The sequence below is a fragment of the Yersinia similis genome (assembly GCF_001053095.1).
Lineage (GTDB): Bacteria > Pseudomonadota > Gammaproteobacteria > Enterobacterales > Enterobacteriaceae > Yersinia > Yersinia similis.
This window is the reverse complement of the sequence record NZ_CGBP01000010.1, coordinates 57,672-115,342: the sequence shown is the minus strand read 5'-3', so window position 1 is coordinate 115,342 and position 57,671 is coordinate 57,672. Positions and strand designations below refer to the sequence as shown.

The following is a 57,671-nucleotide window of genomic DNA, read 5'->3' as shown; positions in this document are numbered from 1 at the left end:
ATTGGGCACGGTGTTGATTGGTGATATGGCTATGCCTGCGGGTGGGCGTTTTAGTAGTGGTCATGCCAGCCATCAGTCTGGTTTGGATGTGGATATTTGGCTACAACTGCCAAAACAGCGTTGGAGTCAGCAGCAGTTATTGAAGCCGCAGCCGATAGACTTAGTGGCGGTCAATGGTAAGCGGGTGATCCCCGCACTTTGGCAGCCACAAATTGAGAGTTTGATCAAATTGGCCGCCAAAGATAACGATGTTACGCGTATCTTCGTCAATCCGGCAATTAAAAAGCAGCTTTGTCTGGATGCAGGTGCCGATCGTCAGTGGTTGCATAAAGTCCGGCCGTGGTTTGCTCATCGTGCACACATGCATGTACGCTTACGTTGTCCAGCCGATAGTCTGGAGTGTGTGGATCAAGAGACACCGCCACCGGGCGATGGCTGCGGTGCCGAGCTGGAAAGCTGGTTCCAACCGCCACCGCCAAGTGCTAAACCAGGTAAAACTTTACCACCGCCATTGCCACCTTCCTGCCAGGCCTTACTGGATAACCACTTCGCTACGGAATAAGTCATGGATTGGTTTACCCTTGGTCCTGCTGTCTTGGGGATACTCTTTGTCGTTGCATTATTAGCCGGGTTTATTGATTCCATTGCTGGCGGGGGCGGTTTGTTAACCGTCCCCGCGTTGTTGGCGGTGGGATTACCCCCAGCGCAGGCATTGGCGACCAATAAGCTGCAATCTGTTGGCGGTTCGTTCTCCGCCAGCCTGTACTTTATTCGCCGTGATGCGGTTAACCTAAAGCAGCAAAAACTGACAATTGCCCTTACTCTTGTGGGGTCGATGCTGGGAGCGATTTTAGTTCAGTACATGCGGGCCGATATTCTGCGACAAATTTTACCGCTGTTGGTGATCGGTATTGGTGTCTATTTTTTGCTAACCCCAAAACTGGGTGAGGTTGATCAACAGCGCCGCTTGTCTGCTTTGCCTTTTGCATTAATTGCCGGTGGTGGGATAGGTTTTTACGATGGCTTCTTTGGCCCCGGTGCCGGTTCGTTCTATGCATTGGCTTTTGTTACCCTGTGCGGTTTTAATCTGGCGAAATCCACCGCCCATGCCAAAGTACTCAATTTCACGTCAAATTTAGGCGGGCTGATATTCTTTATCATCGGTGGGAAGGTGGTGTGGAGTATCGGCTTGGTGATGCTGGTAGGGCAAGTACTGGGTGCGCGTCTTGGCGCACATATGGTATTGACGCGTGGTCAGAAATTGATTCGGCCAATGATTGTCGTCGTGTCATTCGTCATGAGCTGCAAGCTGCTGTATGACAACCACGGTGCTGAGATTGGCTCTTGGCTGGGACGGCATATTTTCGCATAGCTTGGTTTTATATAGCTTGGTTTTATATAGCTTAGTTTTATATGGCTTGGCTTTTGCATCAATTTAGGCACAAACCACCGCTAAATACAGTGACTTTAGCGGTGGTTACCCTCTCTTACGGACCAGAGTATGAATCATCATTATCAGCAGTTAATCGATATCTTCAATACCTGTTTTAGCGGCGAATATAATACCCACTTGGTGAAAGGTGACGATGAGCCTATCTATTTACCCGCCGATGAAGGATCTCCTCACCATAGGGTGATTTTCGCTCATGGCTATTATGCCAGTGCGATGCATGAAATCTCCCATTGGTGTATTGCAGGCAAAGAACGGCGCAAGCAGGTGGATTTTGGCTATTGGTATTGCCCTGATGGGCGCGATGCATTAACTCAAAGCCAATTTGAAGCGGTAGAAATCAAGCCACAGGCGTTGGAATGGATGTTTTGTGTTGCCGCCGGTTTCCCTTTCAATGTCAGTTGCGACAATCTGGAAGGCGACTGCGAGCCAGATCGCATAATATTCCAGCGCAAAGTCCGTGAACAGGTGTTGTGGCTGCTGGAACAGGGTATATCCACACGACCTGCGGGCTTTATTCAGGCGCTCCAATCGTTTTACAATACGCCGCCGTTGGCTCCTGAACTCTTTCCTTACCCGGAAGATTTGATTTAGCGCCTACCTGCAACACCAATGACTTTGGGCACAAAATAAATATATTGAGGAAGAGTGATGATCGCAGAGTTTGAAACACATATCTTGGCGCAAATTGATGACATGGTAGAGCACGCCAGCGATGATGATTTATTTGCCGGAGGTTACCTGCGAGGGCATCTGACACTGGCAGTGGCTGAGTCTGAAGAGCATGGTGAGCACTCCGCTGAACAATTACATGCGCGGGTACAAACTAGTCTGGAGAAAGCCATCAAAGCTGGCGAGCTTTCCCCTCCAGATCAAGTTTTGGTGTTAGGTCTTTGGGATCGTTTATTAGCACACGCCCTTCGTCCTTGAAGCCGCAGGGGTGTTAGCGGTGATCGCTCACCCGAATCACTGACTGGTCGTTGACCTTAAAATAAATAGACTCATCGGGATTCGTTCGTTTGCTGCCTACCTGCGACTCCAATAACTTTGGGCGTTACCCTTCGTTCTTGAAGCCGCAGGGGGAGCGATAGTTAACGGCACTTGTCACTCATCTTGACGACTCTTGGGTGGCCGGGGAGCGAGATTGTACCGGCCTGCCTTTCAATAACTTTCTGATCCAAAAACGGTTAGGGTTCAATGCTGCCAGCGTTTTGGCATCTAACGGCAGTGGTTCACCGAACATCTGCGCGGCCAGAATCTCGGCCACCAATGGTGCACTGCATAAGCCACGGGAACCTAATCCCCCGACCATAAATAACTCAGGCCATACTGGCGCGATAGCGATATCATTTACCTTACTCTCACCACCATGCTGAATTCGACGAGACAGGTCCTGATATTGAGCCAGCGTCGCAGCATAATCCGGTACGGCACCAACCATCGGCAAATGGTCGCGGATAGCGCAGCGGACGCCACAACGAGCCTGATTATCGCTGACATCTACCTGTTGTGGCCAACTGACTTGTGGCAGACAGCGTAACAGACGCTCACGGTTCTCCTGCTGCTCGGTTAGGCGAAAATCAGTAGTGACATCGCCACGCTGATAACTGGCACCAATACAATGGTGCCAATTGGCTGGGTTGACTGGCGTCAGGTAACCGTCATAGCACAAAACCTGTTGCAGTTGGCTGAGTTCCGAGGTGGTAGGAATGTGTGACACCTGCCCACGTACCGCAGACAATGGCAGATGGTGAGTTTGTTCCCATTCAGGTAAGCGGTGGCCAGTTGCCAAAATGACGGTGGCATGATGTTTAGCCGCTTGTGATTGACCAAAAGTCAGTTGCCACTGGTTATCAATGCGTTTTAATCGCCGCAATTCATGTTGATAGTGGCATGTCATCCCGTTTTGTTGCGCCAGTGTCATCAGTGCGTGAGTGAGGTCAGAGGGGCAGAGCCAGCCGCCAGCAGGATAGTGTATGCCATCATGGGCACAATCTAGCCCTGCCAACTCACTAAGTTGCTCACGGCTCATTGCTTCGGCAAATTCAATTGGCCATTGTGTGTGCAGCATCTTCTCAATTTTGCCACGGCTCTTGTCATCAAACGCTAATTGGCTGACACCACACCATTGATGGTCGAAGGCAATCCCTTGCTCAAGTAGCTGGTCGTACTGGCGGCGGGCAAAGGTAAAGGCACTGGTAAAAAAGGTTTCCAGCACATCATTTTTACCATTGAGTAACGGGTAGAGTGCCCCTTGTCGGTTGCCTGATGCTCCCTGTGCTGGCTGTGCGTCAGCACAGTAGAGCGTAACCACTGCTCCGCGACGCTGTAAGGCCAGTGCGGTCAAGGCGCTGACAATCCCGCCACCGATAATAGCAATATCATCACAGTGCGTGGCGGCAGGCCGGTGATACCAAGGCGTAGTGGGCGCATGAATCTGTTGTGGCAGGGTGCCGGTCAGCATTTCTCGTTTTTGCCCGAAACCTTTCACTTTGGTCACGTCAAATCCTGCCTGTTGCAAACCACGGCGCACAAATCCGGCGGCGGTAAAAGTTGAAAAAGTCCCCCCCGGCCGGGCCATTCGTGCCATGGCATTGAACAAACGCTCATTCCACATATCTGGATTCTTGGCGGGAGCAAAACCATCAAGGAACCAGGCATCTACCTGATTATTTAGGTTATCGTCTAACTCGGGTAATAGGGTATTGACATCACCGAACCATAAATCCAACGTGATGGCACCGTCGGCCAACAAAATACGATGGCAACCGGCCAACGGTAGGGGCCACTGCGCACGCAATTGTTCAGCGAAAGAGGCTAACTCCGGCCAACGGGCATGGGCTGAGGCTAAATCGGCTACTTGAAGTGGGTATTTTTCAAAGCTAATGTAATGCAACCGCCGAAGCGTTGCATTGGGCGATTGTTGCCTAAATAGGGCAAAATCACGCCACAATGTCAGGAAGTTTAAACCAGTGCCAAAGCCCGTTTCAGCAAAAATACAGTTTTGCTGCGGGTGGGAAGCGAAGCGTGCAGGAAACCCATTCCCTTTGAGAAAAACGTGGTGAGTTTCTTCCAGACCATCCTCATTGGAAAAATAGATGTCACCAAACTGTTCAGATACAGGTGTACCCTGTTCATTCCAGCTTAGTGTTGCGGTTTGGATTGGGCGTTGGCTCACGTTAGAAGACTCGTATCTCAAGGGGTGGAGCGATTCTAACGAGGTGACCTTCCACGTGCAAATTGTAAAATTTTCTGGCTATATTACGCTGATCGGACTTGTTCGGCGTACAACTGTACGCTAAAGTGCGTTGCAAAATCCCGAATGTAAAATTAGTGGAAGAGGTATTTAATGAAGCGTGCAGTAATTACTGGCTTGGGTATTGTTTCCAGCATTGGTAATAACCAGCAGGAAGTTTTGGCATCTTTGCAGGAAGGCCGCTCTGGCATTACTTTCGCTCAAGAATTTAAAGACGCAGGTATGCGCAGCCATGTATGGGGTGATGTAAAACTCCAGTCTGAGCCTAAAGATCTCATCGACCGCAAAGTGCTGCGTTTTATGAGCGATGCCTCAATTTATGCTTATCTTGCGATGCAAGAGGCCATTACTGACTCTGGGTTGTCTGATTCTCAGGTTTCTAATTTCCGTAGCGGATTGGTGGTGGGTTCAGGTGGTGGTTCGCCACGTAACCAGGTTGCCGGTTCTGATGCTATGCGTACTCCACGTGGCCTGAAAGGTGTTGGCCCTTATATGGTGACTAAAGCCATGGCATCCGGTGTCTCCGCGTGTCTGGCAACACCGTTTAAAATCAAAGGGGTTAACTACTCTATCAGTTCCGCTTGTGCGACTTCCGCTCATTGTATTGGCCATGCTTTGGAGCTGATCCAATTGGGCAAACAGGACGTGGTCTTTGCCGGTGGTGGTGAAGAACTGTGCTGGGAAATGGCCTGTGAATTTGACGCGATGGGCGCATTATCGACCAAATATAATGATACCCCTGCTAAAGCTTCCCGTACTTACGATCAAGACCGTGATGGTTTTGTGATCGCAGGTGGCGGCGGTATGGTTGTGGTTGAAGAGCTGGAACATGCTCTGGCTCGTGGCGCACATATTTATGCTGAAATTGTTGGCTATGGTGCCACTTCCGATGGTGCTGACATGGTTGCACCGTCAGGTGAAGGCGCAGTTCGTTGCATGCAAATGGCAATGGAAGGTGTTGATACGCCAATCGACTACATGAACGTACATGGTACATCTACCCCGGTTGGTGATGTAAAAGAGCTAGGTGCAATTCGTGAAGTGTTTGGTAATAACACGCCAGCGATTTCCTCGACCAAAGCAATGACTGGCCATTCCCTTGGGGCGGCGGGTGTACATGAGGCTATCTTCAGCTTGCTGATGGTTGAACATGGCTTTATCGCACCAAGCATTAACATTGATAATCTGGATGAACAAGCGCAGGGGATGAATATCATCACTGAGACAACGCAACGTGAACTGACCACGGTGATGTCTAACAGTTTTGGTTTCGGTGGCACTAATGCAACATTAGTGATGCGTAAATATCAGAAGTAAACTCAAACGCAAAACTGTTTTGCTGATTCAGATTTAATACTCAGAGCCTGCGAGAGATCGCAGGCTTGAGGTTATTGACAAAGTGCCCGCGACGGAGAGAACAGGCAGATCGTAAAGACGCCGTAAATACATCCATGTAGGCTCGAGCCGCGCCATCCTTGGCGCGGACTCTTTACTCCTCTGCCTATCCTCACCGTTCAAGATCGCGTCATCGGGGTTTGTCAGCAGTCTGAGCCTGCGAGAGATCGCAGGCTTTTTACGTTTGATCAATGCCAACATTCGAGTAATACCTAAATTCGTTCAACTTTTACGTTTGGTCGATTTTTATCTTCGACCAAACGTTTTATTCACAAGTAAATTCTTATTCACAACATAGGTTTTTCACTCATCTGAATCACAAAAGTAAGCCAGTTTACTGGGATTTACTCGGTTGCTAACTTGCTGAGAAGTGAATAACGTTAGATATTTTAAATAAAAATATAAGAAGTAGGTGATTGAATGTTAACGAATGACCTGCAATTTCATCTGTTGTGACTCCTTTTAAGTCAAATTGTAATAGAAAAAGCCTTGCCTCCCCAAAAACCTTAATTCACAATATTAGAACAATAATCAAACAAATTTATTCTGTCTCTTAGTTTACTAACGCAGCAGGGCAGTTCAATGAGCGATAATCAAAGTGATCAGACGATTAAGATTGCCGATTTAAACGAGCACGTTGTTCATGAAATTCTGGAAGTGATAAGTGACGGTATTTGGGATTGGAATGCCAACAGTGGATTTGTGTATCGTAATACGGGTTGGTATGAAATGTTAGGGTATTCCGCCCATACATTTGAGAACACGGTACATATCTGGGAGAAAATAATTCATCCAGACGATTTTGAGCGCGTTATGTTTCATTTTGATGCCTATCTTAATAATCAAGTTGAGAGGTATCAGATTGAATACCGGTGTCGTACTTACGAAGGTGACTATATCTGGATAGAGGATCGTGGCAAGGTCGTGGAGCGTAACCTTGATGGCTCTGTCTCACGGATGATAGGTGCACACCGTAATATACATAATAGAAAACAGCGGCTTGAAAAGTTAGAAAGAAAGAATAAATCGCTGGAAGCGTTAATCGAGGATCGGACGGTGGAGTTACGTGAAACTAATTTACGTTTACAGCAGCAACTTGATATCAAGAAAAGTCTTTCAGAAACAGATGTATTAACGTCTGCGGCTAACCGTTATTTATTGGAAAAAGTACTGAAACATGAATATCTTCGTGCGAAGCGATTTTGTCAGCCGCTGTCATTGCTCTCATTGGATTTAGATGATTTTAAATCCATTAATGATCAGTACGGTCATTCTGTGGGTGATTTAACGCTGACACATATTGTTGATGTGATTAGGAATAACATTAGAGAAATTGATGTCTTGGGCCGCTGGGGAGGCGATGAGTTTATGATTGTCTTACCTAATACACAGTTAAAGGACGCTAAAAATCTAGCTGAAAAAATCAGGGAGCGGGTAGCATTAAAGCTGGTTGAGGGCTATATTCGTGTGACAATGAGTCTCGGTGTCGTCGAATTGCAACATAACGAAGCGCAAGAACAACTTTTAATTCGTGCTGATAAAATGCTTTATATCGCAAAAGCGGCAGGCAAAAATATGATCAGCAGTTGAGCTCAGAGATAACCTTCATTGCCCATAGGGTTGCCGGGCCTCTTCCTTATTATTGTCTTCCTTATATTGTAAGTAGTATTCTTGATTATTGCAGTGCGTAATCAGCCGCGGCGCTGGCATGTATCGCTGTGGTATCAAACACCGGTACTGAGGCATCTTGCGCGTTAACCAGTAGCGTGATTTCGGTACACCCAAAAATAATCCCTTGCACGCCCCGTGCTTCGAGTTTCTTCATCACTCGGCGATAGGCATTCCGAGAGGTTTCACTGATGATCCCCAAGCAGAGCTCTTCATAAATAATGTGGTTAACTGTCTCTCGGTCTGTATCGTCTGGAGTGATAACCTCAATGCCGTGTTTTTCTGTTAAACGGCCACGGTAAAAATCTTGCTCCATGGTATAGCGGGTCCCTAATAGACCGATTTTATCTATTCCTTGCTGCTTAATTTGGACGGCAGTGGCATCAGCAATGTGCAGTAAGGGCAATCCACAGGCTACTTCAATATCATCGGCCACTTTGTGCATGGTATTAGTGCATACCACTATAACCTCCGCACCAGCATGTTTTAATGAGATAGCGGCATCAGAGAGTAACTGAGCGGCTGTTTGCCAGTCGCCTTTTGCCTGAAGCTGTTCAATCTCATGAAAGTCTACACTGTAGAGAATAATTTTAGCGCTGTGTAAGCCGCCTAATTGTGCTTTAACTTGCTGGTTAATCATCCTGTAATAGGGAATGGTTGATTCCCAGCTCATGCCACCAATAAGACCTAAAATTTTCATCATTATTATTCCTATCAGTCATCTATACCCAAGTTACTTCAAGATGCAGGTAGGCTGCAACTGAGTAAATCCTCAGGAGCTTAGATAACTAAGTGACTGGGGTGAGCAAGGGCAGATAACCCCCTGCATCTTGAAGGGCGACGGGTATATAGCAGACGAACAAGAAGTATCAGCTCATGCAGACACCAAGATAGCAGGCGTATGGGCAATAAGACAATGTGGACTGAGGGCGGCAGTGCCACTACGTTATAAGTGAAAGCCATCGTACACCGATTTGTCTTTCGCTTACTGCCTTTCGGCAACTCGAAGTCACTTGGGTATAAACGGTATTATGAGATGTTATTGTGAGAAAGTAAGAAAATTCCCACCAATAATTCGCCCTATTCATATTTGATGTGTAGGTCAAATCAGAGAGAGTAAATGTTATTTCTGATATTATGACTTCACCATCATTATATTTGTAACCGCAGTGTGGTACTTATGGTTAATATTCTGGGTGTTTCTGTTGCCAAGATAATTCTTGATGGTCATATAAACTGGTTTTTTATGTTTTTATGGGATTAATGCGCATATGTAAAGTCTCTTTACGCGCTAAATGCCCGCCAATTCTCTATTTACCAGCGGAAAGAATCGCGTATACTTCTTCACATGGTCGAGAGGGGCTGAATTAATAAGTCGCTAAGTAGGGAGTCATTAGTCTCCCGAAATCTCTCCTTTAATAATGAGTGGTGTTAACGCATGACGCATTAACTGAATATGACAGCCTGTTTTATCGATTTGACTTTCCCATAAGGAATGGATGTCCTTTTTATCGGTTAAAATGGCTGTAACGATAATTGCATCTTTTTATTTCATTATAATAAGTAGTAAGACGCTTCCGCAGATAAAATATTTTGCGATAATAAGGTCTTTCTATATTAATGAAAAAACTTCAAATTAAATTAAGGTTATATAATGTCTAACTTCAAGAAAAGTGTATTAGTTGCTGCTGTATTGTCTCTTTCTGCCTTCGCTGCTAATGCTGCTGACCAAGGTAAGGGTAAAGTGACTTTTACCGGGTCTATCATTGAAGCACCTTGTTCAATTACTTCCGAAGCAGCTGATCAGGTTGTTGAACTGGGTCAGATTTCTACTGCATCACTGGCTAACATGGGCTCTTCTGAACCACGTAGTTTCAGCATTGGTCTGGAGAAATGTGATGTGGCTACGATGAAGAATGTGTCCATTACCTTTGATGGTACACCCGATGGTGTGGATGCTGAGATGTTGAAATTGATTGGTTTGGCTGATGGTGCAGGCATTGTGATCACCGATGAAGCGGGTGCGACAATTAAACGTGGTACGGCTTCGGTGAGCAAGACCCTGGATCAGGGCAGTAACAGCCTGAAATTCTCTGCTTACCTGAAAGGCACCAGTGCAGAGGAAGGTAGTGTGGTCCCCGGCGAATTCAGCAGCGTAGCTAACTTTACCCTCGCCTATAATTAATTATATATTTTAAGCTATCTAAATTTCTTTAAAAAAGCATGTGGAAGATATTCTGCATGCTTTTTTATATGCTATATAAAAGAGTAAAATATTTTAACTGCCATTCACTCTATCTTATTAATTGTTCTTGGCCAGTTATTCCGAAATTGCATTAGGCCGGACGAAAATTATTTATAACCGGCAGGATAAGCCCATCAACCTGAGCTATCCTTAAGCAGCCCGTTAAAAGAGACTGATATATTAGCCGCTTCTTATATTTGTGTATTTTAATGGTGCCTTGAACTGAGCCATGGTTTTTACTTGGGGAAGGGTATTGATGGCTCAAAGAAAAATGGCCAATAGAAAGGCTATCACGATAATCAATGCCACAACCACGAGTGACGGTTTCTGTAATAAGGGCTGTAATGACTCTGGTAGCGAGGCAATGAACGGGTTAATCAGTGGCTGAAGGGGCTTGTGTTCTTCATCTAAATGTTGGGCAGCATTGGCTCTATCTAATCGGGCGGCAAACAGAATATTGATAATATCGTTCAACTGTGCTTGCGTCAGCGGAGTTGTTGGGCTGGCCTGAAAACGGTTTTGGCTGTAATCGGCCAATAACTGTTGTTCTTGTGTATCTGCTGGCTGCTTAAGGGCAGTTTGCAGGTTAACTAATGTTGGGGCAGTTTGTTGGCTTAGGGCCACTTTAGTTTGCAAGAACTGGCTTAGTAGCTGGAAATGGCGAGCGGGCAGCGGATCATGATGTTTTACTCCAACCATATCAAACAATGTTTGCCAGATTTTTCCGGGTTGTTCACCTGTTGCGGCACTGAGTTTCGCCACCAGTGATTGAATATTCTGATGCTCGGCGGGTAGCAATGGCCTATCGGTTAGGGTTGTCAGTTGTGGTTGAGGAATATTCAGCGTACCAGATTGCAATAGAACCAATACTTGCTGTAACTCGGTGTGGCTTAACTGACTTAATACCGTATGGCCGAATTGCTGGCGGATAAAATCACTGACTGCCTGCCGGTTATTCCCTTGTGGTAATAATGCGGTGAGTTGTTGACGAAACTGTTGATTAGCATGATTTTCCTGTGCTTGAGACAGGCGGGTTTGTAGTAGCTGCTCGGCAGGCTGAAAGTGGCGTGCAAGCAAATCACTGGTTGCGTCCAAAGATAGATTATGGCGAAGCCCGGCCCAGATTTCGGCCGATTTAATGGGGCTGAGGGCCATAATCCGCACAATCAATTTCTCTAATGTAGTACGCTGCGCAGGGGTTAGCGCCTGATCTTCCACCGGGGATTGGGCGGTCAACTTAGTGGGCGTGACATGGCGATCATTGCCAATGGGAACACCTGGGCCGTTCAAAGGTTGCATATAACCGGTCCTTCGCTGTGGAGGAGATAAGGGAAACCCGGCGATAGGCGCAGGCTGGTGTAATAATACCTGTAAATGGGCGCGACCAATATATTCTTCTTGCTTTTGATTTTCTCTTTTGACTTTAAGTGTCAATAACTGTTGTCACCCCAGTCACTGACTTGTTGTTGATCTTAAAATAAATAACCTCCTGGGGACTGACTCAGTTGCTACCTTCCTGCCACTCGAATTATTTTGGGTATATATATTTATACCCACTTTGGGTTCTACCAGGCGTCTTGCCGTTATCTAATGTTTTTATTGTTTGGGATATGTCCATCAAGATCTAAATTGCGCCGCAATGGTCTGCGCAGACGTTGGGCCAGCACCACTCCGGCAAGGGTAATGCTGCCACCAATCAAGTGATAGCTGTGCAACTGCTCATGCAAGAAGGCTACGGCAATGATTGCAGTAAAGACGGGTGTCAGATTCATAAAGATAGACGCAGTATTAGCGCCCAGTCGCATCACGCCCTGAATCCATAAATAAGGTGCAAAAATTGAGGCTGGAATACCAGCAAAGAGCACCAAGGGAATATTCTGTGCCGTTAGCTGCACATCTGGGGTCATCAGGAAGCCAGGTAGCAGCAGCACAGCACCAAAAGCGATTTGCATATAAAGGGATTGCCAGTTCGGCAGTTGAATAGCCCAGCGTTTAGTTAATACCCCATACAGCGCATAGGAGGCTGACGCACCAAGCATCATTAATTCCCCTTTACCGATCCCATGTTGCAGCAGTTGAGTCGGGTTGCCCGCACTGACCAACCAAATTAACCCCCCTAAGGACAGCAGGCTACCCAGAGCAATCCCAACGGTTGGTGCCACGCGTAATAACACAATACTGATAAGCACAGTCAACAGCGGAATTAATGAGCTGAGGATCCCCATAAACAGTGCGCTGACACTGTGGGCGGCATAGTAAGCCAGGCTTTGGTACAACACCATGCCCAGCATCCCCAGTATCATTAATTTCCACCAATAGACACGTATCGCTTGCCAATTGCGGACCGCACCGGGCAGCAGAAATGGGGATAATGTCAGCAGTGCCAGTAACCAGCGGTAGAAGGAGATTGCTGCCGGATCAATGGCGGTGGCAGAGATCTTACTCACCACGGCATTAACTGACCAGATAATCACCGCAAACAATGGAAATAAAACATTCATGATAATAATTCTTAACTAAAAAATATGCGGTGTAGTCTACAGCTGTCTGATTTATTCTATATAACGATAATCAGACAATAACTTGGGTGATTAAGACAATCATTACCGTGATTAAGGTAATAACCATGAAGAGCATGATTTTGCTGTAAGGGATAATGGACGATGACAAAACCTGATTTTCCCGTAGTCACCTTAAGGATTCCACAGACCTTGTCCTTTCGCTGTGAAGCTTTTAATGCCAATACCGAATTTTTGCCTCACACACACCCTTTTGGGCAATTGATATGCGTGAAATCCGGTGTTCTGGCCATGAGCATTGGTGGTCAGCGCTTCCTTGCACCACCTGAATTTATTATCTGGATCCCCGCAGGCATGGAGCACTCTAGCTATAATCGCAAACCCATGCATTTTCGTGCCATTGATATTGCGTTGGATTTTTGTACCGAACTCCTGGCGTCACCTTGCCTGATGAATGTCAGCCCTATCTTTAATGCCATTGTGGAGGATTGTTTTACGCGTGGTTTATTGATGCCAAAAACTCAGCAGGATATACGCCTGGCCCATGTATTGATTGATCAACTCAAGATGTCTCCGGTGCAGCGGACGTATCTGCCTACCTCACAAGATAAGCTTTTGTCGCCTATATTGGCGGCATTGGAACGCTGCCCTGCGGATAGCACCTCGCTGGCACTTTGGGCCAGGCGGGTGTATACCACCGAACGTACCTTATCGCGCCGTTGCCAGCAGGAGCTTGGCATGGCATTTAGCGAATGGCGGCAGCGCTTACGTTTTTTACATGCCATCTCATTGTTAGAGCAGGGGAAAACGGTACACAGTGTGGCGTTGGATGTCGGTTATAGCTCCGCCTCTGCTTTTATCGCCATGTTCCAGCAAATATCAGGTACCACGCCTGAGCGTTTCCGGCGGGGCAATAGTGGCTTATACTAAGCCCCCCTGTTTTTCATCTGTATGGCAGTAGGCTGTCGGAGAGCAAAGTGAAAATTCTGGTTGATGAAAATATGCCGTACGCTGAGGAACTGTTCCGGCGTTTAGGTGATGTACAGGCTGTGCCTGGGCGTCCTATTCCTCGTGACGCCTTGGTTGATGCCGATGCTCTGATGGTGCGTTCGGTCACTAAAGTGAACGAGGCGCTGTTACACGGTACCTCAATTGGTTTTATTGGCACGGCGACGGCGGGTACCGACCATGTCGATGACACTTGGCTGTGTCAGCAGGGGATCGGTTTCTCTGCGGCCCCCGGTTGTAACGCCATTGCCGTGGTTGAATATGTTTTCTCTGCGTTGATGATGATGGCTGAACGGGATGGTTTCCAGTTGCGCGATAAAACCGTGGGCATTATCGGCGTCGGGAATGTGGGTTCACGGCTGAATGCTCGTTTGCAAGCCTTGGGCGTTCGGACCTTGTTGTGCGACCCCCCACGTGCTGATCGTGACGATAACGAAGCCTTCTGGCCGTTGGAGAAACTGGTGCGTGAGGCTGACGTTCTAACCTTCCATACTCCGCTGAATAAAACCGGTGCCTACCAAAGTTTACACATGGCCGATGATGAACTGCTGGCCGCCTTACCGGATGGCCGTATTCTGATCAACGCCTGTCGTGGTGCGGTGGTGGATAACGCGGCGTTATTACGGGCGCTGGAAAAAGGAAAAAAACTCAGCGTAGTACTGGACGTCTGGGAGCCAGAACCAGATCTGTCTTTACCGCTGTTGGCTCGTGTCGATATCGGCACACCACATATTGCCGGATATACGCTAGAAGGCAAAGCACGGGGTACTACTCAGGTTTTTGAGGCGTTCAGTCAGCATTTGGGGCAACCACAGTCGGTCGAGCTGGCCTCTTTACTGCCAGTACCAGAATTTAGCCATTTACGTCTAAATGGTGAGTTGGGTGAAGGCAAATTAAAACGATTGATGCACTTAGTGTATGATGTGCGCCGCGATGATGCGCCATTGCGCCATGTTGCTGGCCTACCGGGGGGGTTTGACCGCCTACGCAAGCATTACCAGGAACGACGTGAATGGTCATCACTGTGTGTACAGTGCGATGATGCTGCCAGTGCTGCACTCTTGCAGCAGCTAGGTTTTACCACTCAATTGCAGTGACGATAGGGTAGTACGAATATCATTCGTGAAAAATTAATAACAGGGCGGTATGTTGCCGCCCTTGCTGTTCAATAAATTCATGTTTTTCAATAAACTCATGTCATTCAATGAGGCCATATTATTCAATGAGCCCATATTATTCAATGAACTATAGCGGAGAAAACCAACATGTCTGACGGCTGGAATATTGCTCTATTAGGAGCAACGGGCGCAGTAGGTGAAGCTTTGCTGGAGCTGTTAAATGAGCGCCAGTTCCCAGTTGGTGAATTGTATCCTTTGGCGAGCGAGCGCAGTGCTGGTGCTACCGTACGTTTTAACGGTAAAAGTATACTGGTTGAAAATGCGGCTGAGTTTGACTGGTCCCAGGCCCAACTCGCCTTTTTTGTCGCAGGCCGTGAAGCATCGGCACAATATGCGGAAGAGGCCGGAAGTGCTGGTTGTCTGGTGATCGATAGTAGCGGCTTGTTCGCTATGGAGCCAGATATTCCCTTGGTGGTGCCGAGTGTGAATCCTCAGGTGCTGGCTGATTACCGTAATCGCAATATCGTGGCGGTGGCCGATAGCCTGACCAGCCAGTTGTTGACGGCGATTAAACCGCTGACGGAACAGGCTGGGCTGTCTCGCCTGCATGTCACTAACCTGATTTCAGCTTCAGCCCATGGCAAAGCGGCGGTGGATGATCTCGCCGGACAAAGTGCCAAGCTGCTCAATGGCATTCCTGCTGAACCCGGTATCTTTCCTAAGCAATTGGCGTTTAACGTCTTACCGCTGCTGGCTGATGAAGAGGGCAGTGTGAGCGAAGAGCGCCGTCTGGTTGATCAGGTGCGTAAAGTGTTACAGGACGAAGGTTTGCCGATAACCGTAAGCTGTATTCAGTCGCCAGTATTTTATGGTCATGCACAAGTGGTTCATCTGGAAGCATTGCGCCCGATCGCTGCCGAAGAGGCCCGTAGCGAGCTGGGGAATTGCGAAGATATCCAATTGTTTGAGGAAGATGATTACCCAACTCAGGTTAGCGACGCCTCCGGCAGTGATGTCCTGAGTGTTGGTTGTATTCGCAACGATTATGGTATTCCTGAGGTGCTGCAATTCTGGTCGGTGGCTGACAATATTCGTTTCGGTGGCGCATTGATGGCGATTGAAACGGCAGAGCGCCTGTTGCAGGAGCAACTTTACTGATGTCCGGGTTTGAGTTAGGTCAGGAAGAAACGTTAGTTCAGAAAAATATATTGGCTCAGCAAGAAAAACCGGCAGAAGTGGCCGGTGTGAAAATTGCGTTGGGTATTGAGTATAACGGCAGCCGCTATTTTGGTTGGCAGCGGCAGCAAGAGGTTGCCAGCGTGCAGGCATGCCTTGAGGCGGCATTATCCAAAGTGGCTAATGAGCCAATTGGGGTCTTCTGCGCTGGCCGTACTGATGCGGGGGTCCATGCCACCGGTCAGGTGGTGCACTTTGTTACCTCCGCGGTACGTAAAGACGCCGCCTGGACCATGGGGGTCAACAGCCATTTGCCAGCGGATATCGCAGTGCGTTGGGTCAAAACCGTCGATAACGATTTTCATGCCCGCTTTAGCGCAACGGCCCGCCGATATCGCTATATCATTTTTAGCCACCGCTATCGCCCTGCGATATTGGCGCAAGGGGTCACCCATTGCTATATGCCATTAGATGCAGAAAAAATGGAACGCGCCGCGCAATGTTTACTCGGCGAAAATGATTTTACCTCTTTCCGTGCCGTACAATGTCAATCCCGTACGCCATGGAGAAATGTAAAACATGTCAAAGTTACCCGACATGGCGCGTATATCGTGGTAGATATCAAAGCCAACGCGTTTGTACATCATATGGTGCGCAATATCGTTGGGAGCCTGATAGAAATTGGTTGTGGTAATCAGGACGTGACCTGGATGGCAGAGTTGTTGGCATTGAAGGACAGAACACGTGCTGCCGCAACCGCTAAAGCCGATGGGTTGTATTTAGTGTCTGTCGATTATCCAGATCACTTCGCGTTACCCAAAGCCCCTATGGGGCCTTTGTTTTTGGCGGATGACGAGAGTTAACGGTTTACAGGTTATTAAAAATACTGATAGCAAATTATCAGGGATATCGATAGCAAACTGATGCGTCGCTTTGGGCTAAGGAATACCTAAGGAAATTCAGCTAATCTCATTCGCCTAATGAACGATTGGGTGTGTTTATTCATTTCGAGAGTATTTATGGAATTTATACGTTTCGTCATAGATTTTATTTTGAATATTGATGTTCATCTGGCAGAGCTGGTTGCGCAATATGGGATATGGGTTTACGCCATTCTATTCCTGATTTTATTCTGTGAGACCGGTCTGGTCGTGACACCGTTCCTGCCGGGGGACTCTTTGCTGTTTGTTGCAGGTGCCTTGGCATCGTTGCCCTCCAATGATCTTAATGTCCACACGATGGTGACCCTAATGGTGATTGCCGCCATTCTGGGGGATGCGATTAACTACACGATCGGCCGTATCTTTGGTGAAAAGTTATTCAGCAATCCAGATTCTAAAATCTTCCGCCGCAGTTATCTGGATAAGACGCATCAGTTCTACGAGAAGCATGGTGGTAAAGCGATTATTCTGGCACGGTTTGTCCCTATAATTCGCACGTTTGCCCCATTTGTGGCCGGTATGGGTAAAATGTCTTATCGTCACTTTGCTGCCTATAACGTGATTGGGGCGTTGGTATGGGTGTTGTTATTCACTTATGCTGGCTACCTGTTTGGTAACGTACCTATCGTGCAGAATAATCTGAAGTTATTGATTGTGATCATTATCGTTGTGTCAATTTTGCCAGGCGTATTTGAAGTTTGGCGGCATCGGCGTGCTGCGGTACGTCAAAAAAATCAGTAAAAACGTTACATAAGCTGTGGGTTCACCAGTTTTTTATCTACACTGTCGAATCAATATGGTTTAATGAGTAACATTTGTGGTCTGTTCCTGCAGACAATCCAAGTTTCGGTGCCTTAGCCACGTCGCACTGGCGTGTATCTCAGGCATTTTTTATTGGGGAGTTTTCAGGGAGATGGTTAAAGCATGAACAGCGGACTGGCAACAGCCAGGTTCAAACAGAAAGGTCATCGATGAGCTGGATTGAACGAATTCTTAACAAAAGCAACATCACACAAACCCGTAAAGCGAGTATTCCTGAAGGGGTGTGGACAAAATGTGATAGCTGCGGTCAGGTACTTTATCGTGCTGAACTGGAGCGTAATCTGGAAGTGTGTCCCAAGTGTGATCACCATATGCGTATGTCAGCCCGTGCACGGTTGCATATGCTGTTGGATGCAGGCAGTGAAGTTGAATTGGGTAGCGAACTGGAGCCGAAGGATATCCTGAAATTTAGGGATTCCAAAAAGTATAAAGATCGTCTTTCAGCCGCACAAAAAGATACTGGCGAGAAAGATGCTCTGGTTGCCATGAAAGGGACGCTGCAAGGTATGCCTATTGTTGCCGCCTCGTTTGAGTTTGCCTTTATGGGCGGTTCAATGGCGTCAGTGGTCGGTGCTCGCTTTGTACGTGCCGTTGAACAGGCCTTGGAAGATAATTGCCCATTGGTCTGTTTCTCTTCCAGTGGTGGTGCACGTATGCAGGAAGCGTTGATGTCATTGATGCAGATGGCAAAAACCAGCGCAGCTCTGGCTAAAATGCAAGAGCGCGGTTTACCCTACATTTCCGTGCTGACTGACCCTACCATGGGCGGCGTCTCTGCCAGCCTGGCAATGTTGGGTGATATCAATATCGCTGAGCCGAAAGCGTTGATTGGCTTTGCTGGCCCACGTGTTATTGAACAAACCGTACGCGAAAAACTGCCGCCGGGCTTCCAGCGCAGTGAATTCCTGATTGAAAAAGGCGCGATTGATATGATCGTTCGCCGTCCAGTTATGCGTCAGACTTTGGCGAGCATTTTGTCTAAATTGACTCATCAACCGCAGCCAAGCGTGGTTGAGAGCAACGCAGACACGGTGGCCCAGCCTGACAATCAGGCAGATGTCTGATTAACTCAACGGGCATCACCCTAGTAAGATGGTGCCCGGTTATTGTGCCTTACCAGAAAATAAGCGTTATTTAATAGCGACAATTCGGCAATAACGAGTGTGTAATATGCCCTAAATAATTCGAGTTGCAGGAGAGCGGTAACTGAGTGAATCCCCAAGAGTTTTCGATATTGGGAGGAACAAAGGGCATTAACGCACAGGCAACTTGGAGTATAACGGGGATAAAACCAAGGGAAGTGACGGGACTCATGAACAATCATCAAACTCCCCAAGCCACGTCGCCTTTGGCCGCGTGGCTTTGCTATCTTGAGCATTTGCATTCTCAGCCCATTGAGTTGGGTCTGGAACGTGTTAAACAGGTCGCTGAGCGTCTGGACCTGCTTAAACCTGCCCCCAAAATTTTTACCGTTGCCGGTACCAACGGCAAGGGCACCACCTGCTGTACATTGGAAGCCATTTTATTGGCGGCTGGTCTGCGAGTCGGGGTTTACAGCTCCCCCCACCTTTTACGTTATACCGAGCGGGTTCGAATTCAGGGGCAAGAGCTATCTGAGGCAGAACACAGCCACTCTTTTGCTCAGATCGAAGCTGGGCGAGGTGATATCTCACTGACCTACTTTGAATTTGGCACCTTATCAGCGCTGCAACTATTTAAGCAGGCTAAACTTGATGTGGTGATCCTGGAAGTAGGATTGGGTGGGCGGTTAGATGCGACCAATATTGTTGACTCTGATGTCGCCGCCATCACCAGTATCGCGTTAGATCATACTGATTGGTTGGGTTACGACCGTGAAAGTATTGGCCGGGAGAAGGCGGGCGTATTCCGTGGTGGTAAACCTGCGGTAGTGGGGGAACCAGAGATGCCCCAGTCTATTGCCGATGTGGCGGCTGAGTTAGGTGCACATCTCTATCGTCGGGATGTTACTTGGCAGTTCAGCCTGCAAGAGTCATTTGATCAACAAGAGCCATTTGGTCAACAAAAACCCTGCTGGTACTGGCAATGTGGTGAGCGCCAATTATCCGACTTACCGGTGCCGAACGTGCCGCTGGAGAATGCGGCTACTGCGTTGGCTGTATTACATTATTCCGGGGTGTCATTGAGTGACGAGGCTATTCGGCAGGGGTTACAGGCCGCCAGTTTACCTGGGCGTTTTCAGGTCGTCAGTGAGCAACCGCTACTGATTCTGGATGTAGCCCATAATCCGCATGCTGCCCGTTATCTGGTCAATCGGTTAGCCCAAGTTATTAACCCGGTTAATGTGCCGAAACAAGGCAAAGTGCGGGCGGTCGTCGGGATGTTATCGGATAAAGATATTGCGGGTACGCTGGCATGTTTATCTGAGCGGGTTGATGAGTGGTATTGCGCCCCGCTTGAAGGGCCACGGGGAGCCAGTGCTGGTCAATTGGCCGAACATCTGGTGAGCGCACGTCAGTTTAGCGATGTAGAAACTGCCTGGCGTCAGGCTATGCAAGATGCAGATACACAGGATGTGGTCATTGTCTGTGGCTCTTTCCATACTGTTGCCCATGTTATGGCAGCATTGCATTTGTGACAGCGTCCAGTTTATAACAGATTGAATTTAAACCCAAAGAGCGTGGAGTTGTAGGCTGGCAATAAACGAGCGCCTCCTGCATCTTCAAGTCCGGCGGGATATAAACGCGGGGAGTGCGAGTGGCAAGTCAGTTCCAGAACCGTTTAGTCGGGACCATTATTTTAGTTGCCTTAGGTGTGATTGTGTTACCGGGGCTACTGGATGGCAAAAAGAAACACTACGAGGATGAGTTTGCCGCTATTCCGTTAGTGCCAAAACCAGGGGATAGCCAAGAGATTGATGTGGTTCCGCCGCTCAATCAGCCTTTGCCCATTGCGCCGCCCGAAGGTGCTGCGCAAGCGGTAGGAGCCGAACCCAGCGATGATTCGGTTTCTCAGGCGGCTAATGATGCCGGTAATCTTGCTGTTGAGCCTACGATTGTGGCACCGCCACCAATACAGAGTAAGCCGGTTGAGGTAAAACCTGCCGTGACGAAGCCGGTAGACGTTAAGCCGATAGAAACCAAGCCGACAGAAACAAAACCGACAGAAATAAAACCAGCAGAGAAAAAACCGCTGGAAGTGAAACCTAAGCCAGAAACTAAACCGCCGGTGGAAGAAAAAGCGCCAGTAGGGCAGGCTTATGTTGTCCAACTGGGGGCGCTAAAAAATGCGGCCAAAGTAAATGAGATTGTCGCGATGCTGCGGTTGTCGGGGCATAGGGCGTTCACTGTACCCGCCACGCCGGTTCAGGGTGAGATAACCCGGTTATATGTCGGGCCGGATGCGTCAAAACAGAAATTACAATCCGCGTTACCTGAGCTTAATGCATTAAGTGGTCTGAATGGGCAAGTTAAGCCTTATATAACGTCGCGTTAGGGTTAGATTGTTACTGCCTTAGGTTGTCTACTGCGTAAGGATGACAACTGAAGTGTGAGATATCCGTAGGTGCAGGTTTTTAGCGGCTCAATTTATGCGGTGGTTGTGTTTTTTTTATACGGGAATTGTATTTTTCCATGCGGTTATGGTTATTTTTTAGTCGTCACACTTTAATTTGTTTCGGGGTTAGAAACCCCTACGCAAACGTTTTCTTTTTCTGTTAGAATTCGCCGCGAACAAGATGTAGCGGCGGTTTCGTTATTGGAATAGTCATGGTCTGGATTGATTACGTCATTATAGGAATTATCGGGTTTTCTGCGTTAGTCAGCTTAATTCGAGGGTTTGTCCGTGAAGCATTGTCACTTGTAACATGGGGATGTGCGTTTTTTGTTGCCAGCCATTTTTACACTTACCTTGCTGTTTATTTCACCCGATTTGAGGATGAAATTGTTCGCAACGGAATTGCCATCGGCATTTTGTTCATCGCGACATTGATCGTCGGGGCTATTGTTAACTATGTGATTAGTTCACTGGTGGAGCGTACTGGGTTATCAGGAACCGATAGGGTCTTAGGGGTCTGTTTTGGGGCACTGAGAGGTGTGCTGATTGTCTCTGCCATGTTGTTCTTTCTGGATACGTTTACCAACTTCTCACAAAGTGTTGATTGGAAGCAGTCACAATTAATCCCGCAGTTCAGTTATATCATCAGGTGGTTCTTTGACTACCTGCAGAGCACGTCGAGTTTCTTACCGAATCAATTACCGATTCGAAGCGGCTTATGAGGAAAAGACAACATGTGCGGTATTGTCGGTATCGCCGGTTTTACACCGGTAAACCAGTCGATTTATGATGCGTTGATGGTGCTTCAGCATCGGGGGCAGGATGCGGCGGGGATTGTTACCATTGATGCCCATAATGGGTTCCGTCTGCGGAAAGCGAACGGCTTGGTGAAGGATGTATTTGAAACCCGGCATATGCTGCGTTTACAGGGGAATATGGGGATTGGTCATGTTCGTTACCCAACGGCAGGCAGCTCCAGCGCTTCTGAAGCTCAACCCTTCTATGTTAACTCACCGTTTGGCATTACCTTGGCTCATAACGGTAATCTGACTAACGCTCACCAACTGAGAAAGAAATTATTCGAAGTTTCTCGTCGTCATGTAAATACCACGTCTGACTCAGAAATCCTGTTGAATATTTTTGCCAGTGAATTGGATCGTTTCCAGCATTATCCGTTGGAGTCTGACAACATTTTTGCTGCTGTTGCCGCAACGCACCAGTTGATTCGTGGTGCTTATGCCTGCGTCGCAATGATCATTGGCCACGGTATGGTTGCTTTCCGTGACCCTAACGGTATTCGTCCGCTGGTGATTGGTAAACGCACGCTGGTTGATGGGCGCAATGAGTATATGGTTGCTTCCGAAAGTGTGGCTCTGGATACTCTTGGTTTTGAATTCTTGCGTGATGTTGCACCGGGCGAAGCCGTGTATATCACCGAGAAAGGCCAACTGTTCACGCGTCAGTGTGCTGAGAATCCAAAATACAACCCATGCTTGTTTGAATATGTTTATTTTGCTCGCCCAGACTCCTTTATGGATAAAATTTCTGTCTACAGTGCGCGTGTTCGCATGGGGCAGAAGTTGGGGGCCAAAATAGCCAAACAGTGGGAAGACATGGATATCGATGTTGTCATTCCTATTCCAGAAACCTCTTGCGATATCGCGTTGGAAATTGCCCGTATTCTGGATAAACCGTACCGTCAGGGGTTTGTGAAAAACCGTTATGTTGGCCGTACGTTTATCATGCCGGGTCAGCAAGAGCGACGTAAATCGGTGCGTCGTAAACTGAATGCTAATCGTGCTGAGTTCCGTGGTAAAAACGTGTTATTGGTGGATGATTCCATTGTTCGCGGGACCACGTCAGAGCAGATTGTAGAAATGGCACGGGAAGCCGGGGCGAAGAAAGTGTACTTTGCGTCTGCAGCACCTGAAATCCGTTTCCCGAATGTGTATGGTATCGATATGCCAAGTGCTAATGAGTTGATTGCTCATGGTCGTGAAGTCGATGAAATTCGTCAGTTGATTGGTGCTGACGCACTGATTTTCCAAGATCTTACCGATCTTATCGATGCAGTACGTGAAGATAATCCAGACATTACCCAGTTCGAATGTTCTGTCTTTAATGGTATTTACGTGACGAAAGATGTGGATCAGAGCTATCTGGAATATCTTGAGTCATTACGTAACGACGATGCGCAGGCATTGCGTAGCCATAATGAAGCGGAAAATTTAGAGATGCATAACGAAGGTTAATCCCCTATATCTGTGTCTTGAAGTATGACGGGTATCAGTCATAAAACAGAATGAATCAAAAAGGTGCAACCTGCGTTTAGGCGCGGTGCACCTTTTTATTCATGGTGTTTTGCTATAACTTGCTAATTAGTACCTGATGCGGCAAAGTTTGGTATCATGCTAATAAATATGTGTTCTGCATATATATTGGACATTTTAATGCGATAGAGCATCAGTATGAGGCAGTTTTCCATGAAGCGACTTATTATTGGCATTAGTGGTGCAAGTGGTGCCATTTATGGTGTGCGGCTGTTACAGGTGCTGCAACATGTCGAAGGCGTGGAAACCCATTTGATTATCAGTAATGCTGCCCGTCAAACACTGGCGCTCGAAACCAACTACAGTGTCAAGGAAGTCCAAGCGTTTGCCGATGTGGTCCATGATTTTCGGGACATTGCGGCTTGTATTTCCTCTGGTTCATTTAAGACCGATGGCATGGTTATTTTACCTTGCTCCATCAAAACGCTATCTGGCATTGTCCATAGTTATACCGATGGCTTACTGACCCGCGCTGCCGATGTGATCCTTAAAGAACGCCGCCGCTTGGTGCTTTGTGTCCGCGAAACCCCCCTGCATTTAGGCCACCTCCGCTTAATGGTGCAAGCCGCCGAATTAGGTGCTGTGATTATGCCGCCAATGCTTGCGTTCTATCATCAGCCAAAAACGATTCAGGACATTATTGATCAGACCGTTAATCGCATCATCGATCAGTTTGATATTGAGTTACCTGAAGATCTGTTTACGCGCTGGCAAGGTAAAAACTAATATTTATTGACTAACCTAACCAACACATTCATTGACCTAATTAACATATTTATTGTCCTCATTGACACATTCAATCACCTCATTGATACATTTAGTGATGCAATCAATATGATTAATCACCTAATTAATACATTTGTGCAACATAGCACTGAAATGGGGCAAGCTATGCTCCACAATGATCCGGCAACAGCGACGGTGCTGTAGTAGGATTTTTGTATTCTGTTTCTGTTCACGACCAGATGTCATGACATTTATACCTTAAATAATGTGCGTGCAGGAAGGCGGCCAATACTGGCAACTTGAAGCATGACGGGTATATCGATTTTAGTCGTTATCGTGTAAAGAAACAGTATGGTGGAATTGGCTTTCCCTCCAGATAATTACTGGCACGATTACTGCAAATTGATTTATGGACGCTCAGGCTTGGACAGAAATCTAACGCGCTTTGTGGCATCAAAAATCAATTTGAGGGTTATGTGTATGAATAAAAAGCTGTTAGTTCTTCCTTTGGTATTAGCATTTGCTGCCAGTAGTGCTTTTGCCGCCATCCCGAAAGAGATCAAAATTGGTACAGATCCGACTTATGCCCCTTTTGAATCGAAAAATTCTAGTGGTGAATTAGTCGGTTTTGATATCGATATCGCGAAGGAGTTATGCAAACGTATAGATACCAAATGTACTTTTGTTGAAAGTGATTTTGATGCGTTAATCCCGTCGCTGAAAGCTAAAAAAGTCGATGCCATTATCTCCTCACTCTCCATAACTGAAAAACGTCAAAAAGAGATTGCCTTCACCGATAAACTCTTTGCCGCCAACTCCCGTTTAATCGCCGCTAAAGGTAGCACTATTGAGCCGACACTGGTGGCATTAAAAGGTAAGCGCGTGGGGGTGTTACAAGGTTCTACTCAGGAAGCTTTTGCCAATGCTGAGTGGCAGCCAAAAGGTATTGATGTTGTTGCTTATCAAAATCAGGATCTGATTTATGCAGATCTGGCCTCAGGTCGTATTGATGCGGCTTTCCAAGATGAAGTTGCAGCCAGCGAAGGTTTCCTAAAACAAACTGTGGGTAAAGATTATATTTTTGCCGGCCCATCAGTAAAAAATGATCAATTCTTTGGTGTAGGGACCGGTATGGGGTTGCGCAAAGCAGATGTTGAGCTGAAAGCGGCGTTAAATAAAGCCTTTGCTGAAATGCGTAGTGACGGCACCTACGATCAATTAGCCAAAAAATACTTTGATTTTGATGTTTACGGCGATTAACCCTTTTTGCCGTAGTGGCCTCTGTCGATTATGGCAGGGGCCAACATACCGTAATTAGCCAGACTCCTCACTCAGTAAAACAGGATAACCCACAGATGCTGGATGGATATTCCAAACTGATATTTGAAGGTGCGCTGGTGACACTGGAGTTAGCATTGTTCTCGGTGCTGCTGTCAGTGGTTATCGGCTTGATGGGCGCCGGTGGGAAGTTATCGTCAAACCGGTTGGTATCGGGCCTGTTTGAGTGCTACACCACACTGATCCGCGGCGTACCTGATTTAGTTTTGATGCTGCTTATCTTCTACGGTTTGCAGATTACCCTCAATAGCATTACCGAGTCCCTTGGTTTTGCACAAATTGATATTGATCCTCTCTCTGCCGGAGTTATTACCCTTGGCTTTATCTATGGCGCTTACTTCACTGAAACGTTTCGTGGCGCTTATATGGCTGTATCTAAAGGACAAATTGAGGCCGCGACCGCCTTTGGTTTCACCTCCAGCCAGATTTTCCGTCGGATTATGTTCCCTGCCATGATGCGCTATGCGTTGCCGGGTATTGGTAATAATTGGCAAGTGATCCTGAAAGCGACAGCGCTGGTGTCAATTTTAGGCTTGAATGACGTGGTCAAAGCCACTCAGTTGGCGGGGAAAGGCACCTACCAGCCGTTTTTCTTTGCTTTGGTTGCTGGCGCGATTTATCTGTTCTTCACCACTCTCTCTAACGGTGTCTTGTGGTGGCTGGAAAGGCGCTATTCCCATGGGGTGAAGAGGGCTGAGCTATGATTGAAATCTTACATCAATATTGGCAGGCATTACTTTGGAGTGATGGCTACCGCTTTACCGGCATGGCGGTCACCCTCTGGTTATTAATTTCCTCGGTCGTCATGGGGGGATTACTGGCGCTCCCATTGGCGGTTGCTCGGGTGTCCGAGCGGAGATGGATCCGCTTACCGGTATGGATTTTTACCTATATTTTTCGTGGTACACCGCTGTATGTGCAGTTATTGGTGTTCTATTCCGGGATGTATAGTTTGGAGATAATCCGAGGCAATGACCTACTAAATGCTTTTTTTCGCAGTGGGTTAAATTGCACTATTTTAGCGCTGACGCTCAATACCTGTGCTTATACCACTGAGATTTTTGCCGGTGCGATCCGTTCGGTACCTCACGGTGAGATAGAAGCCGCGCGCGCCTATGGTTTCTCACGTTTTAAATTATACCGCTGTATTATCTTACCTGCTGCATTGCGTATCTCTTTACCGGCATACAGCAATGAAGTGATCTTAATGCTGCACTCCACCGCGCTGGCCTTTACCGCGACCGTACCCGATATATTGAAAATAGCCCGCGATATTAACGCTGCGACTTACCAACCCTTTTATGCGTTCAGTATTGCCGCTGTACTTTATTTGATCATCTCCTTTACGCTAATTAGCCTGTTCCGCCAGGCAGAAAAACGTTGGTTAGCCCATATTAAACCTCAGGCATCGCATTAGTGCGGAGAACTCTATGACGAATACGTCCTACATTAAAAATGCGGAAACTAAACTTTCTGTGACGGAGCTGCATAAGCATTATGGGGAGCATGAGGTATTAAAAGGTGTTTCGCTCTCTGCCAAAGCGGGGGATGTTATTTCCATTATTGGTTCATCTGGTTCAGGGAAAAGTACATTTTTACGCTGCATTAACTTTCTGGAAAAACCCAGTGAAGGCTCGATAAGCGTAAATAATCAGGTTATCCGCTTGGTACGGGATAGCGATGGTCAGTTGAAAGTCTTCGATAAAAAACAGCTACAATTATTGCGCACCCGGTTAACGATGGTCTTCCAACACTTTAATTTGTGGAGTCACATGACGGTATTGGAAAACGTGATGGAGGCACCGGTTCAAGTGCTGGGATTAAGTAAATCGGTGGCGAAAGAGCGTGCAATTCTGTATCTGGATAAAGTTGGTATTGATGAACGGGCGCGGGCCAAATATCCCGTACATCTCTCTGGGGGGCAGCAACAGCGTGTTTCTATTGCACGAGCATTGGCAATGGAACCAGATGTATTGCTGTTTGATGAACCCACTTCTGCGCTGGATCCCGAGTTGGTCGGTGAAGTGCTACGTATTATGCAAAAGTTGGCAGAAGAGGGGAAAACTATGGTGGTGGTCACGCACGAAATGGAATTTGCCCGCCATGTTTCCAGCCATGTTATTTTTTTGCATAAAGGGGTAATTGAAGAGGAAGGCCCCCCCGCCGAGCTTTTCGGTAACCCTAAAAGCCTACGTTTACAGCAGTTTCTTTCTGGCTCACTGAAATAAAATGGTTAATGGGTAGTAGCTAATAAAATGGCTGATGGATAGCTGTATTAATGGATAGCTGTATTTTAGGGGTGAATGCCATTTCACGGATCACCCCTACCCAGGGAACGCCAGCGGCTTATTCCTTTGGCTTTTTCAGCACATCACGCAGCGCATCTTCCAATTCATAATAGCGAAAGCCAAAACCCGCCTCTTCCAACCGTTTCGGTAACGCCCGTTGCCCACCGAGCACCAATATTGCGGATTCACCCATTAATAGACGAATTGCCGCCGCAGGTGTGCGGATGGCTGCTGGGCGATCCAAAACATCGGCCAGCGTCGCCGTAAATTGCTCATTATGGACCGGATAGGGGGCAACCATATTAAATGGGCCGCGCAGATTATCGGTGGTTAGCAGATAATAAATACCATGCACCATATCTTCGATGTGTATCCAAGGCAGATATTGGCGACCATCCCCCATGGGGCCACCTAATCCAAGGCGGAATAGAGGAAGCATCTTAGCTAGAGCGCCGCCTTTTGGCGCTAATACGACGCCGGTACGCAGCAAGCAGACTCGGGTATGGCTATTCTCCGCCGCCAGCGCCAGATTTTCCCAACGCTCACATAATTTATGGGTAAACTCGTCGTGGGGAGGCTCTTCTTCGGTGACTAATGCCTGCCCTTGGTCACCATAAAATCCAACAGCAGAACCGGAGATAAAAACGGTTGGTGGCTGGCTACTGGCATTGATCAGCGTGGCTAAGCGTTCGGTTATTTGCCAGCGACTTTGGCAGAGAATCTCTTTTTGCCGCGAGGTCCAGCGTTTATCGGCGATCGGTTCTCCGGCCAGATTGATCACAGCATCAAAACTGTTGAGATTCTCTTTATCATCTAGCGTGGACCAGCAGGTCACTTGCTGACCGAGCAGGTTATTGGCCCGCTGTGGTGAGCGGCTCAGAGCCGTTATTTGGTGGCCTTGCGACAGAAGAAAGGGGGTCAGGCTGCGCCCGATCAACCCTGTAGCACCGGTGAGTAAAATACGCATATCCAATCTCCGTTTAAATCCAATCCTATCGAGTCATCAACCTCATTTATTTCTTTTTCTCTTTTAGCATAGGCGATTCTGTGCTCTTGTCCCACGACACTGAGCACATCCTGAATGAATACTTCTATTTCTTGCATTCAAAATAGGGGGACTGCCAACGGGCAAGTAGAGGCAGTTGCCAGAATCATTATTGTAAAAAATAAAAAAAAGAATCAGGGACTAAATAAACCGCTCAACATGGCCGATAAATAAGGTAATGTTAAGCGTTTGATAAAAGATTAGCGATGGTTTATCAATCCTCCTGCTGAGATCGGATAGCGATCTTACTGTTGTCTATATACTTTTCCAGGTGCGTATGAAACTAAATATCAAAGTTAATTGTTCTTATATCTGTGAACCCATACGTAAGCAAGACGGCAGCTTATTGGCAGTAGAATTATTAAGCCGGTTTTCAGCGACACCAGTCGATTTACCCATTGATGTCGAAAAATTTATTAATGGATTGGACATAAATGGAAAAAATGATTTATTCCAAAATCAATTGCAGGCGGTAAAAGCCTATAGTGATTGGTTTATCACTAACAATGTCCTGCTTTCGATCAATATTGATTTTGATTTAGCGAGTGTGATTGTTACTGATGCGCCTACCCGGCAGATACTGGATGAAATGCCTTTTTTACGGCTGGAAATCATGGAGACATTCTCCAATTTATCCGATGGTATGAATAACCCTTTGCTACGTGAGTTAGCCTCACTGTATCCATTATGGTTGGATGATTTAGGCAGCGGAGGCTCAACATTGAACGCAGTGACTGCCAATATCTTCGAGTATGTAAAAATTGATAAGCATTTCTTCTGGCAGCACAACAAACATACCTTCCCGATATTGATCAACAACATTAAAAAATATTGTCTTGGGGTCATTGTCGTCGGGGTAGAAAATCAGAGTGAATCTGCGCAACTCGAAAGCAGTAATATTGATGCTATGCAGGGGTATCTGTTTAACCCTATGACATTGGATGAGCTAGTCTCCCAACCTTTGCGTTAACATTTTTGGCAAAACGCGCCTTGATGGGCTGTATCGCGTGGGTCTTCGTTTGTGATGTCAGCGCGGTCCTTTTCGACAAAATTTTCTCATGGTAGATACTGACTTTTATCGGATTAATCTGCTGGATTGGGTGATAGAATAGCGCTTCTTTTATCATTGAGATGATGACCAGAGAGAAAACGATATCATGAAGTTAATGTTTGCTTCTGACCTGCATGGTTCGTTACCGGCCACGGAACGCGTTCTGGAGATCTTTGATCGCAGCCGTGCGCAATGGCTGGTACTACTGGGTGATTTACTTAACCACGGGCCGCGCAATGCATTACCTGAGGGTTATCAACCCGCAGCGGTGGCGGAGTCTCTTAATGCCTACAAGGATAGCATTATTGCCGTGCGTGGCAATTGCGACAGTGAAGTCGATCAAATGCTACTTCAATTCCCCATCATGGCGGGTTGGCAGCAGATTATTATGCCTGAAACACGTTTATTCCTGACCCATGGTCACCTTTATCATCCCGGAGCGCTTCCTCCATTGCGTCATGGGGATGTCCTGGCTTATGGTCATACCCACCTACCACAAGCACAGTGGCAAGGTGAGATAATCTGTTTTAACCCTGGTTCCGTGAGTATCCCAAAAGGGGGATACCCGGCGAGCTATGGCATGTTGGAGGAGGGTGTTTTGCAGATTATTACTTTACAAGGTGATGAGTTTGTCGCCCGATTGACATTGAAAAATTAATCAATACACAGGCTTTTATACCCCAAATAATTCGGGTTGCAGGAAGGCGGTAACCGAGTAAGGAAAGCAGCCAACACACATGCAGCTTGAAGTATGACGGGTATATACCTAAGGTTACTGACGCGGTAGGCAGCTAACATATTGTGGCGTCACGTAACAAGGGTAAGATATTGATTAAAAATATTATTTATTAACAGATACTCTTGATTAACATATGCGCGTATATCACCGCGCCTAGATAGAAGGTTTCAGAGGATGGTGGAGCAAAATCCAGCAGCAGTCATCGAGTGGGTTGACATTGTTGATGAGCAAAATAACGTCATTGCTCAGTCCAGTCGTCAGCAAATGAGAGCTCAGCGACTACGCCATCGTGCTACCTATATTGTGGTGCACGATGGGATGGGGAAAATTCTGGTACAACGTCGCACTGAGAGCAAAGATTTTCATCCCGGCAAACTGGATGCCACGGCGGGTGGTGTTGTGCAAAGTGGCGAGAACTACCTTGAATCCGCACGGCGCGAGGCTGAAGAAGAATTGGGTATTGCCGGTGTGCCGTTCGCGGAACACGGCCAATTCTACTTTGAAGAGGAGTGCTGCCGAGTATGGGGGGCTTTATTCAGTTGCGTGTCTCATGGTCCCTTTGCGTTACAACCAGAGGAGATTGATGAAGTACGCTGGATGGTGCCAGAAGAGATCACCGCCCGCTGTGACGAATTTACGCCTGATTCTCTCAAAGCATTATCACTGTGGCTAACGCGCAACAACGAACAGGATTACGGTAAAATTACCCCCCGCGAAGAGTAATTACCACTTGTTCAATAAAAAAACCAAAGCCCCGCTAAGGCGCTTTGGTTTTTTATTGTCAGTTTTAAACCCCCTCCCGAGGAGGTGGTTATGGTGATTTCTTTACTGAGAAAGCAAATTATCGAACGATAATCCCCAGTAAAATACCCAGTGCACCAAAATCTGCATCACTAAATGTGGTATTGGCAAAACCAATATCGCCTAAGACTGGCAGCAGGAAAACTGGCAGGAAGGTGATTAACAGACCCTGAGCAAATGCACCAAGAATCGCACCGCGACGCCCGCCTGTAGCATTACCAAACACCCCTGCAGCAGCACCTACGAAGAAGTGAGGGACTACACCTGGGATGATCACGGTCATATTCAACAAATACAACGCGAACATACCAATCAGGCCAGCGGCAAAGCTGCTTAGGAAGCCAACCAGTACCGCATTGGGTGCGTACGGGAAGACAACCGGGCAATCTAACGCAGGTTTTGCATTAGGCACTAACTTGTCTGAAATCCCTTTAAAGGCAGGCACGATCTCGGCAATGACCATTCGAACACCTTGCAGAATAATATAAACCCCTGCAGCAAAGGTGATGGATTGCATCAATGAGAACATGAACCAGTTTTTACCGCCACTTAGGCTTTTCACCACTTCCGGCCCGGCAAACAGGCAGGTAACGACAAAAATGATACACATGGTAAAGGAGATTGCGACCGGTGTATCACGCAAGAACAATAGACTTTTCGGCACGTTCATGTCTTCAGTCGAATGTTCTTTATTACCAAACTTACTGCCGATAAAACCAGCTAATACATAGGAGAGGGTAGAGAAGTGACCGATGGCCACATCATCAGAGCCTGTTACCTTCTTCATGTAAGGGTGGGCAATGGCAGGGAAGAAGACCATCGCTACCCCAACAACCACGGAGCCAATGGCAATCAGCATTATGCCACTTAGCCCAGCAGTTGCCAGAATCACAGCCACCATCATGGACATAAACAGCGTGTGGTGACCGGTCAGGAAGATAAATTTCCATGGCGTAAAGCGGGCAATCAAGATGTTGATCACCATAGCGAAGAACATAATCATCGCCATTTCTTTACCGAAACTCTTCTGTGCCACAGAAACAATAGCTTCGTTATTGGGTACTACACCCTGAATACCGAAAGCTTGTTGGAAAATATTGGCAAAATCACCCAGAGATGAAACCACCAGGCCAGCGCCTGCACCCAAAATCACAAAACCCATAATGGTTTTTACGGTGCCTTTAATACATTCAGTCACCGGTTTTTTCTGGGCAATAAGGCCAATCAAAGCGATCAGACCGACCAGTATCGCGGGTTCAGAAAGCACATCACTCATTAAGAAACGAAAGAAATCCATACCAGCCTCCGCTTACAAAGCGCCTAATTCGGTTAATGCTGCAGATAAGAGCTCTTTCATGGCTTTCTTATCGATCATGTTATCCAATGCAACGATTTTGCCACCCACTGCTTGAGCAACTAATTGCTCTGCAATGTCTTTGGTACCGATAAAGATATCGCTTGGTGTGCCTTTTGCTGAACCGAGGTCTACATGATCGACTTCAGCACTGACGGCTAATTCTTTCAGGATATTTTTGATGCTGATTTCCATCATCAGACTGGTACCTAAACCGTTACCACAGACCACTGTAATTTTCATTTTCTTTCCTTTTTTTACTCGTTATCTTTCAAGTTGCAGAAGTGTTGGCTTCCTTCGTTCACCCCAATTACTTACTTGTGTAAGCTCTTGGGTACCATTCAGTTGCCGCTTTTCTGTGTCTTGAAATCTATTGGAGAGTGATTCTATATATGCGAACTGAATGCTGTGATTAATAGCGTGCAATCACTGACAGAATATCCTGCGATGTTTTAGCATGAAGTAAGGCTTGCACATCACTATCGGTATCGAACAATTGAGCCAGTTGGGAAATAGCCTCAATATGGCTATTGCTGTCTGTTGCCGCTAACACTATGAGCAGTTTTACCGGGTCGTTACCTTCTGCATTGAAAGTGACCCCCTCGGTGATGACAGTTAATGCCAGAGAGAGTCTATTTACGCCGTCTTCCGGGCGGGCATGTGGCATCGCAATACCTGGGCCGACTACGTAGTAAGGGCCAATAGCTTCATGGGAGCGATAAATCGCCTCAACATAACGCGCTTCTACCGCCCCATTATCGATCAGCGGTTGGCATGAGATAGCGATAGCATCACGCCAATCTTTTGCCTGGCTGACAACCTGAATAACATCCGACGTTAACAGTGTTTTTAACATGAAATTTATGACTCCCTATGACTGTTAACCGGAGAGTAGATACTTATCACGCTTATTAATGTGATCTAAGTCTCAATTGATAGCGCTATCTGGTAGCGCTATCAAAATTTGTGATAGCGCTATCATTTGTCATGCCATGAGATTGGGTTATCTTCAGATCAGGTATATATATCCTAAATAATTCGAGTTGTAGGAAGGCGGCTTGCCACGGCTTCGTAGAGTTGAGGTCATGAATGGGCAGAGTAACGAGCGCAGTCAACGCAGATGCAGCTTGAAGTATGGCGGGTATACAAATTCGTTATATGGCAGGTATACAATATATGGCAGGTATATGCGTTATATTGTCGAGGCCAGTTTGAATGGTCAGGTTTCAGCAGACAGGGAATCAGCATGGAAAAAACACGCAAGCGCCGTAATACTGGGCGGGTCACGCTACAGGAAGTAGCCGATTATGCTGGGGTAGGCTCGATGACTGTTTCCAGAGCGCTACGAACGCCGGAACAGGTCTCAGATAAGTTACGTGAGAAAATAGAGCAAGCGGTTGAAAAATTAGGCTACATTCCAAACCGTGCTGCCGGTGCTTTGGCGTCAGGGCACAGCGATACCGTGGCGGTGTTGATTCCGTCTTTAACCGATAAAGCCAGCTCTCGGTTTATGCAGGCACTACAGCAAATCCTTAATAAAAATGAATTTCAGTTATTGCTGGGGTGCCATGAATACAATCAACGTAAAGAAGCTGAGATTCTAATGACGTTACTGCAAAGCCACCCGGCGGCAGTGGTGATATTTGGCTCGCAGTTAGCCGATAAGACATATCAGATTCTTGAACGTACTAATATTCCTACTGTTAATGTTGTCGGTTCCTATTTTAAAGGGGCTAAAATTACCCTTGAAGCGGCTTTCTTTGAATCGGCTTATGAATTAACCCGCCACTTACTGGAGCGTGGCTATCAACATATTGGCTACCTGGGAGCGCATCGGGATAATCAGCTGCAACGCCAGCAGCTCAATGGATGGCATAAATCGATGCTGGAGCATTACAAAAATGCAGACCAAACGGTCACCACTCCCGATGCGGCCAGCTTACAATTTGGCCGTTATGCCTTGACGGAGATATTGCTGCGCCAGCCTGAATTAGATGCAGTGATATGCAGCCACGAAGATATTGCACTAGGTGTGCTGTTTGAATGCCAGCGGCGATTACTTAAAATCCCTGGCGGCATTGCGGTTGCTTGTCTGGATGGCTCAGAGAGCTGTGATCAAACTCACCCGACGCTGACCTCAATGCGTATCGATTACAAAAAAATGGGTAAAGAGGCCGGTAAGATGCTGATTGATATGCTCAATGAGGATGAGACCGGAGTGAAAAGAGCACCCCTCAGCCAAAGTTTTAACTATAAATTTGAGCCACGGCAAAGTACCTGAAAAGAAAAACCGCCCCCGGCTGAAGTGAACCCCGAAAGTTGGACATCCAACGATTAGGGGTTTTGTAGTTCATAATGGCGGTCTTTGTGTGTGCGCGGGACCCTGTAATAAAAAACCAGCAGTCTGGTGACTCGATCTGAAACGGTGAGGATAGGCAGAAGAGTAAAGCGTCTGCGCCATAGATGTTGCGGCTCGAGCCTACATGGATGTATAAACGGCGTCTTTACGATCTGCCTGTTCACTCCGCCGTTGGCATTTTGTCATCAACCTCAAACGCCAGCGCAGAGGCTGGCGTTTCTGAGACAACATTAACCCGAAGATTAAGACGCGGCTGAATCAGCCTGAGCAGATTGGATCGCCGTCAGCGCCACGGTATAGACAATATCGTCTACCAGCGCACCACGGGACAAATCGTTCACTGGTTTGCGCATTCCTTGCAACATCGGCCCAATAGAGATCAGGTCGGCAGAACGTTGCACGGCTTTATAGGTGGTGTTACCGGTGTTCAGATCTGGGAAGATGAACACGGTCGCTCTACCTGCTACCGGTGAGTTAGGCGCTTTAGATTTAGCCACATCCGCCATGATTGCCGCATCATACTGTAACGGGCCATCGATGATCAGATCTGGGCGTTTTTCTTGGGCGAGACGAGTGGCTTCACGCACTTTTTCGACATCGCTACCAGCACCGGAGTTACCGGTGGAGTACGAGATCATCGCCACACGAGGTTCGATACCAAAGGCTGCCGCAGAGTCAGCCGATTGGATAGCAATCTCAGACAGTTGCTCCGCCGTTGGGTCTGGGTTGATCGCGCAGTCGCCGTACACCAGAACCTGGTCAGGCAGCAGCATGAAGAACACAGAGGAGACCAGCGAACTGCCCGGTGCGGTTTTGATTAACTGTAGTGGTGGGCGGATGGTGTTCGCGGTGGTATGTACTGCGCCAGAAACCAGACCGTCAACTTCCCCTTTCTCCAGCATCAGGGTGCCGAGAACCACGTTGTCTTCCAACTGTTCACGGGCAACCACTTCGGTCATGCCTTTGCTCTTACGCAGCTCAACCAGGCGTGGAACATATTGCTCACGTACCGCCACAGGGTCGATAATTTCAACGCCTTTACCCAGCTCAACACCTTGAGATGCGGCAACGCGTTGGATCTCTTCCGGGTTACCTAACAGTACACAAGTGGCGATACCACGTTCAGCACAGATAGACGCGGCTTTAATGGTGCGCGGCTCATCGCCTTCTGGTAGTACGATACGTTTGCCAGCTTGACGGGCCAACTCAGTCAACTCATAACGGAAGGCCGGTGGAGACAAGCGACGTGGACGCTCAGAGGCGGCGGTCAGGGAGTCGATCCACTCGCTGCTGATATGGCTGGCAACGTAGTTTTGCAGCTTCTCAACACGCTCATGGTCATCTGCCGGGACTTCCAGATTGAAGCTTTGCAGGCTCAGGGACGTCTGCCAGGTGTTGGTATCAACCATAAATACTGGCAAGCCAGTTTGGAAGGCACGTTCACACAAATTATTGATACGATCATCAATGGCATAACCACCGGTCAGCAGGATAGCACCGATTTCAACGCCGTTCATCGCCGCCAGACAGGCAGACACCAGCACATCAGGGCGGTCTGCGGAGGTCACCAGCAGAGAACCCGGACGGAAGTGCTCCAGCATATGTGGGATGCTGCGCGCACAGAATGTCACTGATTTAACCCGACGCGTTTTAATATCGCCTTCGTTAATAATGCGAGCATCCAGGTGCTTGGCCATATCAATGGCACGGGTGGCAATCAGCTCAAAGCTCCACGGTACGCAGCCCAGAACGGGGATCGGGCTGTTCGCGAATAGCTGGCTTGGATCGATGTTCGCGACACTGGCCTTGGTGGAGTCATCAAAGATTTCAGACAGGTCAGGGCGGGTACGGCCTTGTTCATCAACTGGGGCATTCAGTTTATTGATGATAACGCCAGTGATATTTTTGTTTTTGCTGCCACCAAAACTGGAACGAGCCAGTTCGATACGCTCTTTCAACTGATCTGGCGAGTCATTACCAAGGGCAATAACAAAGACGATTTCAGCGTTCAGAGTTTTAGCGATTTCATAGTTCAGTGCATTGGCAAACTGATGTTTGCGTGTTGGCACCAGACCTTCAACCAGAACCACTTCTGCGTCTTTGGTATTTTCGTGATAACGAGCAACAATTTCTTCCATCAAGACATCTTGCTGGTTAGAACTCAGCAAGGTTTCCACGTAGTTCATGTTCAGCGGTTCAGCAGCAGTGATGCTGGAGTTCGCCCGGATGATGGTCGTGGTTTGGTCAGGTGCATCATTACCAGCACGTGGCTGGGCGATAGGCTTGAACACACTCAAGCTTACCCCTTTTTGCTCCATGGAACGGATGACACCTAAGCTGACGCTGGTTAAACCAACGCTGGTGCCTGTTGGGATCAACATTATTGTACGGGACACGGCTAAACCTCTTTACAGTATTCCCTTCGTACTTGGTGTTGCTGGGGGGCTACCTGCAACACCAAGTACTTTGGGTATATAAGTGTGGATTACGCAGTCAGACGGGCTGCGTCTTGTGCGATAACCAATTCTTCGTTGGTTGGGATAACCAGAGCCAGGCGGCTGTTATCTTTGGTGATGGTACCTGACTTGCCAAAGCGTGCTGCCATATTGCGTTCGTGGTCAATTTCAAAGCCCAGCAGGCCCAGTTTGTCCAGCGTCAGTTCACGGACCATTGCGGCATTTTCACCAATACCACCGGTGAAGATGACCGCATCCAGACGACCATCCATCAGCGCGGTATAGGAACCGATATATTTTGCCAAACGGTGACAGAACACATCCATCGCACGTTTAGCATCAGCTTTGGTGGCGTAGTTATCTTCAACATAACGGCAGTCGCTGGTGACTTCAGTCAGCCCCAACAGCCCTGACTCTTTGGTCAGCAACTTGTTGATTTGATCAACGCTCATGCCCATAGCATCATGCAGATGGAAGATAATAGCTGGGTCCAGATCACCACTGCGGGTCCCCATCACCAGACCTTCCAGTGGCGTCAGACCCATAGACGTATCGACACATTTACCGTTACGTACTGCGGTTACTGAACCACCATTGCCCAAATGGCAGGTAATAACGTTCAGTTCTTCCAGCGGCTTGTTCAAGACCTTGGCGGCTTCTTGGCTAACATAGAAGTGGCTGGTGCCGTGTGCGCCATAGCGGCGGATACCGTGATCTTTATACAGGCTGTACGGCAGAGCATAGAGATAAGACTCTTCCGGCATGGTCTGATGGAACGCGGTGTCAAAGACAGCCACATTTTTATCCGCCAAATTAGGGAAGGATTTCAATGCTTCAGCAATACCGATCAAGTGGGCAGGGTTGTGTAGTGGTGCAAACGGGATAGAATCTTTGATACCCTGAATAACTTCTTCGGTAACGATAACTGATGAAGTGAATTTCTCGCCGCCGTGAACAATACGGTGACCGATAGCCGTCAACTGAGCAGAAAGCTCTGGTTTTTGTGCCAAAATAGTATTAACAATAAAATTCAGTGCTTCGCTGTGTGCTGCACCAGCACCCAATGCTGCTTCCTGCTTACCGCCGTCAACTTTCCATTTGATACGGGCTTCTGGCAGATGGAAACATTCGGCTAAACCAGAAATATGTTCTTCACCGTTGGTCGCATCGATGATTGCAAATTTCAGGGAGGAGCTACCGCAGTTAAGAACCAGTACTAGCTTACTCGACATGGAAGTACCTATGTATAATAGTCGTGTTTAACATTTGTTTTTTGCAAGAGCGATGCGTATTGTCCCATCGACTCCACAAAAACAGTGAAAAATACGGAGTTAATAAAACGTCAATCTGCCCAAAAGCGTAGCGCATAATGGCGTTGACATTAATGATTAACATCATGCGATAGCAAAAAAGGCATGATGATAGAGAAATCACTGATAAAACGTTAAATCCTGATGATAAAAGTCGATAAAATTTAACAAAAGTCATTTAACTGCTATAAAAGTTTGACATATTCAGTGCCATCTTCTAGCGGCCTAAAGGCCGGGCTAGGATACCGATAGCGCGGGCTAAAAACAAAATATATTTAACAGACTAATTTTTAGTTTGCGGGTTGCTAAAAAAATTTTAATCTTTGTTTGTGAAGTTGAGGTGAGCCATGACAATTAAACCCTCTGATTCGGTAAGCTGGTTTCAGTTACTCCAGCGCGGTCAGCATTATATGAAGACCTGGCCGGCGGACAAGCGCTTGGCTCCGGTGTTCCCCGAGAATCGTGTCACGGTGGTGACCCGTTTTGGTATCCGCTTTATGCCCCCATTGGCCATTTTTACCCTGACCTGGCAGATAGCGTTGGGGGGGCAACTTGGGCCAGCGATCGCCACGGCGCTCTTTGCCTGCGGTTTACCGCTGCAAGGATTATGGTGGTTAGGTAAACGGGCGATCACGCCGTTACCCCCTACGTTATTGCAGTGGTTTCATGAAGTGCGTAATAAACTGTCCGAAGCAGGGCAAGTGGTCGCGCCCATCGAACAGACTCCAACTTATCAGTCTTTGGCTGATCTGCTAAAACGTGCCTTTAAACAGTTAGATAAAACGTTTCTCGATGATTTGTAAGTGCGGTTTTTCTCTATTTCTCTATTTCTCTATTTTCTATAGCAGTCTAAAGCCAAAAAAAGCTGACTAAAGCTAAAACAGCAGGCGAAAGCTAAAGACGGAGGTCGCGCCTTATTGCTTGATTGAAATATGACGGGTATAAATTGTGAATTTTTATTGTTTGCTCCCAGTAATTCCCTATGAGAATCCCTTGTCAAATCAAAGTATGATCTCAGCCTGTATGCGATGATTTACCCATTATTTATGCTTTAGGAGTTTAGTGATGGATATGACAAACGCCCAACGGCTGATTCTGTCAAATCAGTACAAAATGATGACCATGTTGGATCCGGAAAATGCAGAGCGTTATCGTCGCCAGCAAACGATTGTTGAGCGGGGATTTGGTCTGCAAATGCGTGAGTTGGATCGTGATTTTGGTGAGATGAGCGAAGATACTTGCCGTATTATCATTAATATCATGGAGATGCATCACGCTTTACAGGTTTCTTGGGGGAACTTGAAAGAGAAGCAGGACCTGGATGAACGCCGTATTTCATTCCTCGGTTTTGATGCAGCCACGGAATCCCGTTATCTCAGTTATGTCCGTTTTATGGTCAATACGGAAGGGCGTTATACCCACTTCGATTCAGGTACCCACGGTTTCAATTCCCAAACGCCTATGTGGGATAAATACCAGCGGATGCTGGCTATTTGGCAATCATGTCCACGGCAATATCATTTGAGCGCCGTCGAAATTTCGCAAATTATTAATGCCTGATTAATCAGCTGCTATTATTGCTAAGTTTGTCGACGGATAAAGACGTAACCAGAGCAGTGCTGGAAGGTCGATGCTGTTCTGGTTCACGATACAAATAATATTGCCCCGCCGATTGATATCCAACGTCAACCGCGAGGGGAGAGAGGTTTTAAGGGGATGTGCTTGTGGAGTGTAAAGGTTTTCTTTTTGATTTAGACGGGACGTTGGTTGATTCATTACCTGTTGTTGAACGTGCCTGGATTGGCTGGGCGCAACGTCGAGGGGTTAATCCATCAGAAGTTCTGGATTTTATTCATGGTAAACAAGCGATTACCTCTTTACGTCATTTTATGCCGGGTGCCAGTGAAGCTGAAATTCAGGACGAATTTCTGGCATTAGAGCAAATTGAAGCCAATGATACTGAGGGGGTGACTGCGCTACCAGGGGCGGTGGCACTGTTGACCCGGTTGAATGAACTGGCTATTCCGTGGGCGATAGTGACTTCAGGTTCGATACCTGTTGCCTCGGCTCGCCGGGCGGCAGGTTATTTGCCGGAGCCGAAGGTGTTTGTGACCGCCGAATTGGTGAAGCAGGGTAAACCTGAGCCTGATGCCTATTTGTTAGGGGCCGAACGTTTAGGGCTTGCCCCTGCGGATTGTATTGTGGTGGAAGATGCCCCCGCCGGGATCCTTTCGGGGCTAGCGGCCGGCTGTCAGGTGATTGCGGTTAATGCACCAACAGATACCCCAAAACTCGATCAGGTTGATCTGGTGCTTCACTCACTGGAACAATTGGTGGTAGACGCCACTTCTCATGGTGCGGTGGTTCGGTTATTGCCTTAATCTGCATGGCGGCTAACGGTACCCTGTTGCAGGTGCTGTCGTAGGGTGATAAGCCAATAGTAGGGTGCCTTGATGGCACCTTTTTTGTATCGTTAAAGAGGCGAACCGTCCGATCCTATTATCGAAAACCTTTTCTTTGCAGAATATCTCACTATTAATGCGGTCTTGGGATAGTAAGCGCATAAATTTGCAGTCATTATTGATCTCAGACAGCGGCCCTAGACAAATTTAATGTTTTACTGCCAGAGCCGGATATTTTCTTTCACTTTCTGTTTTACCAACGAGGCCATTTTGAACAGCGAACTACTGTGGGTGTTGACGCTACTGCTGATAGCTATTGTGCTGTTTACCACTAATAAACTGCGAATGGATGTCGTGGCGTTGTTGGTGATTATTGCCTTTGTGATGAGTGGAACATTGTCATTATCTGAGGCAACCAGTGGGTTCAGTGACCCCAATGTTATCTTGATTGCTGCGCTGTTTGTGATTGGCGAAGGGTTAGTCAGGACCGGTGTTGCCTACCAGATGGGGGACTGGTTGGTGAAAGTGGCTGGTCACAGTGAAACGAAAATGTTGGCGTTGTTAATGGTTACCGTCGCCGGATTGGGTGCCTTTATGAGTTCAACTGGCGTCGTGGCGATTTTTATTCCAGTGGTACTGAGTGTGGCTAGCCGGATGAAAATCTCACCGGGCCGTTTGATGATGCCACTGAGTTTTGCCGGTTTAATCAGCGGTATGATGACGCTGGTAGCAACCCCCCCCAATATGGTGGTTAACAGTGAGTTAGTGCGTGAAGGGATCAAGGGGTTCGGTTTTTTTGGCGTCACACCGATCGGTATTATCATTTTGTTCTTAGGAGTGGCATACATGTTAGTTGCCCGGCGCTGGCTGGGAGGCAAACAAGAGCACTCAGAGAAAGAGCAATGGAAGCGGCGTACCTTCCGTGATCTGATTCGCGATTATAAGCTGACAGGCCGTGCCCGTCGTCTGGCTATCCGCCATGATTCTCCGTTGATTGGTCGCTCACTCGATGAATTGCATCTGCGCGCCCGCTATGGGGCGAATGTGGTGGGCATTGAACGGTGGCGGCGTTTTCGTCGGGTAATGGTGAGCGCGACAGGTTCGTCGGAACTGCGTGAAAACGATGTGTTGCTAATTGACATGTCCGATTGTGATATGGATTTACGTGAATTTTGTAGCGAACAGATGTTAGAACCACTGGTGTTACGTGGTGAATATTTCTCTGAACAATCCCGCAATGTGGGGATGGCGGAGGTTTCGTTGATCCCGGATTCGGCACTGTTGGGAAAAAATTTGCGTGAGGTGGCTTTTCGTAGCCGTTATGGTTTGAATGTGGTGGGGATCCGCCGCAACGGCAAGACATTAGAAGGCAAGTTGGTTGATGACAAGTTACAGTTTGGCGATATTTTGCTGGTGATCGGCGATTGGAAATTGATTCGCCAGTTGCAGTTAAAAACCCGCGATTTTATTGTTCTGAACCTGCCTGCTGAAGTTGATGAAGTTGCGCCAGCTATTTCACAAGCTCCCCATGCGCTATTCTGCCTGGCGCTTATGGTTGCCATGATGCTGACTGATGAAGTCCCGAATGTCATTGCTGCGCTGGTGGCCTGTCTGTTGATGGGGCAGTTCCGGTGTATCGATATGGAAAGTGCCTACCGTTCAATCCATTGGCCGAGTTTGATTCTAATTATCGGGATGATGCCTTTCGCCCAGGCATTGCAGAAAACCGGTGGGGTAGATTTGATTGTTCGCGGACTAATGGATGTCGCGGGTGGCATGGGGCCAAGGGTGATGTTGCTGTGCTTATTTGCGCTGTGTGCGACGATTGGGCTGTTCATCTCTAATACCGCCACAGCCGTATTAATGGCACCAATTGCTATTGCGACTGCCCGTGAGATGGCGCTTTCTCCGTATCCCTTCGCCATGATTATTGGTATCGCCGCGTCGGCTGCTTTTATGACGCCAGTATCTTCGCCGGTGAATACATTGGTCTTAGGCCCCGGTGGTTATAAATTCGGTGATTTTGTCCGTATGGGGGTGCCGTTTACTGTACTGGTCATGATCGTCAGTGTGATGGTAGTTCCCTTACTATTCCCATTCTGATTACCCGATACCCGTAGTACTTCAAGTTGCCGGAGTGTTGTCAGTCTTCGTTACTTGGCCCATCCGTGGGCCTCGCCTCTTACCGTAAGCCGTGTTCAGATTACTCCCGATCGATTTGTCGCTTAGTGACTGCTTCCTGCCACTCGAATTATTTTAATGATATCGAGGCTCATCTTTTTTCTATCGCAAAAAATTTATTGTCAAAATAAAAATAATTATTTAGCAATAAAACCCAATCTCTTTTTATATAAATAAATAGAATAAATAAACATGAAATAATATTTATTTCATTAGTTTTATTTGATGGGTCTAATATTGCGTGTAACTATAATCAAGTTCAATTAACGCTAATTGAATTATATTGATACTGATATTTGCATTTTTATGTAAATTATTTTAATTATTACAAGTAAAGGGATTTTCATGAAGTTATCATTAATTTCAACGGTTTGTATTGCGGTTCTGGTTGGTTCCATGCAAGCGGGATATGTTCATGCGATGACAGTTGAGCAGTTTCTTGCCGAAAATAAAAAACTGGTAGAGGAAAAGAAAAAAGCAGAGTGTAGGAAAAAAGTCATAGAAAACAGAAGTAGCTTTGTTGGGTCGGTAAGTATTATGGATCCTATAAGCGTGCTGAGAGAAGATATTGCCAGACATAACTGCTAATTATCTCTTATCATAATTTATAGCCTGCACAAGCAGGCTATAAAGATCAATCCAGTGAATCGAGGCTGATTTCATCCAGAGATAAACTAAAACTTGGCACAAAGACTGCCATAAAGTAATCCATCTCTGGGCTTTGGCGTATTGCCAACGTCTTCTCCAACCGGGCTTTAGCCTGAATAAATTCATTATTACCGGCGGATAATTCCTCCAGGCATTTCAGGTACGCACACAGAGCATCGGCTTGTTTAACCAGCGCTTTCTCCTCTTCGCTGTAATAATGCTCATCCAGTAGACAGCGGAAATCATGTTGTAACTCTTTGGGCAGCATTTCGATCAGTTTTTGTTGAGCAACTTTCTCTATTTTTTTGTATTCATGTGCAATTTTGGGATTGTGGTATTTGATAGGGGTTGGCAAATCCCCGGTAATCACTTCGCTGGCATCGTGGTACATCGCCAGTAGGGCGATACGCTCGGCATTGAGATTGCCATTAAATTTACGGTTCTTAATGATGGCCAATGCATGAGCGACAAACGCGACCTGCAAGCTGTGTTCTGAAACATTTTCCGTGCGGACGTTACGCATCAACGGCCAGCGGTTGATGAGTTTTAGGCGGGATAGATGAGCGAAGAAGTGACTCATGATTTATTCTCTTTTCTGTCTGTCGGTGAATCAGCGGCTATCATATCGGATCGGGTTTCAGTTGACATTAATTGACTTGTTCGGGGGATCAGGCTCCAGTTGATGATGATTTAGTGATTCATCAACAGCCCTCATCCCCCAATCATACAATTACTGATGATACGTCTCTAAGAACCGCCCCAGCTTCCTCACCGCCATCTCTAACTCATCCACCCGTGGCAACGTGACGATCCGCACATGGTCCGGGTACGGCCAGTTAAAGGCACTACCTTGCACCAACAGCACTTTCTCTTGCAACAACAGATCCAATACCAATTTCTGATCGTCTTTCAGGTTAAAACGTTTCTGATCAATGCGTGGGAACATATACAACGCGCCCTGAGGTTTTACACAGGAAACTCCGGGGATCTGATTGATAAGCTCCCAGGCCCGATCACGCTGTTCATACAAACGGCCACCAGGTTGGATAAATTCACTAATGCTTTGATAGCCACCCAATGCGGTTTGAATAGCATGCTGCATTGGCACGTTGGCGCACAAACGCATCGATGCCAGCATTTCCAAGCCTTCAATATACCCTTTAGCGTGCTTTTTCGGCCCGTTCAACACCATCCAGCCTTGACGGAAACCAGCAACACGGTAAGTCTTGGAAAGCCCATTGAACGTAACGGTCAGTAAATCAGGGGCTAATGCGGCAATAGAATGGTGCTGAGCATCGTCATACAAAATCTTATCGTAGATCTCATCAGCGAAAATAATCAGGTCATTCTGGCGGGCGATTTCAACAATTTCTAACAGCAGCTCTTTACTGTATACCGCACCGGTTGGGTTATTCGGGTTGATAATCACAATCCCACGGGTACGCGGAGTGATTTTGCTACGCATATCATCCAAATCAGGGAACCAGCCTGACTCCTCATCACACATATAATGAACCGCTTTACCACTTGAGAGTGATACGGCTGCTGTCCACAGCGGGTAATCTGGTGCGGGTACCAGCATTTCATCACCCAAATTCAGTAATGCTTGCATGGATTGAACGATCAACTCAGAAACACCGTTTCCAATATAGATATCCTCGACCGTCAGGTCACGGATATTGCGGGCTTGATAGTGCTGCATGATGGCTTTACGTGCCGAAAATAAGCCTTTGGAGTCGCAATAGCCTTGTGCGGTTGGTAAATTACGGATTACATCCACCAGAATCTCATCGGGTGCATCGAAACCAAACGGGGCAGGGTTACCGATGTTTAGTTTCAGAACCTTGTTACCTTCCTCTTCAAGACGTTTAGCTTCTTTTAGCACCGGTCCACGAATGTCATAACAGACGTTGTCCAGTTTGCTGGATTTCTCAATGGGGGACATAAAAAATGAGCCTTTTGCTGGTAAAAGCGTGTCCTCAGCGTGGAACACTGCAAGGTACTCAATGTACTCCGACGCCACTGATTTTTGAAGTTCTATACACCAGTTTCATGTAAATGATTACCGACAGAAAAGGTGGGATAGATCCATCCGTGTTTTTATCCCTATTCATTCTCAATTATGTTTGATTTACTCATTGGTCATACACTTTATGTGGTTGATGTTGGCTATATCCTGGGCTTAAAAAGAGAACATTCAGCAGACGTTGAGTTTCTGGTGAGGAAAGTTTTTTTTGTATAGAACCGAATGGCATTAAATCGCATCGTATCTTTAATCGTACTCATCCATTCTTTTTCGTTTATATCATCATACATATTGGTTACGTTAGGATGGGGAAAATCTGTAAATAGGAAAACTATTAAGAATAACTAATGTTAAGTTCTTTAAATTATGATGCTTATCAAATGTTATTACTTGAATCTGCTGGGTTAGATAAAAAGTCTAAGCTGAAATATATTGATGTTTTTTGATGTTTAACCACTGAACTATAGTGTTTATTTAATTAAAACAGGAATATTTAGGTTTTATAAGCCATCAAACGGTAGGGCTAATAACGGAAAAACCTTCATTTATCGAAGATTTAGTGAATTTCTATAAAATCATTTACATTTATATACATGGCGGTAGCCGATGGTTTTTTTTTAAAAAGAGATAACGGTAACGAAATATAAGTAATTTTTTTGCCCTACTCCAATGACTGGGGTACTGTCATACTTAGCGTTGTCCTTTATTGATAACGCTGATACTTAAAACACCAGGGTAGTTTGTAATTAGAATTCAAAAAAAGTGAAGAATACACTATGACAAATGCAAATCGTCCGATAATTAATCTCGACCTCGATCTGCTTAGAACCTTTGTAGCTGTTGCTGACTTAAATACTTTTGCTGCAGCTGCTGCTGCGGTCTGCCGAACTCAGTCAGCAGTTAGCCAACAAATGCAACGGTTAGAGCAGTTAGTTGGTAAAGAGTTATTTGCCCGCCACGGGCGTAACAAATTACTAACTGAACATGGTCTCCAGCTACTTGGCTATGCCAGAAAAATCTTACGTTTTAATGATGAAGCTTGTACATCACTCATGTACAGCAATATGGAAGGGTCACTTATTATCGGCGCATCTGATGATACTGCCGATACGTTACTGCCTTTCTTGTTGAACCGGGTGGCAACACTATACCCTCGGCTAGCGATAGATGTACGGGTAAAACGCAGTCCATTTATCGCTGATATGTTGAGCTCTGGTGAGGTGGATTTGGCTATCACAACCGCTAAGGTTGATAGCCATCCCCATGTCATTTTGAGAACATCTCCCACGCTTTGGTATTGTTCGGTGGATTATCAGTTTCAGCCTGGAGAGCCAGTGCCTTTAGTGGTGATGGATGAGCCAAGCCTGTACCGTGATATGGCTATTGAGCACCTAACTCAGGCGGGGGTTCCATGGCGTATTGCCTACGTAGCCTCTTCACTTTCTGCCATTCGAGCGGCAGTAAGAGCAGGACTGGGGGTGACCGCCAGGCCTATAGAGATGATGAGCCCAGATTTAAGAGTGTTGGGCGAAACTGAAGGGGTGCCTGGTTTACCTGAAACACGGTATGTCTTATGTAAAGACAAACAGTGTGACAATGAACTGGCGCTCGCTATTTTCAGTGCCTTACAAAACAGTTATCAGCACACCATGTCGTCAGAATCTTCATTAATATTGGATTCCGATTATTTGATAGGTGATAAAAATTAAGTAACCTGTTTTCAATTCATAATCGCAAGCCTCTGTATTTTAAGAGGCTTTTTTTTGTTTATTTTATAGGTGTCTTTTTCTGGTGTTTCAGCTTAATTTTATATTCAACGTGCCGTTTTACTTCATTTATCCCGGCCAGTATCGGTGATTCCACAGGAAATAAACCATATAATACCAATGGGTTATTCAGACTGCTGACAAACCCCGATGACTCAATCTTGAACGGTGAGGATAGGCAGAGGAGTAAAGCGTCCGCGCCAAGGATGGCGCGGCTCGAGCCTACATGGATGTATTTACGGCGTCTTTACGATCTGCCTGTTCTCTCCGTCGCGGGCACTTTGTCAATAACCTCGTTATTTTTCCTTTGATAAATTCCTTCGCATTTTATTAAAACTACGTTTCATTAATTATTTTCATGAAAGTGGAAGTTTTAATGTCGAATATTTATGAAATAACACTCAAAACGTGTCCTGGATCAAAAAAATACTGTCCACTACTGAGTGGAAGAACAGGATATTCCTGAGACAATGGTATAGTTAAAGCGATCTATCCACACGGGTTTCTATGTGTATGTTCTTGCTGAACAAACGACTGACTCGATTTAGCTCGTCAGGGTGTTTCAAATGTTAAGCAAAACAGCATGTTTGTAAATTAATGTGTAGTTACTTTTGTCAAAGTTGACAAAAGGTTATTGAAAGGAGTAAAAAGCCCACAGTAAAACACTGGCTAAGAGGGTGTAACGACAGTGTGTTAAGTGTGGTTTTTAATCCTTCCCTTTGAATCGATGTGGTGCACTAACTGCCAGCACAAGAGCAGCATGTCCGACGCCACTTTTGATGAGTAAGCAATGCGTATGTCAACAACCACTGAAATTATCGCTCATCACTGGGCGTTTACTGTATTCCTCATCGGCGCTGTTGGGCTGTGCGGTTTGATGCTTTTAGGTGCGTACTTCCTCGGGGGGAGAGCCCAGGCTCGTGCCAAAAACGTGCCTTATGAATCAGGTATAGATTCAGTAGGCTCTGCGCGTATGCGCCTGTCCGCCAAGTTTTATCTGGTTGCGATGTTTTTCGTTATTTTCGATGTTGAAGCCCTCTACCTTTATGCCTGGTCAATCTCCATTCGTGAGAGTGGCTGGATAGGCTTTATCGAAGCAGCCATTTTCATTTTGGTGCTCTTGGCTGGTTTGTTTTATCTGGTGCGCATTGGCGCCCTGGATTGGACTCCTACACGTTCTAATCGTCGTGTGAGCAAACCAAGTACCGTGAGATACGCCAGCAGTCATCCGCAAGATATATCCCAAGAGCTTAGCGTTGCAGGTAGCCAGCAAGCGAACGAATCCCGATAAGCTGACATCAGTTAGTGATTCGGGTCAGTGAACGTAGCTAACAACCCTGCAGCACCAAGTGCAAAAGGAATAGTGGTCAATAAATATAGCGAGGCATTAACATGGACTATACGCTCACCCGCATAGACCCTAACGGTGAGAATGACCGTTACCCCCTGCAAACTCAGGAAACCGTCAGCGGCGATCCTCTCGAGCAACATGTCCACCGTAGTGTTTACATGGGTAAACTTGAAAACGCCATGCATGACATGGTGAACTGGGGGCGTAAAAACTCTCTTTGGCCTTATAACTTCGGCCTTTCTTGTTGTTATGTCGAGATGGTGACTTCGTTCACGGCTGTACATGACGTCGCCCGTTTCGGCGCTGAAGTATTGCGTGCATCCCCGCGTCAGGCCGATTTTATGGTGGTGGCCGGAACCTGCTTTACCAAAATGGCCCCGGTTATTCAGCGTTTATATGAACAAATGCTGGAACCAAAATGGGTTATTTCCATGGGGGCCTGCGCTAACTCAGGCGGTATGTACGATATCTACTCCGTTGTGCAAGGTGTGGATAAATTCCTACCGGTAGATGTCTATATTCCTGGCTGTCCACCGCGCCCGGAAGCCTATATGCAAGCGTTATTGCTATTGCAGGAATCCATTGGTAAAGAGCGTCGCCCTCTCTCTTGGGTTGTCGGTGACCAAGGTGTCTACCGTGCCAATATGCAGCCAGAAAGAGAACGTAAGCATGCTGAACGAATTGCGGTAACTAACCTGCGCACACCTGACGAGATTTAAACCCGTTTTTGGGCGGTAGATCCCAGTGCGTAAGTGATGTGCTTTTGGAGAGAACTTAATTTTCTTCCGAGGCATGTATGCAGCAAATGACCACAAAATGACACATTCAGTGTGGTGAAAAAACAGTGTGGTGAATAAATAATGACTGATTTGACGACGTCCGACAGCTTGCAGCCTGCATGGCAAACCCGTGATCATCTTGATGATCCGGTGATTGGTGAATTGTCGAACCGTTTTGGGCCTGAGGCCTTTGTTGTGCAAGCGACCCGTACCGGTATGCCCGTGGTATGGGTGAAGCGTGAACAACTGCTGGAAGTAATGTCGTTTCTGAGAAAACAACCAAAGCCTTATGTCATGCTGTTCGATCTGCATGGCGTGGATGAGCGTCTACGTACCCACCGCCAGGGCCTCCCTGATGCGGACTTTTCTGTTTTCTATCATCTGCTTTCCATTGAACGTAACCGCGACATTATGCTGAAAGTGGCACTGTCTGAAAAAGACTTACATGTGTCCACAGCAACCAAGATTTTTCCCAATGCCAACTGGTATGAGCGAGAAACTTGGGAGATGTTCGGTATTACCTTTGACGGTCATCCGCATCTGACGCGGATCATGATGCCACAGAGTTGGGAAGGTCATCCGCTGCGTAAAGATTACCCCGCACGGGCGACCGAGTTCGATCCCTATGTGTTGACGAAGCAGAAAGAAGATCTGGAAATGGAATCCCTGACCTTTAAGCCAGAAGATTGGGGCATGAAACGCGGGACTGAAAACGAGGACTTTATGTTCCTTAACCTCGGCCCAAACCACCCATCTTCACACGGTGCTTTCCGTATCGTGTTGCAGCTTGATGGTGAAGAAATTGTCGACTGCGTACCGGATGTGGGTTACCACCACCGTGGTGCGGAGAAGATGGGCGAGCGCCAGTCTTGGCACAGCTACATTCCGTACACCGACCGTATCGAATACTTAGGCGGTTGTGTAAACGAGATGCCTTACGTGTTGGCGGTTGAAAAACTGGCGGGCATCGTGGTGCCAGATCGCGTGAACACCATTCGTGTCATGCTGTCAGAATTATTCCGTATCAACAGTCACTTACTGTATATCAGTACCTTTATTCAAGACGTCGGTGCCATGACGCCAGTGTTCTTCGCCTTTACCGACCGTCAGAGAGTGTACGACGTGATCGAGGCGATTACGGGGTTCCGTATGCACCCGGCCTGGTTCCGCATTGGTGGTGTTGCACACGACCTGCCACGCGGTTGGGATCGTTTGCTACGCGATTTCCTTGACTGGATGCCAAAACGTCTGGATTCCTATGTCAAAGCGGCTTTACAGAACAGCATCCTGAAAGGGCGCTCCGTTGGTGTGGCCGCGTATAATGCGAAAGAGGCGTTAGAGTGGGGCGTCACCGGTGCTGGCTTGCGTGCTACCGGGGTTGAGTTTGACGTGCGTAAATGGCGTCCGTATTCCGGTTATGAGAACTTTGATTTTGAAGTTCCTGTCGGCAACAACGGCGATTGCTATGACCGCGTGATGCTGAAAGTGGAAGAGTTACGTCAAAGCCTGCGTATTCTGGAGCAATGTTATAAAAACATGCCAGAAGGGCCATTCAAGGCTGATCATCCACTGACAACACCGCCACCTAAAGAGCGCACGCTTCAACATATCGAAACGCTAATCACCCACTTCCTGCAAGTGTCATGGGGGCCGGTGATGCCTGCGAACGAATCTTTCCAGATGATTGAAGCAACCAAAGGGATTAACAGCTATTACCTGACCAGTGACGGTAGCACCATGAGTTACCGTACTCGGATACGGACCCCAAGCTATGCCCATTTGCAGCAGATCCCATCGGTTATCCGTGGCAGTTTGGTATCTGACCTGATCGTCTATCTGGGCAGTATCGATTTTGTAATGTCTGATGTGGACCGCTAATTATGAGTGATCAAAAAGAGACTCAGGCTCATAACGGAAGCCTTGATGTGGTGAACCTGGCAGTCAATGCGGCTGAACCAGTGGCCATGTCAGACGCCTTCGAATTGAGTGCTGAAGAACGTGATGCTATTGAGCATGAGAAACACCATTACGAAGATGCCCGCGCCGCGTCGATTGAAGCACTGAAAATTGTGCAGAAGCAACGTGGCTGGGTACCGGATGGCGCGATCCATGCGATTGCTGATGTGCTGGGTATCCCGGCCAGTGATGTTGAGGGGGTCGCCACCTTCTACAGCCAGATCTTCCGCCAGCCAGTAGGGCGTCATGTGATCCGCTATTGTGACAGCGTGGTGTGCCATATCACCGGTTATCAGGGGATTCAGGCGGCACTGGAGAAAAAACTCAGTATCAAACCAGGCCAAACAACCTTTGATGGCCGTTTCACCTTGTTGCCAACCTGTTGTCTGGGTAACTGTGACCGTGGGCCGACGATGATGATCGACGACGATACCCACAGCTACCTAAAGCCTGAAGAGATCGAGAAGTTACTGGAGCAATATCCATGACCATCAATTCAGGAACGACCAAGGAAATTATCCGGACGCCAGAAATGCACCCGCTGACCTGGCGTTTGCGCGATGACAAACAGCCCGTGTGGTTGGATGAGTATCGCAGCAAAAACGGCTATGCCGGGGCAGAAAAAGCGTTAAAAGGCATGGCGCCCACTGATGTTGTTAACGTTGTCAAAGACGCTGGCCTGAAAGGGCGTGGCGGCGCAGGTTTCTCCACCGGTTTGAAGTGGAGCCTGATGCCCAAAGACGAAAGCATGAACATCCGCTATCTGCTGTGTAACGCTGATGAGATGGAGCCAGGCACCTATAAAGACCGTCTGCTGATGGAGCAATTGCCTCATCTACTGGTGGAGGGGATGCTGATCAGTGCCTTCGCGCTGAAAGCCTACCGTGGCTATATCTTCCTGCGTGGCGAATATATTGAAGCGGCAGTGCATTTGCGTCGGGCGATTGCTGAAGCCACCGAAGCCGGTTTGCTGGGCAAGAACATCATGGGCAGTGGTTTTGATTTCGAACTGATTGTCCATACCGGTGCGGGTCGTTATATCTGTGGTGAAGAAACGGCGTTGATTAACTCACTGGAAGGCCGCCGTGCTAACCCGCGTTCTAAGCCGCCGTTCCCCGCCTCTTCCGGCGTCTGGGGCAAACCGACTTGCGTGAATAACGTTGAAACCCTGTGTAACGTACCGGCCATTATCGAACATGGCGTTGAGTGGTATCAGGGGATCACCGCCGGTAAGAGTAACGATGCCGGAACCAAACTGATGGGCTTCTCTGGCCGGGTGAAAAATCCGGGGCTGTGGGAATTGCCGTTTGGGATCAGCGCCCGTGAGATTCTGGAAGATTACGCTGGCGGTATGCGTGATGGCCTGAAATTTAAAGCCTGGCAGCCGGGCGGGGCGGGTACCGATTTCCTGACCGCTGACCATCTGGATTTACCGATGGATTTTGAGAATATTGCTAAAGCTGGTAGCCGTTTAGGCACCGCGTTGGCGATGGCGGTAGATCACGAGATCGGCATGGTGTCCTTGGTGCGCAACCTGGAAGAGTTCTTCTCCCGTGAATCCTGTGGCTGGTGTACACCGTGCCGCGATGGTTTGCCATGGAGTGTGAAAATCTTACGTGCAATAGAACGTGGTGAAGGCCAGCCGGGTGATATCGAAACGCTAGAGCAACTGTGCCGCTTCTTAGGGCCGGGTAAAACCTTCTGTGCTCATGCGCCAGGTGCGGTTGAACCCCTACAAAGTGCGATTAAATATTTCCGGGACGAATTCGAAGCCGGGATCGCAACTAAGGCCTATGAATCTGGAATGACTAGCGGCAACACCCGAGCCATAGCTGGTATTCAACCTAATCTATTAAAAGCGCGCTGGTAGCATAGATACCCTTACGGTTTTACCGTAGAGGTCAGAATTTTTGATTAACGCCTGCCGTAAGGTGGGTCATTTGGAAGCATGCTGATATGGCTACGATTCATGTAGACGGCAAAGAATACGACGTAAATGGGGCCGACAACCTGTTACAAGCTTGTCTCTCCCTTGGGCTCGATATTCCTTACTTTTGCTGGCATCCGGCGCTGGGAAGCGTCGGCGCTTGCCGTCAATGCGCGGTAAAGCAATACCAAAACGCGGATGATACCCGTGGGCGTTTGGTTATGTCCTGTATGACACCGGCCACCGATGGAACCTTTATTTCCATTGATGACAGTGAAGCCAAAGCGTTCCGTGAGAGTGTGGTTGAATGGTTAATGACTAACCACCCACACGATTGCCCGGTCTGTGAAGAAGGGGGGAATTGTCATCTGCAAGATATGACAGTGATGACCGGCCACAGCTTCCGTCGTTATCGCTTCACTAAACGGACTCACCAGAATCAGGATCTCGGCCCGTTCATCTCCCATGAAATGAACCGCTGTATTGCCTGCTATCGCTGTGTGCGTTACTACAAAGATTACGCCGACGGCACTGATTTAGGTGTTTACGGTGCCCATGACAACGTCTACTTTGGGCGTACGGAAAGCGGTACGCTGGAAAGCGAGTTCTCCGGTAACCTGGTTGAAGTGTGTCCGACTGGTGTATTTACCGACAAAACTCATTCTGAGCGTTATAACCGCAAATGGGATATGCAGTTCGCCCCGAGCATCTGCCAGCAGTGCAGCGTCGGCTGCAACACCAGCCCAGGCGAACGCTATGGTGAATTGCGTCGTATCGAAAACCGCTATAACGGCTCGGTGAACCACTACTTTATGTGTGATCGTGGCCGTTTTGGTTATGGTTATGTCAACCTGAAAGACCGTCCACGTCAGCCACAGCAATTGCGTGGCAGCGACTGGATCCACCTGAATGCCGATCAGGCGATGCAAGGTGCGGCAGATATTCTCCGTCAGGCGAAAAAAACCATTGGTATTGGCTCTCCACGCGCCAGTTTGGAAAGCAACTTTGCGTTGCGTGAACTGGTTGGTGCGGAAAACTTCTATACCGGCATCGGCGCCGGTGAACAACAACGCCTGCAACTGATGTTGAAAGTATTGCGCGAAGGCGGTATCTACACGCCAGCGCTGCGTGAAATTGAAAGCTACGATGCGGTGTTGATCTTGGGTGAAGACCTCACGCAGACCGGTGCACGTATTGCCCTCTCTGTTCGTCAGGCGGTGAAAGGCAAAGCCCGCGAGATGGCCGCTGCACAGAAAGTGGCTGACTGGCAGATTGCCGCGATCATGAACATTGGTCAGCATGCCAAACATCCACTGTTTATCACTAACGTTGATAACACTCGGATGGATGATATTGCAGCCTGGAACTACCGTGCGCCAGTTGATGACCAAGCTCGTTTAGGTTTCGCCATTGCGCATGCGCTGGATGAGTCCGCACCTGCGGTCGATGACCTTGATCGTAGCCTGAAAGGCAAAGTTGATATTATCGTACAGGCCTTGGCAGGGGCGAAGAAGCCACTGATTATTACTGGCAGCAGTGCGGGCAGCGATGCCATCATTGAGGCGGCGGCGAACGTGGCGAAAGCCCTGAAAAACCGCGGTTCTGATGTCGGTATCACCTTTGTGGCCAGTGCGGCCAACAGCATCGGATTATCGATGATTGGCGGCGGTTCACTGGATCAGGCGCTGGAGTTGTTAACCCGCGGTGAGGCAGACAGTGCCATCGTGATGGAAAACGATCTGTATCGCCATGCAGCGAAAGATAAAGTCGATGCGGCGTTGGATAACGTTACTAACCTGATTGTGGTGGATCACCAACGCACGGCGATCATGGATAAAGCCAACTTGATCCTATCGGCCGCCAGTTTTGCTGAAAGCGACGGTACGCTGGTCAATCAGGAAGGCCGCGCTCAGCGTTTCTTCCAGGTTTATGACCCCACCTATTACGATGATCCAAAAAAACCAGAAAGCCGCAGTATCATGCTGGAAAGCTGGCGTTGGTTGCACTCGCTACACTCAACGTATACCAGCCGCCATGTGGGCTGGACGCAACTGGATCATGTGATTGCAGCCTGTGTAGAGGCATTGCCACAGTTGCAAGGTATCGTTGAAGCCGCACCGGATGCGACATTCCGTATCCGTGGTCAGCGGCTGGCACGCTCACCACACCGCTACAGTGGCCGTACCGCGATGCGCGCGGATATCAGTGTGCATGAACCGCGTCAACCACAGGACATCGACACGCCATTCTCCTTCTCAATGGAAGGGAATAACAGCCCAATGGCTGATCGTCAGCAGATCCCATTCGCTTGGGCACCTGGCTGGAACTCACCACAGGCATGGAACAAATTCCAGGCAGAAGTAGGGGGGAGCTTGCGCTTTGGTGATCCGGGTGTACGGCTGATTGAAGCAGGGGAGGGAACGTTGGATTACTTCGATTCCATACCGGCTGCCTTTACCGCTACGGTGGGCAATTGGCAGATTGCGCCTTATTACCATTTGTTTGGTAGCGAAGAGATGTCACAGCGTTCAGATGTGATCCAGCAACGGATGCCAACACCTTATGTGATGGTCAACCCGGCAGATGCTGCGGCGCTCGGGGTTAACCTCGGTACGTTGGTCGAGTTCAACTGTGCGGGTCAGACTCTGCGTCTGCCAGTGCGCTTGAGCGACACCTTAGCTCAGGGTCAGGTCGGCTTGCCGCTTGGCTTACCGGGTATTCCACCGATTCTGGTGGGTACACGTGTTGAGGATCTGCGGGAGGCAGTACAATGAGCTGGTTTACGCCTGAATTGATTGAGATTTTAATCTCTGTCCTGAAAGCGGTCGTGATTTTGCTGGTGGTAGTGACCTGTGGCGCATTTATGAGCTTTGGTGAGCGCCGTCTGCTGGGCCTGTTCCAAAACCGCTACGGGCCAAACCGTGTGGGTTGGGGCGGGTCATTGCAGCTGGTTGCTGACATGATCAAAATGTTCTTCAAAGAAGACTGGGTTCCTCGCTTCTCTGACCGGGCTATTTTTACCCTGGCACCGGTGATTGCGTTTACCTCACTGCTGCTGTCTTTCGCTATTGTCCCGGTCAGCCCGACGTGGGCGGTAGCGGACCTCAATATCGGTATTTTGTTCTTCCTGATGATGGCGGGCCTGGCGGTATATGCCGTGTTGTTCGCCGGTTGGGCCAGTAATAACAAATATTCTCTGTTAGGGGCGATGCGTGCATCGGCACAGACCCTGAGCTATGAAGTGTTCCTCGGCTTATCCTTGATGGGCGTGGTAGCACAGGCTGGCTCATTTAACATGCAGGATATTGTTAACTCTCAGGAGCACGTCTGGAATGTGATCCCGCAATTCTTTGGTTTCTTGACCTTTGCTATCGCGGGTGTTGCAGTTTGTCACCGTCATCCCTTTGACCAGCCAGAAGCTGAACAAGAGTTGGCCGATGGTTACCACATTGAATATTCCGGTATGAAATTCGGTTTGTTCTTCGTAGGTGAATACATCGGTATCGTGACTGTCTCTGCGTTGATCGTCACCTTGTTCTTCGGTGGCTGGCAAGGCCCGTTCCTGCCGCCATTTATCTGGTTTGCGCTGAAAACGGCTTTCTTCATGGTGATGTTCATTCTAATCCGTGCATCTTTGCCGCGCCCACGTTATGACCAAGTGATGTCATTCGGCTGGAAAGTGTGCCTGCCGTTGACCCTGCTGAAT

General features: G+C 47.6%; 51 protein-coding genes and 2 pseudogenes (2 of these 53 cut by a window edge). 40 read left to right on the top strand and 13 right to left on the bottom strand.

From position 1 onward, the window contains the following. The 4 genes from mepA to AC971_RS09760 all read left to right on the top strand — a co-directional run. Nucleotides 1–562, top strand: the 3' portion of a protein-coding gene (mepA, locus tag AC971_RS09775; protein WP_025384349.1) for a penicillin-insensitive murein endopeptidase. Its footprint begins 266 nt before the window's first position; only the last 562 of its 828 coding nucleotides appear in the window; its start codon lies off the left edge, out of view; it ends in the stop codon at nucleotides 560–562. Nucleotides 563–565: 3 nt separating this feature from the next. Further along, the gene (locus AC971_RS09770) at nucleotides 566–1,372 is read left to right on the top strand and encodes a sulfite exporter TauE/SafE family protein (RefSeq protein WP_025384348.1); all 807 of its coding nucleotides are present in this window, start codon (nucleotides 566–568) and stop codon (nucleotides 1,370–1,372) included. 129 nt (nucleotides 1,373–1,501) lie between these two features. Beyond that, on the top strand, nucleotides 1,502–2,044 hold the full coding sequence (locus AC971_RS09765) for an elongation factor P hydroxylase (RefSeq protein ID WP_025384347.1): 543 nt from the start codon (nucleotides 1,502–1,504) through the stop codon (nucleotides 2,042–2,044). A 57-nt stretch (nucleotides 2,045–2,101) separates the two neighbouring features. Continuing rightward, a complete protein-coding gene (locus AC971_RS09760; RefSeq protein ID WP_025384346.1) occupies nucleotides 2,102–2,380 on the top strand; it encodes a YfcL family protein in 279 nt (92 codons plus the stop codon). A gap of 178 nt (nucleotides 2,381–2,558) precedes the next feature. Here the strand turns inward: AC971_RS09760 and mnmC are convergent, their stop codons facing one another. Further along, nucleotides 2,559–4,628, bottom strand: a complete 2,070-nt coding sequence (gene mnmC / locus AC971_RS09755; protein ID WP_025384345.1) for a bifunctional tRNA (5-methylaminomethyl-2-thiouridine)(34)-methyltransferase MnmC2/FAD-dependent 5-carboxymethylaminomethyl-2-thiouridine(34) oxidoreductase MnmC1 — start codon at nucleotides 4,626–4,628, stop codon at nucleotides 2,559–2,561. Nucleotides 4,629–4,799: 171 nt separating this feature from the next. Here mnmC and fabB point away from each other — a divergent pair, with 171 nt between their 5' ends. Continuing rightward, nucleotides 4,800–6,023, top strand: coding sequence for a beta-ketoacyl-ACP synthase I (gene fabB, locus AC971_RS09750; RefSeq protein WP_025384344.1), 1,224 nt, complete (start codon nucleotides 4,800–4,802; stop codon nucleotides 6,021–6,023). A 58-nt stretch (nucleotides 6,024–6,081) separates the two neighbouring features. Here the strand turns inward: fabB and AC971_RS25125 are convergent. Continuing rightward, a pseudogene (locus tag AC971_RS25125) lies at nucleotides 6,082–6,159 on the bottom strand (gluconate 5-dehydrogenase); the annotation flags it as partial. Between the two features lie 524 nt (nucleotides 6,160–6,683). Here AC971_RS25125 and AC971_RS09745 point away from each other — a divergent pair. Continuing rightward, nucleotides 6,684–7,691 carry a sensor domain-containing diguanylate cyclase gene (locus AC971_RS09745; RefSeq protein ID WP_025384343.1) on the top strand — a complete coding sequence of 336 codons (1,008 nt, stop codon included), beginning with the start codon at nucleotides 6,684–6,686 and terminating at the stop codon, nucleotides 7,689–7,691. Between the two features lie 85 nt (nucleotides 7,692–7,776). On the opposite strand, the gene AC971_RS09740 is transcribed toward AC971_RS09745, so the two are convergent. Next, complete coding sequence (locus tag AC971_RS09740; protein ID WP_071825561.1) at nucleotides 7,777–8,469, bottom strand: aspartate/glutamate racemase family protein; 693 nt, start codon at nucleotides 8,467–8,469, stop codon at nucleotides 7,777–7,779. A 954-nt stretch (nucleotides 8,470–9,423) separates the two neighbouring features. On the opposite strand from AC971_RS09740, the gene AC971_RS09735 reads away from it, so the two are divergent. Next, complete coding sequence (locus tag AC971_RS09735; RefSeq protein WP_025384341.1) at nucleotides 9,424–9,954, top strand: fimbrial protein; 531 nt, start codon at nucleotides 9,424–9,426, stop codon at nucleotides 9,952–9,954. Nucleotides 9,955–10,275: 321 nt separating this feature from the next. Here AC971_RS09735 and flk read toward each other — a convergent pair whose 3' ends face one another. Both flk and AC971_RS09725 read right to left on the bottom strand, forming a co-directional pair. Continuing rightward, the gene (flk, locus tag AC971_RS09730) at nucleotides 10,276–11,313 is read right to left on the bottom strand and encodes a flagella biosynthesis regulator Flk (protein WP_025384340.1); all 1,038 of its coding nucleotides are present in this window, start codon (nucleotides 11,311–11,313) and stop codon (nucleotides 10,276–10,278) included. Between the two features lie 284 nt (nucleotides 11,314–11,597). Next, nucleotides 11,598–12,515 (bottom strand): DMT family transporter, encoded by a 918-nt coding sequence (locus tag AC971_RS09725; protein WP_025384339.1) that lies wholly within the window; start codon nucleotides 12,513–12,515, stop codon nucleotides 11,598–11,600. 162 nt (nucleotides 12,516–12,677) lie between these two features. On the opposite strand from AC971_RS09725, the gene AC971_RS09720 reads away from it, so the two are divergent. From AC971_RS09720 to hisP, 15 genes are all read left to right on the top strand, one after another. Beyond that, complete coding sequence (locus tag AC971_RS09720; RefSeq protein ID WP_025384338.1) at nucleotides 12,678–13,463, top strand: AraC family transcriptional regulator; 786 nt, start codon at nucleotides 12,678–12,680, stop codon at nucleotides 13,461–13,463. A gap of 47 nt (nucleotides 13,464–13,510) precedes the next feature. Continuing rightward, nucleotides 13,511–14,638 (top strand): 4-phosphoerythronate dehydrogenase PdxB, encoded by a 1,128-nt coding sequence (pdxB, locus tag AC971_RS09715; protein WP_025384337.1) that lies wholly within the window; start codon nucleotides 13,511–13,513, stop codon nucleotides 14,636–14,638. Between the two features lie 168 nt (nucleotides 14,639–14,806). After that, a complete protein-coding gene (locus tag AC971_RS09710) occupies nucleotides 14,807–15,817 on the top strand; it encodes an aspartate-semialdehyde dehydrogenase (protein WP_025384336.1) in 1,011 nt (336 codons plus the stop codon). After that, a complete protein-coding gene (gene truA, locus AC971_RS09705; RefSeq protein ID WP_025384335.1) occupies nucleotides 15,817–16,698 on the top strand; it encodes a tRNA pseudouridine(38-40) synthase TruA in 882 nt (293 codons plus the stop codon). The genes AC971_RS09710 and truA overlap by 1 nt, the downstream gene beginning before the upstream one ends. 156 nt (nucleotides 16,699–16,854) lie before the next feature. Continuing rightward, the gene (locus tag AC971_RS09700) at nucleotides 16,855–17,517 is read left to right on the top strand and encodes a DedA family protein (protein WP_002209728.1); all 663 of its coding nucleotides are present in this window, start codon (nucleotides 16,855–16,857) and stop codon (nucleotides 17,515–17,517) included. A gap of 230 nt (nucleotides 17,518–17,747) precedes the next feature. Next, complete coding sequence (gene accD, locus AC971_RS09695) at nucleotides 17,748–18,662, top strand: acetyl-CoA carboxylase, carboxyltransferase subunit beta (RefSeq protein ID WP_025384334.1); 915 nt, start codon at nucleotides 17,748–17,750, stop codon at nucleotides 18,660–18,662. A gap of 248 nt (nucleotides 18,663–18,910) precedes the next feature. Then, nucleotides 18,911–20,215 carry a bifunctional tetrahydrofolate synthase/dihydrofolate synthase gene (gene folC, locus AC971_RS09690; RefSeq protein ID WP_025384333.1) on the top strand — a complete coding sequence of 435 codons (1,305 nt, stop codon included), beginning with the start codon at nucleotides 18,911–18,913 and terminating at the stop codon, nucleotides 20,213–20,215. A 119-nt stretch (nucleotides 20,216–20,334) separates the two neighbouring features. Then, nucleotides 20,335–21,072, top strand: a complete 738-nt coding sequence (dedD, locus tag AC971_RS09685) for a cell division protein DedD (RefSeq protein ID WP_025384332.1) — start codon at nucleotides 20,335–20,337, stop codon at nucleotides 21,070–21,072. A gap of 272 nt (nucleotides 21,073–21,344) precedes the next feature. Next, entirely contained in the window at nucleotides 21,345–21,854 is a 510-nt protein-coding gene (cvpA, locus tag AC971_RS09680; protein ID WP_025384331.1) for a colicin V production protein, read from the top strand. A 12-nt stretch (nucleotides 21,855–21,866) separates the two neighbouring features. Next, nucleotides 21,867–23,384, top strand: a complete 1,518-nt coding sequence (gene purF, locus AC971_RS09675) for an amidophosphoribosyltransferase (protein ID WP_025384330.1) — start codon at nucleotides 21,867–21,869, stop codon at nucleotides 23,382–23,384. Nucleotides 23,385–23,615: 231 nt separating this feature from the next. Then, nucleotides 23,616–24,188 carry a UbiX family flavin prenyltransferase gene (locus AC971_RS09670; protein WP_025384329.1) on the top strand — a complete coding sequence of 191 codons (573 nt, stop codon included), beginning with the start codon at nucleotides 23,616–23,618 and terminating at the stop codon, nucleotides 24,186–24,188. 480 nt (nucleotides 24,189–24,668) lie between these two features. Continuing rightward, nucleotides 24,669–25,448 carry a histidine ABC transporter substrate-binding protein HisJ gene (gene hisJ / locus AC971_RS09665; RefSeq protein WP_025384328.1) on the top strand — a complete coding sequence of 260 codons (780 nt, stop codon included), beginning with the start codon at nucleotides 24,669–24,671 and terminating at the stop codon, nucleotides 25,446–25,448. A 95-nt stretch (nucleotides 25,449–25,543) separates the two neighbouring features. After that, nucleotides 25,544–26,230 carry a histidine ABC transporter permease HisQ gene (locus AC971_RS09660; protein ID WP_012303927.1) on the top strand — a complete coding sequence of 229 codons (687 nt, stop codon included), beginning with the start codon at nucleotides 25,544–25,546 and terminating at the stop codon, nucleotides 26,228–26,230. Then, nucleotides 26,227–26,943: an ABC transporter permease gene (locus AC971_RS09655; protein WP_025384327.1), complete on the top strand. Its 717-nt coding sequence runs from the start codon at nucleotides 26,227–26,229 to the stop codon at nucleotides 26,941–26,943. Before AC971_RS09660 ends, AC971_RS09655 begins: the two co-directional genes overlap by 4 nt. Before the next feature lie 13 nt (nucleotides 26,944–26,956). Then, on the top strand, nucleotides 26,957–27,754 hold the full coding sequence (hisP, locus tag AC971_RS09650) for a histidine ABC transporter ATP-binding protein HisP (protein ID WP_025384326.1): 798 nt from the start codon (nucleotides 26,957–26,959) through the stop codon (nucleotides 27,752–27,754). Nucleotides 27,755–27,872: 118 nt separating this feature from the next. Here hisP and AC971_RS09645 read toward each other — a convergent pair whose 3' ends face one another. Continuing rightward, nucleotides 27,873–28,781: a TIGR01777 family oxidoreductase gene (locus AC971_RS09645; RefSeq protein WP_025384325.1), complete on the bottom strand. Its 909-nt coding sequence runs from the start codon at nucleotides 28,779–28,781 to the stop codon at nucleotides 27,873–27,875. Nucleotides 28,782–29,136: 355 nt separating this feature from the next. Here AC971_RS09645 and AC971_RS09640 point away from each other — a divergent pair, with 355 nt between their 5' ends. The 3 genes from AC971_RS09640 to yfcD all read left to right on the top strand — a co-directional run bounded on the left by AC971_RS09640 (nucleotide 29,137) and on the right by yfcD (nucleotide 31,372). Then, on the top strand, nucleotides 29,137–29,829 hold the full coding sequence (locus tag AC971_RS09640; protein ID WP_025384324.1) for an EAL domain-containing protein: 693 nt from the start codon (nucleotides 29,137–29,139) through the stop codon (nucleotides 29,827–29,829). Nucleotides 29,830–30,016: 187 nt separating this feature from the next. After that, a complete protein-coding gene (yfcE, locus tag AC971_RS09635) occupies nucleotides 30,017–30,568 on the top strand; it encodes a phosphodiesterase (RefSeq protein WP_025384323.1) in 552 nt (183 codons plus the stop codon). A gap of 255 nt (nucleotides 30,569–30,823) precedes the next feature. After that, on the top strand, nucleotides 30,824–31,372 hold the full coding sequence (gene yfcD, locus AC971_RS09630) for an NUDIX hydrolase YfcD (RefSeq protein ID WP_025384322.1): 549 nt from the start codon (nucleotides 30,824–30,826) through the stop codon (nucleotides 31,370–31,372). A gap of 118 nt (nucleotides 31,373–31,490) precedes the next feature. On the opposite strand, the gene AC971_RS09625 is transcribed toward yfcD, so the two are convergent. From AC971_RS09625 to AC971_RS09615, 3 genes are all read right to left on the bottom strand, one after another. Then, nucleotides 31,491–32,747, bottom strand: a complete 1,257-nt coding sequence (locus AC971_RS09625; RefSeq protein ID WP_025384321.1) for a PTS ascorbate transporter subunit IIC — start codon at nucleotides 32,745–32,747, stop codon at nucleotides 31,491–31,493. A gap of 12 nt (nucleotides 32,748–32,759) precedes the next feature. Then, nucleotides 32,760–33,047: a PTS sugar transporter subunit IIB gene (locus AC971_RS09620; protein ID WP_025384320.1), complete on the bottom strand. Its 288-nt coding sequence runs from the start codon at nucleotides 33,045–33,047 to the stop codon at nucleotides 32,760–32,762. A 169-nt stretch (nucleotides 33,048–33,216) separates the two neighbouring features. Continuing rightward, nucleotides 33,217–33,660, bottom strand: a complete 444-nt coding sequence (locus AC971_RS09615; protein WP_025384319.1) for a PTS sugar transporter subunit IIA — start codon at nucleotides 33,658–33,660, stop codon at nucleotides 33,217–33,219. A gap of 390 nt (nucleotides 33,661–34,050) precedes the next feature. Between AC971_RS09615 and AC971_RS09610 the strand changes: the two genes are divergently transcribed. After that, the gene (locus AC971_RS09610) at nucleotides 34,051–35,085 is read left to right on the top strand and encodes a LacI family DNA-binding transcriptional regulator (RefSeq protein ID WP_038402304.1); all 1,035 of its coding nucleotides are present in this window, start codon (nucleotides 34,051–34,053) and stop codon (nucleotides 35,083–35,085) included. 320 nt (nucleotides 35,086–35,405) lie between these two features. Here the strand turns inward: AC971_RS09610 and pta are convergent, their stop codons facing one another. Together pta and ackA are read right to left on the bottom strand one after the other, a co-directional pair. Continuing rightward, nucleotides 35,406–37,544 (bottom strand): phosphate acetyltransferase, encoded by a 2,139-nt coding sequence (pta, locus tag AC971_RS09605; RefSeq protein WP_025384317.1) that lies wholly within the window; start codon nucleotides 37,542–37,544, stop codon nucleotides 35,406–35,408. A gap of 104 nt (nucleotides 37,545–37,648) precedes the next feature. Then, on the bottom strand, nucleotides 37,649–38,851 hold the full coding sequence (ackA, locus tag AC971_RS09600; protein WP_025384316.1) for an acetate kinase: 1,203 nt from the start codon (nucleotides 38,849–38,851) through the stop codon (nucleotides 37,649–37,651). 425 nt (nucleotides 38,852–39,276) lie between these two features. On the opposite strand from ackA, the gene yfbV reads away from it, so the two are divergent. The 5 genes from yfbV to AC971_RS09575 all read left to right on the top strand — a co-directional run bounded on the left by yfbV (nucleotide 39,277) and on the right by AC971_RS09575 (nucleotide 44,100). Continuing rightward, complete coding sequence (gene yfbV / locus AC971_RS09595) at nucleotides 39,277–39,732, top strand: terminus macrodomain insulation protein YfbV (RefSeq protein WP_025384315.1); 456 nt, start codon at nucleotides 39,277–39,279, stop codon at nucleotides 39,730–39,732. Nucleotides 39,733–39,994: 262 nt separating this feature from the next. Next, nucleotides 39,995–40,489 carry a YfbU family protein gene (locus AC971_RS09590; RefSeq protein ID WP_025384314.1) on the top strand — a complete coding sequence of 165 codons (495 nt, stop codon included), beginning with the start codon at nucleotides 39,995–39,997 and terminating at the stop codon, nucleotides 40,487–40,489. 164 nt (nucleotides 40,490–40,653) lie between these two features. Further along, on the top strand, nucleotides 40,654–41,310 hold the full coding sequence (locus AC971_RS09585; RefSeq protein ID WP_025384313.1) for a sugar phosphatase: 657 nt from the start codon (nucleotides 40,654–40,656) through the stop codon (nucleotides 41,308–41,310). Nucleotides 41,311–41,601: 291 nt separating this feature from the next. Then, nucleotides 41,602–43,434 (top strand): SLC13 family permease, encoded by a 1,833-nt coding sequence (locus AC971_RS09580; RefSeq protein WP_038402744.1) that lies wholly within the window; start codon nucleotides 41,602–41,604, stop codon nucleotides 43,432–43,434. A gap of 423 nt (nucleotides 43,435–43,857) precedes the next feature. Continuing rightward, nucleotides 43,858–44,100 carry a hypothetical protein gene (locus tag AC971_RS09575; protein ID WP_072081324.1) on the top strand — a complete coding sequence of 81 codons (243 nt, stop codon included), beginning with the start codon at nucleotides 43,858–43,860 and terminating at the stop codon, nucleotides 44,098–44,100. 46 nt (nucleotides 44,101–44,146) lie between these two features. Here the strand turns inward: AC971_RS09575 and yfbR are convergent, their stop codons facing one another. Both yfbR and AC971_RS09565 read right to left on the bottom strand, forming a co-directional pair. Beyond that, complete coding sequence (gene yfbR / locus AC971_RS09570; protein ID WP_002210283.1) at nucleotides 44,147–44,740, bottom strand: 5'-deoxynucleotidase; 594 nt, start codon at nucleotides 44,738–44,740, stop codon at nucleotides 44,147–44,149. Between the two features lie 150 nt (nucleotides 44,741–44,890). Further along, nucleotides 44,891–46,105 (bottom strand): pyridoxal phosphate-dependent aminotransferase, encoded by a 1,215-nt coding sequence (locus AC971_RS09565; protein ID WP_025384310.1) that lies wholly within the window; start codon nucleotides 46,103–46,105, stop codon nucleotides 44,891–44,893. An 857-nt stretch (nucleotides 46,106–46,962) separates the two neighbouring features. Between AC971_RS09565 and rovM the strand changes: the two genes are divergently transcribed. The 9 genes and pseudogenes from rovM to nuoH all read left to right on the top strand — a co-directional run. After that, nucleotides 46,963–47,895, top strand: coding sequence for a virulence transcriptional regulator RovM (gene rovM / locus AC971_RS09560; RefSeq protein ID WP_025384309.1), 933 nt, complete (start codon nucleotides 46,963–46,965; stop codon nucleotides 47,893–47,895). A 283-nt stretch (nucleotides 47,896–48,178) separates the two neighbouring features. Next, a pseudogene (locus AC971_RS25120) lies at nucleotides 48,179–48,247 on the top strand (gluconate 5-dehydrogenase); the annotation flags it as partial. A 495-nt stretch (nucleotides 48,248–48,742) separates the two neighbouring features. Next, nucleotides 48,743–49,243 carry an NADH-quinone oxidoreductase subunit A gene (locus tag AC971_RS09555; protein ID WP_025384308.1) on the top strand — a complete coding sequence of 167 codons (501 nt, stop codon included), beginning with the start codon at nucleotides 48,743–48,745 and terminating at the stop codon, nucleotides 49,241–49,243. A 101-nt stretch (nucleotides 49,244–49,344) separates the two neighbouring features. Further along, complete coding sequence (locus AC971_RS09550; RefSeq protein ID WP_002210278.1) at nucleotides 49,345–50,022, top strand: NuoB/complex I 20 kDa subunit family protein; 678 nt, start codon at nucleotides 49,345–49,347, stop codon at nucleotides 50,020–50,022. A gap of 141 nt (nucleotides 50,023–50,163) precedes the next feature. Continuing rightward, complete coding sequence (gene nuoC, locus AC971_RS09545; protein WP_025384307.1) at nucleotides 50,164–51,960, top strand: NADH-quinone oxidoreductase subunit C/D; 1,797 nt, start codon at nucleotides 50,164–50,166, stop codon at nucleotides 51,958–51,960. An 86-nt stretch (nucleotides 51,961–52,046) separates the two neighbouring features. Beyond that, nucleotides 52,047–52,526, top strand: coding sequence for an NADH-quinone oxidoreductase subunit NuoE (gene nuoE / locus AC971_RS09540; protein ID WP_174407880.1), 480 nt, complete (start codon nucleotides 52,047–52,049; stop codon nucleotides 52,524–52,526). Then, nucleotides 52,523–53,908 carry an NADH-quinone oxidoreductase subunit NuoF gene (gene nuoF / locus AC971_RS09535; protein ID WP_025384305.1) on the top strand — a complete coding sequence of 462 codons (1,386 nt, stop codon included), beginning with the start codon at nucleotides 52,523–52,525 and terminating at the stop codon, nucleotides 53,906–53,908. Before nuoE ends, nuoF begins: the two co-directional genes overlap by 4 nt. 86 nt (nucleotides 53,909–53,994) lie before the next feature. Continuing rightward, nucleotides 53,995–56,739: an NADH-quinone oxidoreductase subunit NuoG gene (nuoG, locus tag AC971_RS09530; RefSeq protein WP_025384304.1), complete on the top strand. Its 2,745-nt coding sequence runs from the start codon at nucleotides 53,995–53,997 to the stop codon at nucleotides 56,737–56,739. Continuing rightward, nucleotides 56,736–57,671 carry the 5' portion of an NADH-quinone oxidoreductase subunit NuoH gene (nuoH, locus tag AC971_RS09525; protein WP_002210274.1) on the top strand. The gene runs 42 nt beyond the window's last position, so 936 of the gene's 978 nt are visible here — the first part of the coding sequence; it begins with the start codon at nucleotides 56,736–56,738; the stop codon falls past the right edge of the window. Before nuoG ends, nuoH begins: the two co-directional genes overlap by 4 nt.

Coding starts and splice junctions, on each gene's coding strand:
- AC971_RS09770 (WP_025384348.1), top strand. CDS start 566: ATGGATTGGTTTACCCTTGGTCCTGCTGTCTTGGGGATACTCTTTGTC.
- AC971_RS09765 (WP_025384347.1), top strand. CDS start 1,502: ATGAATCATCATTATCAGCAGTTAATCGATATCTTCAATACCTGTTTT.
- AC971_RS09760 (WP_025384346.1), top strand. CDS start 2,102: ATGATCGCAGAGTTTGAAACACATATCTTGGCGCAAATTGATGACATG.
- fabB (WP_025384344.1), top strand. CDS start 4,800: ATGAAGCGTGCAGTAATTACTGGCTTGGGTATTGTTTCCAGCATTGGT.
- AC971_RS09745 (WP_025384343.1), top strand. CDS start 6,684: ATGAGCGATAATCAAAGTGATCAGACGATTAAGATTGCCGATTTAAAC.
- AC971_RS09740 (WP_071825561.1), bottom strand. CDS start 8,469: ATGAAAATTTTAGGTCTTATTGGTGGCATGAGCTGGGAATCAACCATT.
- AC971_RS09735 (WP_025384341.1), top strand. CDS start 9,424: ATGTCTAACTTCAAGAAAAGTGTATTAGTTGCTGCTGTATTGTCTCTT.
- flk (WP_025384340.1), bottom strand. CDS start 11,313: ATGCAACCTTTGAACGGCCCAGGTGTTCCCATTGGCAATGATCGCCAT.
- AC971_RS09725 (WP_025384339.1), bottom strand. CDS start 12,515: ATGAATGTTTTATTTCCATTGTTTGCGGTGATTATCTGGTCAGTTAAT.
- AC971_RS09720 (WP_025384338.1), top strand. CDS start 12,678: ATGACAAAACCTGATTTTCCCGTAGTCACCTTAAGGATTCCACAGACC.
- AC971_RS09710 (WP_025384336.1), top strand. CDS start 14,807: ATGTCTGACGGCTGGAATATTGCTCTATTAGGAGCAACGGGCGCAGTA.
- truA (WP_025384335.1), top strand. CDS start 15,817: ATGTCCGGGTTTGAGTTAGGTCAGGAAGAAACGTTAGTTCAGAAAAAT.
- AC971_RS09700 (WP_002209728.1), top strand. CDS start 16,855: ATGGAATTTATACGTTTCGTCATAGATTTTATTTTGAATATTGATGTT.
- accD (WP_025384334.1), top strand. CDS start 17,748: ATGAGCTGGATTGAACGAATTCTTAACAAAAGCAACATCACACAAACC.
- folC (WP_025384333.1), top strand. CDS start 18,911: ATGAACAATCATCAAACTCCCCAAGCCACGTCGCCTTTGGCCGCGTGG.
- cvpA (WP_025384331.1), top strand. CDS start 21,345: ATGGTCTGGATTGATTACGTCATTATAGGAATTATCGGGTTTTCTGCG.
- purF (WP_025384330.1), top strand. CDS start 21,867: ATGTGCGGTATTGTCGGTATCGCCGGTTTTACACCGGTAAACCAGTCG.
- AC971_RS09670 (WP_025384329.1), top strand. CDS start 23,616: ATGAAGCGACTTATTATTGGCATTAGTGGTGCAAGTGGTGCCATTTAT.
- hisJ (WP_025384328.1), top strand. CDS start 24,669: ATGAATAAAAAGCTGTTAGTTCTTCCTTTGGTATTAGCATTTGCTGCC.
- AC971_RS09660 (WP_012303927.1), top strand. CDS start 25,544: ATGCTGGATGGATATTCCAAACTGATATTTGAAGGTGCGCTGGTGACA.
- AC971_RS09655 (WP_025384327.1), top strand. CDS start 26,227: ATGATTGAAATCTTACATCAATATTGGCAGGCATTACTTTGGAGTGAT.
- hisP (WP_025384326.1), top strand. CDS start 26,957: ATGACGAATACGTCCTACATTAAAAATGCGGAAACTAAACTTTCTGTG.
- AC971_RS09645 (WP_025384325.1), bottom strand. CDS start 28,781: ATGCGTATTTTACTCACCGGTGCTACAGGGTTGATCGGGCGCAGCCTG.
- AC971_RS09640 (WP_025384324.1), top strand. CDS start 29,137: ATGAAACTAAATATCAAAGTTAATTGTTCTTATATCTGTGAACCCATA.
- yfcE (WP_025384323.1), top strand. CDS start 30,017: ATGAAGTTAATGTTTGCTTCTGACCTGCATGGTTCGTTACCGGCCACG.
- yfcD (WP_025384322.1), top strand. CDS start 30,824: ATGGTGGAGCAAAATCCAGCAGCAGTCATCGAGTGGGTTGACATTGTT.
- AC971_RS09625 (WP_025384321.1), bottom strand. CDS start 32,747: ATGGATTTCTTTCGTTTCTTAATGAGTGATGTGCTTTCTGAACCCGCG.
- AC971_RS09620 (WP_025384320.1), bottom strand. CDS start 33,047: ATGAAAATTACAGTGGTCTGTGGTAACGGTTTAGGTACCAGTCTGATG.
- AC971_RS09615 (WP_025384319.1), bottom strand. CDS start 33,660: ATGTTAAAAACACTGTTAACGTCGGATGTTATTCAGGTTGTCAGCCAG.
- AC971_RS09610 (WP_038402304.1), top strand. CDS start 34,051: ATGGAAAAAACACGCAAGCGCCGTAATACTGGGCGGGTCACGCTACAG.
- pta (WP_025384317.1), bottom strand. CDS start 37,544: ATGTTGATCCCAACAGGCACCAGCGTTGGTTTAACCAGCGTCAGCTTA.
- ackA (WP_025384316.1), bottom strand. CDS start 38,851: ATGTCGAGTAAGCTAGTACTGGTTCTTAACTGCGGTAGCTCCTCCCTG.
- yfbV (WP_025384315.1), top strand. CDS start 39,277: ATGACAATTAAACCCTCTGATTCGGTAAGCTGGTTTCAGTTACTCCAG.
- AC971_RS09590 (WP_025384314.1), top strand. CDS start 39,995: ATGGATATGACAAACGCCCAACGGCTGATTCTGTCAAATCAGTACAAA.
- AC971_RS09575 (WP_072081324.1), top strand. CDS start 43,858: ATGAAGTTATCATTAATTTCAACGGTTTGTATTGCGGTTCTGGTTGGT.
- yfbR (WP_002210283.1), bottom strand. CDS start 44,740: ATGAGTCACTTCTTCGCTCATCTATCCCGCCTAAAACTCATCAACCGC.
- AC971_RS09565 (WP_025384310.1), bottom strand. CDS start 46,105: ATGTCCCCCATTGAGAAATCCAGCAAACTGGACAACGTCTGTTATGAC.
- rovM (WP_025384309.1), top strand. CDS start 46,963: ATGACAAATGCAAATCGTCCGATAATTAATCTCGACCTCGATCTGCTT.
- AC971_RS09555 (WP_025384308.1), top strand. CDS start 48,743: ATGCGTATGTCAACAACCACTGAAATTATCGCTCATCACTGGGCGTTT.
- AC971_RS09550 (WP_002210278.1), top strand. CDS start 49,345: ATGGACTATACGCTCACCCGCATAGACCCTAACGGTGAGAATGACCGT.
- nuoC (WP_025384307.1), top strand. CDS start 50,164: ATGACTGATTTGACGACGTCCGACAGCTTGCAGCCTGCATGGCAAACC.
- nuoE (WP_174407880.1), top strand. CDS start 52,047: ATGTCAGACGCCTTCGAATTGAGTGCTGAAGAACGTGATGCTATTGAG.
- nuoF (WP_025384305.1), top strand. CDS start 52,523: ATGACCATCAATTCAGGAACGACCAAGGAAATTATCCGGACGCCAGAA.
- nuoG (WP_025384304.1), top strand. CDS start 53,995: ATGGCTACGATTCATGTAGACGGCAAAGAATACGACGTAAATGGGGCC.